The sequence below is a fragment of the Acinetobacter sp. TSRC1-2 genome (assembly GCF_049895885.1).
In the GTDB taxonomy this organism is placed as follows: Bacteria; Pseudomonadota; Gammaproteobacteria; order Pseudomonadales; family Moraxellaceae; genus Acinetobacter.
On record NZ_JAFCTF010000013.1, the window covers coordinates 57,672 to 115,342 of the forward strand.

The window sequence follows — 57,671 nt, forward strand, 5'->3', positions numbered from 1 at the left end:
AACTGTATATCAACAATATGATGATAAATAAAATAACTTGTTCAGCAATTTACCCTGTCTTTTTCTTCAGCGCAAATACTGAAAGATTAATCTTCAGGGCAAGGCGGAACTTCTAAACCGCGACATGCATAAAATTCTTGGACATATTCATCAAAAGTACCATTATCCAACGCATCGCGGATGTCTTGTGTAAATCTTTGGTAATAACGCAGGTTATGAATTGTACCGAGCATAGAGCCAAGCATTTCACCGCATTTTTCCAAATGGAATAAGTACGAGCGAGTAAAATTCTGACAAGTATAACAGTCGCATTTTGGATCAAGCGGGCTTTGGTCATGACGATATTTGGCATTACGGATACGCACCAGACCGTTTGTCACAAAATAATGACCGTTACGTGCATTACGGGTTGGCATCACGCAGTCAAACATGTCGACACCGCGACGGATTGCTTCCACGATATCTTCCGGTTTACCCACGCCCATTAAGTAACGCGGTTTGTCTTCCGGCATTTTAGCAGGAAGATAATCCAGTACCTTGATCATTTCCTCTTTCGGTTCACCAACAGAAAGACCGCCAATGGCAAAACCGTCAAAATCAATTTCTTTTAAACCATTGAGTGACTCATTACGAAGGTCTTCGTACATGCCACCCTGAATAATACCGAACAGGGCATTTTTATTTTTAAGCACATCATGATGTTGGGTTTTGCAGCGTTTTGCCCAACGTAGCGAAAGCTGCAATGATTTTTGTGCTTCTTCATGTGTTGCTGGATAAGGCGTACATTCATCAAAAATCATCACGATATCTGAATTCAAGGTATGTTGAATATCCATTGAAATTTCAGGTGATAAGAAGACTTTAGAGCCATCAATTGGCGAACGGAAAGTCACACCATCTTCTTTGATTTTACGCATTGCACCAAGGCTAAAAACCTGGAAGCCGCCTGAATCGGTTAAAATCGGTTTATTCCATTTCATGAACCCGTGTAAGCCACCATGTTCACGAATCACGTCTAAACCTGGACGCAAGTAAAGATGGAAGGTATTGCCCAAAATAATTTGAGCTTTGATATTTTCAATATCACGTGGGAGCATGCCTTTTACTGTACCGTAAGTACCGACAGGCATAAACACAGGCGTTTCAATCACGCCGTGTTCAAGCGTTAACCGACCACGACGGGCACGACCCGACTGACCTAATTTTTCAAAATTCATACAATATCCTGAACAAGAGCAAAGCACTGCGTGCAGTGCAAGAGCGAATAAACAGTTCGCCGCTAAAAGTTGGCTATTTTCCTAGATTACGCACATAAACGCCAGTGTTGTCGAATTTTAACTTGATACTTTCCTTATAAAGCAATCTTGGAAAAGTGAGGCTGATCCAGCAAAGTCTGGGTGTGGTGGATATGATAGAACTGTTCAATGCATTCTAATATTTCATTTTTTTCTAAGGCACAACCATCTTTTATCCCACAATCCATCGCCGCAATCGTGTGAATCATTTTCTAGATATAAAAATTGCTATCAATGCAAACCGATTCTAAAGTGAGCAAATAGGCTGCCTGTACAATGTGTAAATAATCATAAGGCTCAACTTCCATCATTTATGCTAAATCGACCAGTAGGTCTTTATCCGCTTGTGATAGCTTTTGTTTGCTGCTTAGTTTTTTAGGCGGGGCTTCGGGAGAATGATGTTGAATAAATTCATCCAGTAATCGACTGCCGATATTGAGGCACTGTACTGAATGGACTGCAACTTCAGGCTGAGGGAGTATATGAATAAAAAAACACAATAATATGCGTATCCAAACCATAAGAGTGGACAAAGGCTTGCTTGGCCTGTTTAAAGGCGGCAATCACTAGATCTAGATTGTTTTGGCCATGGTCGTATTTTTGTTGCAGCATTGGATTGCCAAAAATATAGGCTTTTTAAAATAATCCGCCAAGATTAATTTAAATGGTGCAAAGCGATTTCACTTGGATAGGTGAGAACGAGAGCGCCATTTTTTCACCTCCCATTTGTCCTATTCTGACAGATAGTGAACCGGGTCTTCATGCTCCTCGAATAAATTGCGTGTGATCGATACGGCTAAATCATCTATCCATAATATTCATTGAAAACCAAGGTGCATACGTAAATCTGATCTTCATTATATTGATCGTATAAGGGGTAAAATGCTTCAATCAATGCGTCTTTGAGAGAGGTATAGGTTCTAACATAAGCTTTATTCTTTTTTATGAAGTTACTATTTTTTAATTAATGTTTTTTAATGAATGTTTTTAAATTATAGTTTTGGACTTCTTGCGGTTATTTATAAATGGTCGATGCAAGAAGTCCCGAGCTGTTAAAAATTAGGTCGATAGTCAAAATTTTGGGTAACCGCTTGATCTCTAAAGGGCCGAATGGCTTTTTTACCCATGGTCATAGTATTGACGATGTTATTGGGAAAAACCTGAATATGGTTGTTAAATAGCTCCACATTGCGGTTAAAAATGGTAATGGCTGCGCCGACATTTTCATTTTGTTCTTCAATTTCATTCATCATTTTCAGATAAATTTCATTGGCTTTCAGTTCGGGATAGTTTTCAACTACTACATTTAGACTATGCATCAATTCTTTATTCAAGCTTTCGATGCGTTGTAATTGAGATACATCAGTATTGTTTACATTAAGATTTAAAATATTCTGACGCAGTTCAGTCACTTTTTCTAAAGTGCCTTTTTCAAAACTTGAATATTGCTCAACTAAAGGCTGCAAGCCATCCAGAATTTTAATTTTCTGACGTTCATAGCTGGCCACATCTGACCAGGCACGGATAGAAGCATTGTGATGACGCACAATATTATTGCGAATCATGATACATGCAACGACTACGGCAATGATCAATAGCAAAAAAATTAACAACCCCATGTACATGTCCCCAAAACATCAATTATTGCTATTTTAAAAAGTGTGTTAAATCACGCTGTAAGCTTTCTAAATAAGGTAATTTAAAAGTACGTAAGTGTCCACGTAATACAGAAATATCTTGAATGTTTTTAGCTTGACTGGATATTTTAAATAAATCAGCAGGACCTAAAAAACATAAGGTATGGCTGGTCGGGTGGAACATTAAATCGCCCTGACGCTGGGCAAAAAAATCAGCCAGTTTCAATACAAATGCCGGTGTGAGTAATTTCGCAGTTTGCATTTCGTTACTGCCAAAAATGTTTAATTTCTGATTGGTCTGAATATCACTGGTATGCCAGGGAAAGCTATAAGGATAATAAAAGTTCTTTCGTGCCGTGGTAATCGCAAGTCCTTGTATCTCTACATCAAAAACGAATACACCCCATAAATCCTTGTGTACTTCTTTGACTTTAATATCATTGCCATCTTTATCACGGACCCGAACTTCATTGACAAAATGATATTGAAAGACCATGACTTGATGTTGTTTAGCTTCCTCATCTGCCCAGACTGTGCTGGCATAATAAGGAATATCGTTAGAGAGAGTACCTTGATTAAATACTGGAAACAGCCGTTTTAAATGAGCAATAAATAAAACCGGTTGCAGCGGAACAGAAATATGTTGCGGTTGTTGCTGGAAGGCTAACCGGTATTTTTTAGCGATGGTTTGTTGTTCTAAATATGCAATCACATCATCAATGGGCTTTTTATCTTCGTAGCTGATATAGGCCCAGAAAATCATAAAGAGTCCGGTCACCAGACAAAGCTGTAGCCAGATATTGGTCGGACTCATAAAAATCAGCAGCATAAAAGAAAGCCCGACCGCTGCCAAAAGTAGCGGTAGGACATTTTCAAATTTGAGCACAATTGGCGCGTTCCAGGGATGTAAACTATCCAGGATATCTTGCTGGGTTTGAGCTTGCTGGCCAATCTCCCAAAGCCGTGCAATATTCTGAAAAACCCGTTCATTTTTTTTACGTCGAATATGAATCGAATGTTGAACAGTATCGAGCGGCATGGTGTGCTTCTTATCAGAAATATTAAGGCGTAATTTTATCAATCAGCATGGCATCGCCATAACTAAAGAAGCGGTATTTTTCTTCTACAGCATGATGATAGGCATTCAAAATATTATCACGATTCGACAATGCTGAAACCAGCATGAGTAAAGTGGATTCAGGCAAATGGAAGTTGGTAATTAAACGATCCACGACTTTAAAGTCATAGCCTGGATAGATGAAAATTTGTGTATCACCTGTCCACGCATTTAATGTGCCGCCATGCGCTTGAGCTGCACTTTCAACGGCACGGGTTGCTGTGGTTCCGACCGAAATGACTTTATTGCCACGGGCTTTGGTTTGACGAATCAGTTCAACCGTATGTTCTGGAACATCACACCATTCACTATGCATGATGTGGTTTTGAATATCATCTGTACGTACCGGCAAGAATGTACCTGCCCCGACATGCAGTGTCACAAAGGCTTTTTGAATACCTTTGGCTTCAAGTTTTTCCAATAAATTTTGATCGAAGTGCAGGCTGGCTGTTGGTGCTGCGACGCTTGCCAGTTTAGTCGGGTCATTAAATACCGTTTGATAACGTTCGGTATCAATCGCTTCGGCTTCACGATTAAAATAAGGCGGAATTGGCAAAGCACCGTATTGATCCAGGACATCTAAAATCGGTTGTGAAAACTCGACAATAAACAAGTTTTCGTGGCGACCTTGTACCGTTACTTTTACCGCATCTTCACCCATAAAAAGTTCAGCACCTGCTTTAGGCGAGTTGCTGGCTTTAATGTGGCAGTGTGCAATAAATTTGTCCTGCATCCGTTCTACTAGAGCTTCAACAGCACCACCAGAGGCACGTTTACCTTTTAAGCGTGCTTTCATCACTTTGGTGTCATTTAAAATCAGTAAGTCACCAGAATCGAGTAAATCGAGAATGTCGGTAAAATGACAATCGTGATACTGCCCTTGATGATCTAAGTGTAAAAGACGTGAAGCACTACGCATATCTAAAGGGTAGCGAGCAATGAGTTCATCCGGGAGATCAAAGTTAAAGTCAGAAAGTTGCATCTTCAATGTATAAAAATAAGAAAAACGTCCGCATTATAGTCCTGAAAAGAGCAAACGAGATGATATCTGATGTTTTTTAAAACAAAGTTTTTGTTTTTGCTATAAAAGTGATCAATTGAATGAATTAGATAATTGACAATTCAGAGTTTGATAGTAATATAGCCACCACAAGCTAATGCGCTTGTAGCCCCTTTCCCGAGGTGGTGAAATTGGTAGACGCGGCGGACTCAAAATCCGCTGTCAGAGATGACGTGTCGGTTCGAGTCCGACCCTCGGGACCAAATTCAAAAGACCCCAAGCCAGTACTAAAAGCTTGGGGTTTTTTATGTTCTAAAGAAAATTCTTGCTTACATTTCGAGTATTAAGTTAGAAGAGTAGGGTCAATAAATACAGCAAATCTGCCTTAAATTGTCACATTTGTTCTCTTCATGACTTTTTTCATTGTGCTTGTTGTAGAAATTTGTTAAAAAAGTTAAAGGTAATAATCATTTTTTACAATAACAATAGTGATTGGATGAATCAGATATGAAAATGCAGTTACTTGAAATAGGCTCAGAAACTGAGCAGCTTAGCGCATGTAAGCTTTCACTATTGTTAGGTGTTTTTACATCAACCAATCAGGTTGAACGTTTTTTAAGGTTTTCACGCAAGATGCTGGGTGCACAGCAGGCTGTGCTAGCTTTTCATAATGAACCTTATATCTGGTATTCATCAAACCATGGTTTCAAGGCGTTCTGCTCACCAGGTGAAACCTGTTTAAGTCCTTATTTTGAGGGGCAGGCTTTTATTGATCATCAGCATGCTCAATATCCCAATCTGGTACAGCATGTGAGTCATTTTGGGGTAGAGGCTAAACGTTATCTGGCTTTTGACCTGCGTATGAGTGATGGTGTTTCGATTGGTCAGGTGCTGTTTTTCGATTTACATCATGAATGTTTTAATCCGGAAGATATTGCTACCGTACAAGATTTCACCAATAGCCTGACCCATATCATTGAGCTGAAAGCAGATCATGCTGAACTCAAAGAAATGTATGAGCAGCAAGCTGCACTCAACTATAGTAAAACCAAATTTTTCCAGATTATTGCGCATGACTTAAGAGCACCCTTTCACGGTTTACTGGGGTTTTCGGAAGTGTTAGCGCAAGAGCGTGAAACACTTGATGAATCCAGTGTGCAAAGTATTTCTGAATATTTGTACGATACGGCACAATCGACCTATAACCTGCTAGAAAGTCTGCTGAATTGGGCAATGGCGGAAGGTGGGCGTTTTATTTATCATCCAATTAACTTTGAATTGAAACAGTCGACCAAGATTGTCTGTGATGTATTAAATAGTCTGGCAGTCAAGAAAAATATTCAGTTAATTGACCAGATTGAAGAAGGTATTAAAGTCTGTGCTGACATCAATATGATCACTTCAGTGATGCAGAATCTGGTCTCTAATGCCTTAAAGTTCACCCCGACAGATGGCACGGGGCGAGTCATTATCAGCGCAAACCAGTCTGAAGCAGGGGTGCATATTTCTGTCCGCGACACGGGCTTGGGTATGAGTCAAGCGCAAATAGATCAGCTGTTTCAGCAGTCAGTGACTGCCAGTATTAAAGGTACTGCAGGAGAGAAAGGTACGGGACTGGGACTGGTCTTGTGCAAACGATTCATTGATCTGAACCATGGTGAAATTTTTGTAGGCTCTAGAGAAGGCGAAGGCACGATTTTTAATGTGACTTTACCGGTGGCTACCAGTACCCATCAGGCTTTAACCCAAGATCAGGTCAAAACTGAAAAACTAAAAGTATAGAAAATAAATTTTTCTTTTCCTCTATTTCCCTTCAGCTGATATAACTAGAAAAAAACTCGGCTGAAGGTTTGAAAATGAATGCGGAACAATTGCACAAAACATTACGTGCGAGCCAATACGCAGAACAAGTATTGGGAAATCATGCAGTATTACTTGAACAAGATTATGCAATTGACCAATTTCTCGTTCCTTTAAGCACTACGCAAATCCAGAACTTTGTTGATAGCGCTTTAGACACTATCACCGATGAAACCACATGGATGCGTGCGCTTCGTGTGCTGCGCGCACGTTTGATGTTTCGCTGGATTTGGCAGGATGCCAATCAACTCACCGATGTTGTTGCTTTAACCCGTGAGCTTTCAGACTTTGCCGATGCATCCATTCGTGCAGCCAAAGATTTCGCACGGGTTCCTCTTGTTGCAAAGCACGGCGAACCGATCAGTTATAACGGTACAGTGCAAGATTTAATTGTAGTCGCCATGGGGAAGCTCGGCGCTCAAGAACTGAATCTTTCAAGTGATATAGATCTTATTTTTGCCTTTGATGAGCAAGGTGAAACCAATGGTCGTAAATGCATTGATGTACAGCAGTTCTGTATTTTGTGGGGACAGAAACTGATTTATCTGCTGGATCATATGACTGCAGATGGTTTCGTCTTCCGTGTAGATATGCGTTTGCGTCCATGGGGGGATGGTTCAGCTCTTGCCATTAGTCATGTTGCGTTGGAAAAATACTTAAGTCAGCACGGACGTGAATGGGAGCGCTATGCCTGGATTAAGGCGCGTATTGTGACCGGTGGAAAAGAAGGGGATGAACTGCTGGACATGACCCGACCATTCGTGTTCCGCAAGTATGTTGATTACACTGCCTTTGAAGCCATGCGTGAAATGAAGGCAATGATTGAACGCGAAGTACTGCGCCGTAATATTGAAGATGATATTAAACTTGGTGCGGGCGGTATCCGTGAAGTCGAATTTATTGTGCAGGTTTTTCAGCTGATTTACGGTGGCTCTAAGCTTGAATTGCAAGATCGTCAATGTTTAGTCAGCCTGCATCATTTGGGTGAGGTGGGGTTGCTTGAAATGCAAGCCGTGGCTGAACTGGAGGATGCTTATTTATTCTTGCGTCGTGTTGAACATGCCATCCAGGCCTTGAATGATCAACAAACCCAGTCCTTACCCAGTGAGCCGGATTTACGTCAGCGTATGATTGAAACTTTAGGTTTTGCTGATTGGGACGTTTTTATAGCATATCTTAATCAGAAACGTGCGAAAGTTATTTTTCAGTTTGAACACCTGATTAAAGAAAAAGAACCCGATCCTTTGATTGAAAGTTTTAGCTTGCTGGAAAAGCGGCTGAATGAGGTGTTGGATGAGAATGCAAAAAATCTCATCCATGAATTTTGGTATGGGCATGCGCTAAAGAAATTGCCAGCAAAGGCAGTACAGCGTTTAAAAACCTTTTGGCCACATTTAATTGAAGCAATTTTGCAATCAGATAAGCCGCAAGTCGCACTCTTGCGTTTAATGCCCTTGGTCGAATCGGTGATGCGCCGTACCGTATATCTGGTGATGCTGATTGAAAGTAAAGGTGCATTGCAGCGTCTGGTTAAAATGTCTACCGTGAGTCCATGGATTTGTGAGGAACTTACCCACTATCCAGTTTTACTCGATGAATTTTTGTCGATGGATTTCGAATTACCCAAACGTCAAGATTTGGAAGATTCCCTCCGCCAGCAACTGCTGCGCATTGAAATTGATCAAATCGAAGATCAGATGCGGGTGCTGCGATTATTTAAAAAATCCAATGTGCTGGCTGTTGCTGCCAGTGATGTTCTGGCTGAAAGCCCGCTAATGAAAGTATCCGATGCACTTACCGATATTGCAGAAGTCTCGGTCAATGCAACCTTATATTTGGCATATCAAATGACTGCGAAAAAACATGGCTATCCGCTGGATGCAGAAGGACAGCGTTGTTCGCTCGATCATATGGCATTTGTGGTTGCCGGTTATGGCAAAGTGGGTGGAATTGAACTGGGTTATGGCTCGGATCTGGATCTGGTGTTTATTCACTATATGAGTGAGCAGGGCGATACCGATGGAACCAAGCAAATTAGCGGTTTTGAATTTGCCATGCGTGTCGCACAAAAATTTATGTCATTGATGACCACGCAAACTCTGGATGGACGGGTCTATGAAATTGATACCCGTTTGCGGCCATCTGGTGAAGCAGGTTTATTGGTGACCAGCTTAAAAGCCTTTGAGCAATATCAATTGAAAAGTGCATGGTTGTGGGAACATCAGGCTTTGGTACGCGCACGTTCCATTGCGGGTGAAAAAAGTTTACGTGAAATATTTGAAGCATTACGTTGCCGTATCCTGACTCAACCGCGAGACGAAACCAAAGTTCGTGAAGAAGTTTTGAAGATGCGTCAGAAAATGAAAGACCATTTGGGCTCATCTAAAGAACAGCAAAAAGATGGAATTTTTCATTTAAAACAGGACTCAGGTGGTATCGTTGATATCGAATTTATGGCACAGTATGCGGTGTTAGCCTGGAGTGGGTCGAATCCCGATCTCGCCCATTACTCCGACAATGTACGAATCCTTGAAGATGCCGCAAAAGCAGGTTGCTTATCCAGCGACGACGCGACAGCATTGATTCAAGCTTATCTCAGTGAACGAGCCGAGAGCCACCGTTTAGCCCTTGCGAATCAATCCATGCAAGTGAATGCTGCGGACTGGCACGATACCCGCGTGATCGTTTGCAAGTTATGGCAAAGATTAATTGATCCAACTGCAAATATTTGCATTGGATAAAGATGACTGTGTATAAAAATTTGGAGAGTGCGCCATGAACTTGGCTGATCGTGATGGTTTTATTTGGCAAGATGGACAAATGGTTGATTGGCGTGAGGCAAAAATCCACGTCTTAACACATACCTTACATTACAGTATGGGTGTGTTTGAAGGTGTCCGTGCTTATGAGACCCCTAACGGAACTGCAATTTTCCGTCTTCAGGATCATACAAAACGTTTGCTCAACTCTGCAAAGATTTATCAAATGAAAGTTCCATTTGATCAAAAAACTTTAGAGCAAGCTCAAATTGATGTCGTACGTGAAAATAAATTAGCGTCTTGCTATTTGCGTCCAATTATCTTTATCGGTTCTGAAAAACTGGGTATCGCTGCAACGGATAATACTATTCATGCCACGGTTGCTGCATGGAGCTGGGGTGCTTACCTGGGTGATGAAGCGATGGCGAAAGGTATTCGGGTGAAGACTTCATCCTTTACCCATCACCATCCTAACGTGACCATGTGTAAGGCAAAAGCATCGGGCAACTATACTTTGTCGATTCTTGCACACCAGGAAGTGGCACATTCGGGTTATGACGAAGCTATGTTGATGGACCCACAAGGCTATGTATGTCAGGGTTCAGGTGAAAACGTATTCCTGGTTAAAGATGGCGTACTTCATACCCCAGATATTGCTGGCGGTGCATTGGACGGTATTACGCGTCAAACCATTATTACTATTGCCAAAGACTTGGGCTATGAAGTGGTTGAACGTCGTATTACCCGTGATGAGTTCTACATTGGTGATGAAGCATTCTTTACCGGTACTGCGGCTGAAGTAACCCCAATTCGTGAATATGATGATCGTGAAATTGGTTGTGGTTCACGTGGTCCAATCACCACACAAATTCAAAAAGCATTCTTTGATGCAGTTCAGGGTAAAGACCCTAAATACGCACATTGGTTGACTTACGTAAAATAAGTCGATCAGGTAAGATCAAAAGGCGAAAACTCGGTTTTCGCCTTTTTTATTGATTAAGATTTGAGTTTATTTTTTAAGGACACTTTTTATGCATATTGTCTATGTCAGTGATGGCAAAGCAGGACATCGCTCACAAGCAGTCGGCTTATATAAAGCCATGCAAAGGCAAAGTGCAGATGAAGTTACCTTTGAAGAAATATTAATAGATCAGTTGCCAATTTTTAGCTTATTTTCAGCAATTTTTAAAAAGAACATTGCAGCGCTAAAGCAACAACCTGATTATGTTTTTGGCGTAGGCAGTCATACGCAATTACGGGTTTTGCTGCTGGGGAAAGTATTTCCTCAAGCGAAAACTGTCATATTGATGAAACCAAATTTTCCAGTGAATTGGTTTGATCATGCCATTATTCCTGAGCATGATGGTGTTGATGCATCGGAGCATGTAATTACCACGCAGGGCGCCCTAAATCCAATTGTGAATGAACAGCGACATCAGCCAAACAGATTTCTAATTGCACTCGGTGGCTCATCCAAACACCATCACTGGAATGAAGCAAAAGTTTTAGCTTCAATTGATGAAATCGTGAAGAACCATCCTGAATCAGACATTATTTTGACCACTTCACGACGTACACCGAAAGCATTTTTAGCTCATTTGAATGAGAGTCCATTGATACCTCATCTACATATATTTCCAGTTGAACAAACACCACAAGGCTGGATTTTTGAAGAAATGCAAAAAGCGGAAGCTGTTTGGGTCACTGAAGATAGTGTTTCGATGATTTTTGAGGCATTAACAGCGGGCTGTAAAGTTGGGGTGGTTGAAATTGACCGATTAAAAGAGGATCGAATTACACGTTCAATTGATCAAATTATTCAGTCCAATTTAGTTTCTGAACATACATCTGTTGAAATGTTAGTTGAACCTCATGCTTTTAAAGAAGCAGAGCGTGTGGCAACATGTCTTTTAGCAAAATAATCAGGTTGTTTTTGTGATTTATATTCTTATTCTTTTATTGGTTTTAGTCATTACCTTTAGTTATAAATATGCATGGTGGAAGCCAGCGTTAGACTGGAAACGACCACGTGTATTAATGTACCATATGGTGCGAGAGCATATTGATGGTGCAAAGTTCAATAAATTACGCGTAGAGCCAAAGGAATTTGAAAAGCAGGTTGCATGGATGAAAGCAGAAGGTTTTCATTTTGTGACAATGCAAGAATTGCAGAACAATTGGGGGAAACACCCTGAAAAAACTGTAGCCATTACTTTTGATGATGGTTATTTAGATAATTTAGAAAATGCCTATCCAGTTTTGGAGAAATACCAAGCCAAAGCCACTATTTATGTGGTGGTCGATCGTCATGATCGTGATTGGTCTACTTATAAAAAAGCGCATCACAATAGTGGTGAATTGGCGCGCGAAGCTAAACTGAATGATGAGCAAGTTCAATTTCTAGCAAATAGTAGTTTGGTTGAAATTGGTTCACATACCATGACTCATGCCAATTTAAATAAATTAGATGATGTCGAGTGCTTGGCAGAATTAACTCAATCGAAACAACAATTAGAAAATTTAACGGCTAAATCGGTGACAAGTTTTGCTTATCCATTTGGGATTTATTCACAGCGTGATGTTACTTTGGCAAAACAAGCGGGCTATAGCAATGCTGTAACTACAGAAGAAGGAATCGATGGTTTGGATCCTGATTTTATGATGTTACAGCGCATTAAAATTAGCGGTAAAGATTCGATGTTTGCCGTTAAATGTAGATTGAAATTGGGGAAAAGAGGTTTTTAGGTCTTCTTTCTATGTACGAATTTTTCGAACATGATCTAGGTTTTCAAAGTACTCGATGAGATGTTGATGATTTTTATCCCATATCTTTACAGGTGAAACTTTGCTTCCAAAATAGATAAGCAAATCAGAAAAACGTTGCTGAGGAGTATTTTTTATACTTTTCCAATAGGTTGAAAATGCTTTTTTGATGAGAATATTTTTATTTTCTTGATCAATGTTTGGATAGTTCTGCAAGAAATCATCAATGGTGAAGAACATATCATAGTGCTGTTGCTCTAGATGGCGAGAAAGACGATTTTCGCCTCGAACCCGTGTGGTTTCCTCTTCATCTAAAATTACAAATACACAATGTAGGGCAGTGGAAATGATTTTTTGAGAATATTTGCCTAGATTTAAGGCTAGTGACTCATCTTGAATAAAAATCTTTTCATTACAACCAGCTGCTTTTAGAAAAAGTTCCTTACTACACATTACACACATTTGCATAATATTATTTTTTAACATGTAATTAAGAGCATTTGTACTGCTTTCCCAAGTCGCAGTGGTATATTTCTGAATTTCATTCAGATCATGAATTTTCACTTTTTTACCATAGCATAGGTCAGCACATTGATTTTTCATCTCTGTCAAAAACAATTGTAAGCGATTGGGTGCTAATACATCATCAGAATCCATAAAGAATAAATAATCACCAGTCGCTGCAAAACCACCTTGGTTGAGGCGAACAGCAGGTCCTTTGTTTTCAGTATTTTGAATGACTTTTATTTTAGGGTAGGTTTGTACAATGTGCGTTGAATTTTGGCTCCATGATGGATCAGTAGAGTGGTCATCCACCACGATAATTTCATGCACAATATCATCCCAAGGTTGTAAGGATTCGATTGTACGATTTAATAATAAGCCTTTATTAAAATGAGTGAGAATAACGGAAATCATGTTCAACCTTCCAGATTATGTTGAATAGCTATTATGAGTGCTTCGCTTAAATTTAACTTGGTTAAATCTCTAGTGCTCGGTAGGATAAAAGTATCATCTAGATTCTGTCGACTTATTAAGCCTTCCTTGAGATATTTTTGATTTAAAGGCTCAAAAACAGAAGTTTTCATATAAATAGATGAGACAAAGCGACCAGATTGAATCGCTTCTGCCAGCATAGATGTGCTGTCTTCCGTTACAAAAACATAGCTAGATAAGTGAATCAGCTCATGGAATTTTTTAGCGCAAGGATTGTTGATAAGGTGTAATTGAAGATTTGGATGATCTTGCAGTCTTTCCCATGTCCGTTCAAGTTCAGGTGTTCTTCTTGAGTTGGTAATATATGCAGTAAGATTTTGTTTTTCGCATAGCTGCATGAATTTATCAATAATATTTTCATAGTCAGCTTTTTGAAAAGGGTGTTCGGTCGTAGGTCCACCTAATACCAGTAAGGCTGAGTTTAAATTTAATACATCATTTTGTAGCTGACTAAAGATTTTTTTTACAGGTGGTGTTGTTAAGATGACTTGCTGAGTCTTAATTTTTTGCGGTAATGCGGTTATGGTGGTTTGAATTAAAGCATCATTAATTTTTCGGGTATCTCCAGCATAATAAATGGGTAAATTGTATTTACGGCTTAAATAAATAGCATAAAGTAAATTAGGCATGCCTGAACAAACAATTAAGTCATAGTTTTGTTGAATTGAGGCATTTTTATAGGCTATTTGAGCTAAAATATCGAAAAATGAGGGATACCAAGACAGTTTTTTTAATAAACTAATGCCCCATTTTTTTAAATAAGGCGTTTTAATTTTAGAAATTTGTGTGTGAAAACTATCTTCAATTTGATCGCAAATACCTAAGCTTGGGTTCAAATGACCAGCTCGATCATCATGGATGAGTAAAATCGACAAATTCTTCATAAATAATATTATTGAAATTGCTTGGAAGGGATTAAATCTATAATACCAAGCTTTTATTGAATGTTATAATTCACTTACTTAAATCATGCTGCTAGATATGGCTAAATTATTAAGAATTATAAGTCGTCCGTTTGAGGGGGCTTATATGTTTGGGATGATAAAGAAAAAGCTTTATTGCGTTCAAATTAAATAAATATATTTAGTAGTTGATTTTATAAAAATTAATTATTTACAGTCTGAATGTGGAATTTGTAATTCAGAATAGGTTGATATTGGATACCCATATGAAAATTTTAGTTACAGGTGGTGCTGGATTTATTGGCTCAGCTGTTGTTCGTCATATTATTCAGAATACCGAACATCAGGTTTTAAATGTTGATAAATTGACTTATGCAGGGAATTTAGAATCCTTGAGTTCAGTATCAAAAAATGAACGTTATCAATTTTCTAAAACAGATATTTGTGACCGTATTGCATTGGATCAATTATTCAAAGAATTCCAGCCGAATGTTGTAATGCATTTAGCAGCAGAGTCACATGTGGATCGTTCAATTTCTGGACCATTCGATTTTATTGAAACTAATATTATTGGCACATACCAATTGTTAGAAGCAAGTCGAGCATATTGGTTGGGGCTAAATGATACAAAGAAAGCAGAATTTCGTTTTCATCATATTTCAACTGATGAGGTTTATGGTGATTTAGAAGGTACAACAGACCTATTTACCGAAACTACACCTTATTCTCCAAGTTCGCCCTATTCTGCAAGTAAAGCAAGCTCGGATCATTTGGTTCGTGCATGGAATCGTACCTATGGTTTACCTGTATTAATTACGAATTGTTCAAATAATTATGGTCCATATCATTTTCCAGAGAAACTGATTCCATTAATGATTCTAAATGCTTTACAAGGTAAAGCCTTGCCTGTGTATGGTAATGGTCAGCAAATTCGTGATTGGCTATTTGTTGAAGATCATGCACGTGCGTTATATAAAGTCGTTACAGAGGGTGTTATAGGCGAAACCTATAATATTGGTGGACATAATGAAAAAGCTAATTTAGAAGTTGTATATGCAATTTGTGATTTGCTTGAAGAACTTGCTCCAATTAAGCCTGAAGGAATTGTTCAATACAAAGACTTAATTACCTATGTTAAGGACCGTCCTGGTCATGATGTGCGTTATGCAATTGATGCGACAAAAATTAAGAATGAATTAAATTGGGTGCCTGAAGAATCTTTTGAGACTGGTTTACGTAAGACGGTAGAATGGTACTTAAAGAATACTGAGTGGGTTGAACACGTACAAAGTGGTGAATACCAATCTTGGTTAATTAAGCAGTATTAATAAATGAAGATATTATTATTAGGGAAGAATGGGCAAGTCGGGTGGGAGCTGCAACGTGCACTTGCACCCTTAGGCGAAGTTATTGCTTTAGATCGTTACGGACTGATAGGTTTATGTGGTGATTTGAGTCAAACAGAAGCTGTTTGTGACACTATTCTGAGTGTAAAGCCTGATGTGGTAGTAAATGCTTCTGCTTATACAGCAGTAGATTTGGCTGAGTCTGAACAAGAACTTGCAGATCAGATTAACCATTTAAGTATTCAAAAAATTGCTCGAACTTGCCAATTAATTGATGCATTATTTGTAAATTATTCAACAGATTATGTATTTAATGGTGCTGGTGATCAGCCCTTTAGTGAAACAGATGATATTGCGCCATTAAATATTTATGGGAAAACTAAAGCATTAGGTGAGCAAGCAATTATAGATAGTGGTTGTGCTTATCTTATTTTTAGAACATCTTGGGTTTATGCTGTAAAAGGTAAAAACTTCTTAAAAACCATGTTGAATCTAGCTCAACAACAGGAAGAACTTTCTATCATTGATGATCAAATTGGTGCACCGACATCAGCTGAACTGATTGCTGATATCTCGGTTCATGCCATTTCTCAAACTTTAGCAGATCAGCGTAAAGTTGGTATTTATCACTTAGTGGCAAGTGGTGAAACATCATGGTTTAATTATGCTAATTTTATTTTTGAGCAAGCGCGTCTTTTAGGGTGTGAGTTAGCTGTCAATAAGTTGAATGCAATTCCAACATCGGCTTATCCTACACCTGCGCAAAGACCGCATAATTCACGATTAAATAATCAAAAGTTACAACAGGTTTTTCAGTTGAATTTACCCGTTTGGGAACAGGGTGTTAAAAGAGCACTCACGGAGATATTAAATAAATGAACTTAAAACGTAAGGGTATTATTTTAGCGGGCGGTTCTGGTACGCGTTTGCACCCTATTACAAAAGGTGTTTCTAAACAATTACTCCCTATTTATGATAAACCGATGATCTATTATCCACTTTCGGTACTCATGTTGGCGGGTATTCGTGAAGTGTTGATTATTTCAACACCTGAAGACTTACCTAATTTTGAAAAGTTACTAGGTGATGGTTCACAATTTGGTATTGAACTTAGTTATAAAGTGCAACCTTCTCCAGATGGTTTAGCTCAAGCATTCTTGATTGGTGAGGAGTTCATTGGTCAAGATCATGTATGCTTAATTTTGGGGGATAATATTTATTATGGCCAACATTTTAGCGATCAATTACAACAAGCATCTGGACGTAAATTTGGTGCAACGGTATTTGGTTACCATGTGACGGATCCAGAACGATTTGGTGTAGTAGAGTTTGATCAATCAGGTAAGGTTCTGAGTATTGAGGAAAAGCCAAGCCAACCTAAATCGGCCTATGCTGTGACGGGATTATATTTTTATGACAACCGCGTTATTGAATTTGCCAAACAAGTAAAACCATCAGCTCGAGGTGAACTTGAAATTACAGATATTAATAATGCCTATCTTAAAGATGGTTCATTGAATGTTGAGCTGTTAGGTCGTGGCTTTGCATGGTTAGATACAGGTACACATGAGTCTTTACTTGAAGCTGGACAATTTGTTTATACCATTGAAAAGCGTCAATCTTTAAAAGTAGCCTGTCTGGAAGAAATTAGTTTTCATCAAGGTTGGATTAATAAAGAGCAATTGGCTGAAAGTGCAGAAGCTTTAAAGAAAACTGAGTATGGTCAATATTTATATAAGTTATTGGATGAAGCCAAATGAAAGTTGAAACAACCAAAATAGAAGGGCTTTTGATTCTTCATCCCAATGTGTTTGGAGATGACCGTGGTTGGTTTATGGAAAGCTTTAATCAACAGCGATTTGAACAAGCATTAAATGAGCTTAATTTGCCTATTCCACACTTTGTTCAAGATAATCACTCTTTGTCACAAAAGGGGGTGTTACGTGGATTACATTATCAAAATGCACCACATGCCCAAGGTAAACTGGTACGAGTGGTGCAGGGGAAGGTTTGGGATGTTGCTGTAGATATTCGCCCAGAATCAAAAACGTATGGTCAATGGGTTGGTCTTGAGCTGAGTGCAGAAAACAAGACTATGTTTTGGATACCAGAAGGTTTTGCACATGGTTTTCTGGCATTAGAGGATAATACACAATTTCTATATAAAACCACTAATTACTATAATAAAGAGAGTGAAGGCGCGATTATTTGGAATGATCCAACACTTGCTATTGATTGGCCTTTATCTGAAGTAGGTGAGGTTTTGGTAAGTGATAAAGATAATTCTGCCGACAGTTTAAATAATTAATTTTTTTGATTAAAGCATCTTTGATAATTTAGGCTTATCAAAGATGCTTTTAATTTATTGTAAATTTGATTTCACAACAGTATTTCGAATAGCATTTAAATGTTGATATTGATATTTTGTGTCTGGTTCTAAATAAGCACCTTCAGCCCATTCATTCCAAGCATTAATAAATATATAGGGTGTATAGTTATCTTTTGCTTGTTTATATAGTAATGAAAAATATTGTTCAAATTTTATAGGGGTTGCGCCTATGGAAATGGAACCTTTTGCTTGTTTTCTTGGTGTATTATCCCAAGCAATGAATGCACCTGCATAAACTTTTTCACTAGTTTTCTTATTTAAAATCGATTGCCAAGTGTGATCATAATCGAAATAGTCTAATTTATCTTTAAAACCCTGAAATCTATTAATGATAGTGGAAATTTTTTTAGTAATTTTTTCTGATTTAGATTGCTTATAGTTTAAAAGGTGATGGGATGTTGTGTTCATTGGTTCGAAGTATAGATATGCATTAAATCCGAGTTCTCTTGGATCTTTTTCAAAGGATGTTAAGGATGATATAAAATGAATATCACCTAAACCACATTGTTGAGCGAGTTCTCTCCAACATTCAATCCAATCTTTGCATAGTTTGAAATTAGCTGATCTATATAATACAAATATTGGATAACCATTATGTTTAACATAGCGAGGATCTTTGAAAAAGGGCTTTAAATAATTGAAGTGATTTATCCAATCTTGTTTATCACCATAATCTTGATCTATTAGTATGTTGTTATTTAAGCCATCCCAACTTCTTGTCCATGGCTCATTAGCCCAAGAAAAGAAAAAAGGCATATCTATTTTCTTATTATTTAATAAGTTTTCAGCTGGCTTTTCTAATAATTTTTTATTTTTGAACCAATAATGGTAAAAGCACAAACCATCAATTTTATATTCTTTAAGGAGGTCTGCTTGCCATGCTAGTGTTTCATCATTAGATAAATCATAATAATTTTGATTTAAAGGAACACGAGGTTGATTATGTTTATGATATAAAGGAGCGGCTTTTTTAACATTTGTCCATTCAGTAAAGCCTTCCCCCCACCACGTATCATTCTCAGGAATGGTGTGGTATTGAGGTAAATAAAATGCAAATATTTTCATATTTTAATCCTTGAAAGTTATTTCTAAAATTAAGTAGTATTTAATTAATCTAAATCGCAGATAAGGAATTCTTTTTAAAATCATGAAATAAAAATGATATATCGATCAAATACCATTAATTTTTCTGACCACTCGCATCAAATCATGATCTTTTTGACTCTAAAAACAGTTTTTATGTTTAAGAAAAATAAACAGCCTTCCTTAAATAGGATTTGGATTAATTAATATAATTTAAATTTTATCTTAGTTTATTAATTAATAATTTGTATGGAGTAACCAATAAAACAGAAATTAATAACTGTAAAAGTAATTTAATAATATAAAAAGGTGCGGCATAAATAGGCATGGTTTTAAGCGCCGCTATACTGGTTGGAATAATTTTTTTGTAATAATTCCGTCGAATAGCTAAAGAAGCATTTTTTCTGAATTCGATTGATAGCTTCTGTTGATTTATTGCATAGACTTTATTAGCTTTGGGTTGAACTTTGCGGTAATTATTAAAAAAGAAAGACATATTTTCTCGGAAGAGAATGACTTGTCTTCTTACTTCAAAGTGATCTTTCTTTTTTTTAGCTTGGGCGATAACACTGGTATCATGGTATCTAAAATAATTTAAGCATTCAGGGGTAAAGAAAATATCTCCTTGGGAAACGATTTTAGTCCATATCTCCCAATCACCAATAAATTTAAGACTTGGATTTGCACCACCGACATCTAAATAGCACTTTTTCTTGAAAACAACGCCACTGGCATTTGGGATGGTGTTTTGAAAAGTTAAAAATCTTTCAATATATTCTAAACCCGAGAGTTTAAAGTCGTGGGTGAATAGCTCAGAGTCGATTGAATCAGTACAATCTTTCCATGTGCCTGTTACTTCACCCTGTGCATTCATACGATATGATTGGCTATAAGCTAAGACTAGATCTGGATTTTGATCAAATTTTGGAACAAGCTTTGCTAAAAAATGTGGATCTGCAACATCATCAGACTCAGCAATCCAAATTAATTCACCTTTGGCTAAATCAATTCCTTTATTCCATTGATAAAATGTTGATCCAGAATTTTTTTCATTAATAATACAATGGCTAACTTTTGGATGGTTTTGATATTTTTTTAATATTTCGGCACTATTGTCAGGAGAAAGATCATCTAAAAGTATGACTTCAAAGTTATGAAAATCTTGATTAAGAATGCTTTCAATTCGTTCTTCTAGAAATTGAGCATGGTTGTAGCTAGGGACGATAATACTAACAAACACTTGGGTCGCAACCTACTTATATGAAATGGCTATGAGCATAAAAGCATTTTAACTAATGTCTTTAACCGATTGTTATAGTTATGACATATTTGGACTTTATACATTGCCAATTCAGGATTGATATTGATATTTTGGAGTTTCTGAGACAATTCTACAGGATTTGAAAAAGAAATAATGTCAGTTTCTATATTAAAAGCATATTCAAGATCTTTGACATATTCACTGACTAAAATACAACCACAGGCAGGTGCTTCAAAACAACGCATATTCATACCTTGACGAATATTTTTTTTATTAATTACATTCAGGACATATTTATGTTGTCCATATAGGTCTGCAACTTGATCTAATTTTATATTATAAGGGTGAATCTCACATTCAGGTTTTTTAAGCTTATCCCAACCTTTACCATACACGGACATTGGAACTGGAATTTGTTCAATTAATTCTTGACGATCTAGACTCCAAGCACCTATGAAAATAAGACGATTGGATTTAGATTCATTCTTATCAAAGAAAACAGCTGGGTTATAGGCGAGTGGGAGGTAAATTGTGTTGCTTAATCCCAGTTCGGCTGCATCTTGTATAAAGCTGGAGTCTGTAAAACAATACAGATCAATTATATTTTTTGATTTTAGGAGTCGGCTATCGAAAAAGTCACCAATCCAATGTGCTTTTTTTGCTGGAGATGAAGCTAATACCTGTAACAAGTGGGAATCAAAATAAAATAAATCAGCAATTAAAATTAGATCAGGTTTAAAGTTCTCTAGTTTTTTTTTCAATAAAGCTGCCGTGTATATCTCTTTGTTCGAAAGAAATTTTTTAAGAAAACGTTCTTTAATATTATTGTGATTGAGTGCAAAACCTTCAATTGCATACTCAGCATTTTGTTGTTGGGCTGCAATTAAGTTTTCGTACCATTGTAAAATTCCACCACGTTTTCCAATAATAAGGATCTTAAATTTTCTATTAGACTCCATGAAGATATCCTTGTAACATTTTATCAATTAAACTAAAAAAACTAATTATCTGAAATTTAATCATAATTATAAAAAATAAATATATAGCTATAGATTGATTTACACTGTTAAAGGATGCACATACGTATGCCACCCTTAATAATTCATCACAATATAGGGTAAAATCTAAAATATATTTTACCGACAGTTATTATAAATATTCTCTAGTCCTTCAATTTTACGAAACCGTTTATAAGACCAAATATACTGCTCAGGTGCGACATTAATCATCTGTTCCAAATTTTGATTTAAGCTATCTACTGAAGTTTGCAGATCTTTCGATAAAATATTATCCGATAAAGGTACGCAATGTACATTAAATCCTGATGTTTCATCACGAATACAACTGAGTCCAATGACATTACATTGGGTTTTACTGGCCAGTTTCGAAACCAGAGTAGTGGATAATGTTTTTTGCCCAAAAAACTCTGAATAAATACCTCCTGATTCTTTAGGGAGATGATCAGGTAATATTACGGTTAGGCCCCCTTGTTTTAAATGTTTAAAGATCGCACGTACACCATTTTCATCAGTTGGAACCAAAGTTGCATTCACACGTTGTCTTGCTTCTAAGATAAAGCGATCTATTGCTTTATTTTTATGGGGCTTATACATAATCATGGGGGAGCTATATTGATTAAGCCATGCATTTAAAAGCTCCCAACAGCCAAAATGAGCAATTACCACAATCACACCTTTTTTATTGGCTAAGGCTTCGGTAAAGTACTGTTCACCATAAATATTTTTTAACAAAGCTAAATTGTATTCGGGCGACATACCCCAACATTTAATGGACTCAATGTAGGTCATACATTGGCTTTTTAAACTGCTTTTGGTTAAAGCTTGATGTTGCTGAACCGTTAAATGCGGATAAGCCAATTGCAGGTTAATCTGGGTAATCCGTTTCATGGATGAATTATAGCTATTGAGGAGGACGGCAATCCAAGACGCAATCCATTGCAAGACACAGAGCGGGAGTAAAGAGATAACTTTGAATAAAAAATACATAGAAATGCACAGCTCTTTATGGCCAAGATCATTATAAAAAGAAAATTTTGGAAAGAGTTTTATTGCATCAAAGATGCTGCACCATTTCTAAACCACAGAAAATGAGGTCAAAATTCTTGAGAACAAAATAAATAGGATAAAATTTCTAGAAGAATCTTATCAATTCCGGGGAGATAGAAAAAGTGATTAAGGTTTGTCAACGTTTCCTTTCAACACCATATAAATCAAACTCACAAAAATAACTAAGGCCCCGCCTAAACTACTTACACAAAAATATAGAATACGTTGATTGGTGTCCATATTGAACAAACCATTGGCTAGGATATAACGCATAAACAACCATTGAGCTATGGCAAATATAATTAACACAAGTGCACGACGACGGACAGCAGGACGCATAGCCATAAGGTTGCTTACCACAAAACAGAAATAGACAGCTATTATGCCATTCTCAAGTCTTGATCTCAATGCATTGACATCCTCACCCACCTAAAGAGGGGTGATTCCTCCTTCGAGACGCTCATGTCCGAGCGCAAGAATATTCAGTGCTGAGTTAATATCTCGATCGTGGAATGTACCGCATTCTACGCACTGCCATTCTCTTATTCCAAGACCTGTTCTACCTTTCGGACTGCTGCTGGAGATTTTTTTGCAGCACGAACAGATTTGGGTGGTATAGGCTTCATTAACTTCCTCAAACAATACCCCTGCGTTCTCGCATTTATACTTGAGCATTGTTTTGAGTGCTGAAAATCCGGTATCCAAAACCGATTTTGCCATCTTGGTTTTTACCAGTTTTTTAGCACTTAAGTCCCCTACAATAATGAGTGCATTTGCTTTAACAAGCATGCTGCTTGCTTTGTGCAAATGGTCTTTTCTACAGCTTGCAATTTTCGCGTGTAATGCACGGACACGTTTTTTATTTCTCGCTCTCTGAGCAATTCCCAATTTCTGCTCATACTGGCGAAAGAATTTAGGATTGGAAATCACTGTGCCATCCGAACAGGTGGCGATATCCTTTAAGCCCAAGTCAATCCCGATTGCTTTGATTGCAGTTGATTTTTCAGCTTTAGCGCTATCAACAACTAAACAAACATACCAATGACCACGAGCATCCTCAACGAATGAGCCAGTCTTGATATTGTATTTGGATAGTCCGTAGCTGTCCCATAGTGTGAATTGACACTTACCGTACTGAACGTTTCCATCAGCATATTTAATCGCAACTTTCTTGAAGGGAATCCACCCAAGTGAACGTCTGGCTGATTTCTTGTTACTGACACGCCATTTCAGTTTTGCTTTTTTAAATTGTTTTCTACGTGTAACTAATTCTTCAGTAACAGCCTGAATCGTTTGGCTGTGCAAATTACATTCTTTTGAGGTGCCTTTTGTGTATTTAGCAATATCATAAGCACTTAGAAACTCACCCTTTCTTTTAAGGTGTTTAAAACACAAATCATTCACATAATTCCAGACAAAATTCACCTCTGACGCTAACTGGTTGAGCATCTTACGATGTTTGTCCTTTATGCGAAGTTTAAGTGTTTTCATATACCGATATTAGCATTTCAAACCACCTAGAAATGCGACATACAAGAGTGAAACGACACTTCATGTCGTGTTGCTTTATCCTTGCTGAACGACAAGGTTTTACGCTCCATTGGATAAAAAACCCTGCTTAAGCAGGGTTTTTTATTACTGAATTAAAGCATTAAGCTTCTACTTTAACTTCAGCTTTAGGTTTTTCGCGTAAACGAATACCCAAGTCACGCAATTGATTCGGTTCAACTGGCGCAGGTGCTTGAGTCAATGGACATTCAGCAGTCTTGGTTTTAGGGAATGCAATCACATCACGAATTGAAGTCGCACCAGTCATTAACATCACTAAACGGTCCAGACCGAATGCCAAACCACCATGCGGAGGTGCACCGTAACGTAAGGCATTCAACAAGAAGCTGAATTTTTCTTCGGCTTCTTCTTCAGAAATACCCAATGCCGCAAAAATAGCTTGTTGCATTTCTAAGTTGAAGATACGTAGTGAACCACCACCGACTTCAGTACCATTCAATACCATGTCATAAGCAACTGAAAGTGCCGCACCTGGATTGTTTTTCACTTCTTCAACGCTAGATTTTGGTAGCGTGAATGGGTGATGCACAGAGGTCCATTTGCCATCATCAGTTTCTTCAAACATTGGGAAGTCAACGACCCAAAGTGGCGCCCACTCGCAAGTCGCCATCTTCATGTCATGACCGACTTTGATACGTAAAGCGCCCATGGCATCGTTCACAACTTTGGCTTTATCTGCGCCAAAGAATACGATGTCGCCATTTTCAGCGCCAACACGTTTCAACAAGTCAAGCACGATTGGCTCGATGAATTTAACGATTGGAGATTGAAGACCTTCAATGCCTTTTTCAAGTTCGTTGACTTTGATATAAGCCAAACCTTTCGCGCCGTAAATGCCCACGAATTTAGTATATTCATCAATTTGGCTACGTGGAAGTGAACCTGCACCGGGTACGCGAAGCGCAACAATACGGCCTTTAGGATCTTTAGCAGGACCTGCGAATACTTTGAACTCAACGTCCTGCATCATGTCTGCAACGTCAACCAGTTTCAAAGGAATACGCATATCCGGTTTGTCAGATGCATAGTCACGCATAGCGTCTGCATAAGTCATACGCGGGAATTTGTCGAATTCAACGTTTAGAAGTTCTTTGAACATCTTGATCGTTAAAGTTTCCATCAAATCCATAATGTCATCGTCACTCATGAACGATGTTTCAACGTCGATCTGGGTGAATTCTGGCTGACGGTCGGCACGTAGGTCTTCATCACGGAAACATTTTGCGATTTGGTAGTAACGATCGATACCGCCCACCATCAACAACTGTTTGAACAGCTGTGGTGATTGTGGAAGCGCGTAGAAGCTACCGTTAGAAACACGGCTTGGAACTAAATAGTCACGCGCACCTTCTGGAGTCGCACGTGTCAAGATTGGCGTTTCAACGTCCAAGAAACCATTTTCTTCGAAGTAGTTGCGAATAAGGTTGGTCAATTTAGAACGGAAACGTAAGCGATCTAGCATTTCAGGACGACGGATATCCAAGAAACGGTATTTCAAACGAATTTCTTCAGAAATATTGGTATTTTCGTCATTCAATGGGAATGGCGGAGTTTCAGAGGCTGCAAGAACTTCGATGTCTTTTGCTAGAACTTCGATTTGACCACTCACCATGTTGGCATTTTCTGTGCCTTCATAACGACGACGTACACGACCTGTAATTTTTAATACGAATTCAGAACGTGCCTTGTCAGCAGTTGAGAAAGCTTCGGGAGTATCTGGGTCAATCACGACTTGAACAAGACCGTCACGGTCACGCATGTCAAGGAAGATTACACCACCATGGTCACGGCGACGGTGTACCCAACCGCATAATGTTACGGTTTGGTCAATTTGGGCTTCGGTTAAAGTACCGCAGTAATGAGTTCGCATCATAGCGTAAAAAATCCAACTATATGGGTTAAGGTCAGCGTATACGTAAACAGCGCACCGCTTTTGAATAGTGAATTATGCCTCTTTGAGGATTTTGTCACAAGAACAAGATCAAGAATCATCACAATTTCAATGCTGAGATTGCTTGATCTGGATAATATTCTTTAACTTCTCATCGTTTATTTATCTAGACGGTGGTTTCTGTCTAAAAATAGAAAGAGCACACAGCCTAAGCTAAAAGTAATTAAAAATACGCTTGAAAATTGATTTACCGAGCGACCGATAAATGAATAGAGGTCGGTTGACCAAGGATTTGATCCCAGTGTCTTTAAAAATTGCAGATAATAAAAACCAGCAGCGAGCAATGAGGTCAGCAGAATAAAGAAGCTAGAGATCTTGATTTTAGTTCCAACAAAATCCGCCTGTTTATGTTTTAGATAATAATGCCTGCCCATCCATGCCATAAATGGTAAAGCCAGGATGGAGGTGCCAATCTGCAACACACGATGCATTGGATAGATATGATCAAACAATGAAACCGGTCGATTTAAAAATTGATCAAAAGCAAAGGTCCTAAAGTCTGAATGGGTCAGACCATCCCAAATTAAATGGCTAGAAATTCCAACGAGCAAAGCAAGGATGACACAGAGAATAAATCCCGTCATTTTATCGAAGGAACCATAATTGATTGGCTTGACTAGCCCAATCCATCGAAAAATCACCGGTCGATAAAGACCATACCACAGCAAGCAAAAACTTAAACCAATCAATAGATTTGGAACTATTAAGCCTTGCCATTGGTGTGATATATCGTAAGTTTCTGAAGTAAACAGGCGGTAAAGGTCAGGCGTCATAGTGCCAATGGCAAGTGCCGAGATGGGCAAACGATAGCCTGTGAGTTTGGCAATGGGAGGGGCTAAAACAGCATGTGAGATCGTAAAGGGCATCTAAAAACTTTAAAATTTACTTATCTGTGAGCAAAACTGAAATCCAGTCTATCCGAAGATAGAGAAAGGAAATGTTTTTTATTGCAAAAATAATGAAATGTTATATTATAACAAAATTCAGAAATCTAAGCTTTGAGCCAGTTCCATGTCCTTTCATAAGAATTTAATTACCCTGTCTATTTTTGCTGTTATTACACCCTCTGTCTTTGCAGAAAACCTTAGCCAAAATCAACAACTAGAAACAATCAAATTGCAGGCTCATCCCTTGGTTCAGTCGGCTGCTGATTTTGCAGTGGCAGATCAGGTGATTGATCATAAAAAGCTTGCACAAGGTGGCGTCACCATTGGGGATGCATTGGCGGGTGAGCTTGGCGTATCTTCAAACCAGTATGGTGCGGGTTCAAGTCGTCCAGTGATTCGTGGACAAGATGGGCCACGCGTTAAAGTTTTACAACATGCTTCTGAAACTGCCGATGTCTCAACACTTTCACCAGACCATGCAGTAACGGTTGATCCTATTTTAGCCAAGCAGGTGGAGATCATTCGCGGGCCATCTACTTTATTGTATAGCGCAGGCACAGTGGGTGGATTGGTGAATGTCACCGACAATAAGATTCCCACCCAAATGCCTGAAAAAGGTTATGAAGGACAAGTCGGCTTACGCTACAACTCAGGTAGTGATGAAAAGTTGGCCAGTGCAGGGGCGACCGTTGCTTTAACTGATCAAGTGGCTTTACGTGTTGAAGGCTCAAAACGTGATGCCAACAGTTATATTGCGCCTGATTATGTGCATGAAGGTGAAAAAGAGCGTCGTGTAGACAATACTTTTGCAAAAGGTGAAACGGTGAATGTGGGTTTATCCTGGATTCACGACCGTGGTTTTAGCGGTATTTCATATAGCAATCGTCAAGATCAGTATGGTTTGCCGGGACATAGCCATGAATATGAAGATTGTCATCCGCATGACAATGAACTTTTTTGTGGCGATCATTCAGGTCATGCGTTAAACCATGATGGACATGATCATGATGAAGAACACGCTCATGCCGCTGGGCCATGGGTTGATTTAAAATCAGAACGTTATGATTTCCGTACCGAACTCAATGATCCTTTTTCTGGTTTTCAAAAGCTTCGCGCCCATGTCAGTTATACCGACTATAAACATGATGAAATTGAAGAAAATTCAGTCATGACCAATTTTAAAAGTCAGGGTTATGATGCACGCCTAGAACTGGTCCACAATCCTGTTGCCGATTGGGAAGGAGTGATTGGTGCTCAATATAATCAGCAAAAGCTGAATATTACTGGCGAAGAATCTTTACTTGATCCGACCAAAACCCAAAAGTGGAGCCTGTTTGCCTTAGAGCATAAGCAGTTTAATGATGTTCATGTTGAACTGGGCGCACGTTTAGATCAGCAGAAAATTCAGATTGATTCAAACAAAAAAGATTTTGATGATTATGGTTTCTCTTATTCAGGCGCCGTGAACTGGGAATTTGCACCGAGTTATAAATTATCGCTGGTTGGCTCTCATCAAGAACGTTTGCCTTTGGCGCAAGAACTATATGCCAATGGCAAACATTTCGCGACCAACACTTATGAACGTGGTAATGAAAATTTAAGTGCAGAAAAATCCAATAATCTGGAACTCGGCTTGCATTATGAAAATGGCCCACTGGATTACCATGTACATGTCTATCACAACTGGTTTGACAACTACATTTATGCGTCAACGACAGATCGTTATGAAAACTTCCGCCTGGTAGATTACACCCAAGATAAAGCCAAATTTTATGGTACAGAAGCACAAGCCTCTTATGCCTTAAACGATACTTATAAAGTGGGGGTGTTTGGTGATTATGTGCGTGGCAAAATTGAGGGTGAAAATGCACCCCGTGTCCCAGCCGGTCGTTTAGGGACTAAAGTAGATGCAAGTTTTGATGACCACTGGTCGGGTCTGGCCGAGTATTACCATGTGTTTAATCAGGACAAAATCACAAGTTATGAACAGGAAACTGATGGTTATAACATGCTGAATCTTGGTGTATCTTATGCCGGTCAATATGCTAAAAATAACGATTATCGTGTCTATTTTAAAGCCAACAACTTGCTGGATGAACAGGTGTATTCACATGCTTCATTCCTGTCGAATATTCCGCAAGTCGGACGTAACTTTAGCGTTGGTTTAGAATTTGGTTTCTAGGCAAAAGTTGGATTAGATGGACTCATTCAGGACAGAGTCACAGAAATCCTCTTGAAAAATAAAGCAATAAAACCTAGTCTGATGCCATTGGACTAGGTTTTTTGTTATGCGTATTTTTCAACGAATTCATCAGAAATTGAATTGGTCACGCCGTCGTTATGTGGGCGTGATGATCAGTTTATTGGCTTTGGGATATCTCTCATCTGCAATTTATCACACTTATAAACCGCTGCCAGAGGGTTTAGATTTCACAGGTAAGTTGCGTCATGCCGAGGTGAAGTTTTTAGCAGATCAAACCTATATTGATGCAAGTGGCAACCAACAACAAAATCAGGTCATTTTTAATGAAATATTAAAGATGATTGATGAAGCACAAACGACCATTGTGCTGGATATGTTTTTATTCAATAAAGAAGTGGGGGAATCGACCTTAGCGCATCGTCCATTGGCGCAACAGTTAACCGATGCCTTAATTTCAAAACGCGGCGTTCAGCCCAATATTGACATTAAAGTCATTACTGACCCGATTAATTCAGTCTATGGCGGTGTTGCACCGGAGCATTATCGACAGTTACGTTCAGCCGGTATTGAGGTCATTGAAACCGATTTAAGACCGTTACGCGCATCTAATCCATTATGGTCGGGCTTTTGGTATATCTGTTGTCAGGATGCGGGCAATAATCCTGAAAAAGGCTGGCTCACCAATCCATTTGGTCATGAAAAAATCACCTTGCGTAGTTATTTTAACCTGTTTAATTTCAAGGCCAATCACCGTAAAACTATGGTGGTCGATACGGCTCAGGGCTGGAAAGCTTTAGTCACTTCTGCAAATCCGCATGATGGCAGCTCACGTCATTCCAACGTGGCATTGGTCGTTTTAGGCAATACCGCAATTGATGTGCTAAAGACCGAACAGGCTGTAGGGCGAATGTCCAAAGGTGATATTCCGATGGTGATTGTCGGTGAGTTTGAAGAGGAAAAGTCTTTACCTCAAGTGCAGGTACTGACTGAAAAAGCCATTTTTGATGAAACATTAAAATTAATTGAAACTGCAAAACCGCAAGAGCAGATTGATCTGGTGATGTTTTACTTATCGGAACGTCATATTGTGAAGGCGCTAATTGCCGCGCATGAACGCGGGGTAAAACTTAGGGTGTTGCTCGACCCGAATAAAGATGCTTTTGGTCGCCAGAAGAATGGTATTCCCAATCGCCAAGTGGCCTCTGAATTAAATGATGCAGGAGTGCCAGTGCGCTGGTGCAATACCCAAGGGGAGCAGTGTCATAGCAAGATGATTGTGAAACGTAATGCACAGAACTCGGAATTGATTTTAGGTTCTGCGAATTTTACCGCACGTAATATTAAAAATTATAATTTGGAAACCGATTTGCGTGTCGTGGGTGCATCAAAAGCGCAAGTCTTTACTGATGCCAATCAATATTTTGATACCGCATGGTCAAATTTGAATGGTAAAAATATGAGTGTCGATTACAGTCAATATGCAGATGAATCGAAACTCAAATATGGCATTTACCGCTTTATGGAATGGAGTGGGCTTTCGACGTTTTAGAAGATCGTTCCAAATTCTTAAATCCCTCCTTGCGAAGCAGTGCTTCTCATCTTTTAAGAAAGGGAGGAGTCATCTTATTTAAGGATGAATAAGGACAGATGCAAGTCCCTCTTTTTAAAGATGAGCTGTGATCACAGCGCAAGGGGAGATTAAATCTGTTAAAGATAAAAAAGAGCGCTTATGCACTCTTTTTTATATCAATATTCTATAAAGGATTCGGTGGAATTAATTTATCCAGATCGGCATCTTTCATTTTATCCAGTTCTTTTAAATCGGTTTTAATTGTCCACTGACTTTCATCTTCAACCGGTTGCGGTAAACGCGCTTCTAACCAGTCGCAAACCACATCGGGTGAAAATTCAGGATGATTGCATTGAATCACCCAAGCCAAAAATTCTTTCGCTTCACCATTCATATAGGGTGGTGGTGAAACAGGCAAGAACTGGGTTGGAAGACGTTCATTCTTGGAAATGTAATTCAGTACATGACCCAATTCCTGAACAGTTTGCCATGCAAGCGGGTGTTCGACATTGATTTGAAATTTAAACCACCATGCATGTTGACCATCTGAACCATAAGCATCAATCAATGCTTCTTGTACGCTCGGTACTTTACAAAAAAATTGATGTAGGCGGTCAAAACTTAAATCAGCCACTCTGTTTGATCCAGTAACAAAAAAGAATATCTTAGCATAAACATAACAACTGCCTAGATGCACTAAAGCATCAAATTAGCCGACTATTTAATTTACAAAATATTGCATTAGATGGTTTTTTATTCATTTTTTATCCTAAACTAGGGACTAAAATGGGTTTTATAAACTACATGCGATGAATGTCGTTCGGAGGCTCTGATGAAAATGGTAGTTGTTTGTGCTCTGGGTGGCATGGTGCTTTTAGGAGCTTCTGTGACTACGCAAGCGGAAAATCAGTGGTCCAATTATCGTGGTGTAGATACTAGCAAGTATCAGCATCGACCTAATTATCCACAAAATAATTATCCGCAAAATCACTATCCACAGCAGCGTCTTGGTTATCCACAAACCAGCTATCCATATAGTTACCCAAAAAATCACTATCCGCAAAATCGACCATATTATCAGCAGCGTCCACCGCATCATCAGAATTATTCGACCATTCAAAATGGCATCAGTATCCAATATCAGGCCCCAACGACTATCACCCATAACTCACAAAGTTATAGTTGGGTAAATGGCGATCCAAATACGGCACGAATTGAAAGTTCAAACGCTACTTTAATCACAGATTGGCGCCGTGTAGGATTACCTGCACCACCGAATGGAACGTACTGGATCTTTGAAAATGGGCGCTATGTGTTGGTGCCCAATCGTTGATGTTTAAGATTCAATTTTAATATAGAGAAAGTCCCCCTTTGAAAAAGGGGGATTTAGGGGGATTAAAATTAAGCTAGTTAAAAATCTCCCTTGTCAATCCAGAATATATTCTGAAGATCCGCATTTCCTGGAAGCAGAGGGAACAAAGAACATTAAGCCAATTCATCATCTTGCGGACGTGGCGTTTTACCTTCTGGCAAGGATTTTTCACTATGTTTGTCACGAATCACAGAAGGATAAGTCCAAGAGGCATAACGCACCACCAAGATTGCAAAAGCTAAAATCAAAATCGAACCGGTAATAATCACCAAGTCCATATCCGCTTTATGGTCATGTTGAATGTCGGAAATAAGTAAACGAGTGAGTGCGGTAATCGCAATATAAATCAGAAAGCGCACCGGCATATGATTGGTCTTGAAATAAATGCCGACCATGGCCCCCAGTTCAAGATAGATAAATAACAGCAGAATATCGTCAATGGTGGCGAATTTTTTTACGGTAAGAATATGAAATACTGTATGACCCGCAGACCAGATCACCATACAGCCAATAATAAATAGTGCAATATAATGAAAACTTTCTACGGCAAGATTTCCGAAACGGTCGAGGAAGGTTTCAATTTTTTCAACTTTGGCATCAGGTTTTGGCATATTTTTCCTCCTTATATATTAGATGAGTATTTGTATGAAACTGGTATTAAAAAGTATGCAAGTTTCATGCACATTAAAACTCAAAACAATTGAATGTTATAAATAATTCAATAGGCTGTATTTTTTTTATACGTATTTGAGGTAATGTATGAATGGTTATTTCATGCAACAGGGAAAAGAAAATGTTAGAAACAATTCAAACAAAAATTAATAGTTTACAAAATGGCAAAAAACTCATTTTAGGTTCGGGTGTTAAAGGAGATGAAATGCAGAAGCTAATTGCCTTATGTGAAAATTTACAATCTGAGGGAGTGATTAAAATTGTGAAACTTCATCAAAATGCCCAAAGCAGTAAAAAAATCTCAGATTCTATTATTGTTGAAAAAATCTAATTTATTTTAGATGAAAAAAACGCCTGACAATGCAGGCGTTTTTTAGATTTGATTTAAATTAAGATTGGCTGGTAAAGTAATCTTCACTGAAGTTCATAATCACTTCTGAGCCTGCTTTTACTTTAGTAATGCGTAGTGCAAGTTCAGGCAAAATGCGCTGCACGAAGTATTGAGCAAGTGCCAATTTGTTTTGATAGAACTCGCCATCTTTCGCTTTAGCCGCCTTGGCAATTTTTGCAAACATGTAAGAAAAACTGAGTAAGCCAACAGCGTGTAGGTAATCTACAGCAGCAGAGTTCGAGAACTCAACATTTTCACGTGCAGCTTCAATCACGTATTGAGTTACAGATTCAACTTCAGTGGCTGCATCTAGGGTTGCATCTTTAATGAAGTTAAGATCAGCATCTAAATTGTTGGCAAAGTCACGAATTTCCTGAATATATTCAGCAATGAATTCACCCTTACATTTAATGGTTTTACGACCAATTAAATCTTGAGATTGAACACCGTTGGTGCCTTCATAAATTTGTGCAATACGTAAGTCACGTACGCATTGTTCCATACCCCATTCACGAATGAAGCCATGTCCACCAAACACCATTTGCGCATCAATCACTGCATCAAAAGCAGTATCGGTTAAATATGCTTTTGCAACTGGAGTGAGCAGTGCCACGCGATTATTGGCTGCTTTTACAGCTTCAGGATCGGTAGAGAACTTGGTAATATCCAGTTGTTGACCCACGTAAACGGCAAATGCACGCGAAGCTTCGTTGTTTGCACGGGCATTGAGTAGCATACGACGCACATCACCATGTACAAGGATGCTATCCGCAGCTTTGGCAGGGGATTGAATGCCAGAAGCGCTACGACCTTGAATACGGTCAGTCGCATATTGCGCCGCATTTTGATAAGCAAATTCAGATGCACCCAGGCCTTGGAGACCCATGGATAAACGTTCGTAATTCATCATCACAAACATGGCTGCAAGACCTTCGTTTTCTTTGCCCACAAGATAACCTTTGGCACCGTCGAAGTTCATCACGCAAGTTGCAGAGGCTTTAATCCCCATTTTATGTTCAATTGAACCTGGACCTGCCGCATTGCGTTCACCTACAGAACCATCTTCATTCACCATGAATTTAGGCACAATGAACAATGAAATACCACGTGAACCTGCCGGTGCATCTGGGGTTTTAGCCAAGACTAAATGGATGATATTTTCTGCTAAGTCGTGGTCACCGCCAGTAATAAAGATTTTAGTACCAGTAATGTTGTAGGTGCCATCTTGATTACGTTCAGCTTTGGTTTTAATAATGCCTAAGTCTGTACCTGCATGCGGTTCAGTTAAGCACATGGTGCCTGACCATTCGCCAGAGTAAATTTTAGGTAAATACGTTTCTTTTTGCTCTTGAGATGCGTAACTGTTTAACGCCATACCCGCACCTACAGAAAGCAACGGATAAAGCAGGAATGATGGATTAGTGGCGAATAGCATTTCATCTGCAAGCACCGTCAGCATTTTCGGCATGCCTTGACCGCCCCATTCCTCGTCTGCACCTAAACCAATCCAGCCGCCATCTGCATATTGTTTGAATGCTTCTTTGAAGCCAGCAGGTGTAGTTACCTTGCCATTTTCATACTTTGCGCCTTCTTCATCACCCGTGCGGTTGAGCGGATGCGTAACGTTTTGCGCAAATTTTGCCATTTCTTCAAGAATGGCTTCTGCAGTTGCAGCATCAACGTGGGCAAGATTTTCATTGGCTTGCCAGAATTGCTCGGCATTAAAAACATCATTCAGGATGAATTTCATATCTGCAAGTGGGGCATTATAAATTGGCATGTTCGTTCACCTGTTTATTGTTTGAATCTCTGTAGACTTAGGGCAGCTTAATCAACAACGAAGAATGTTGTCAGATGACCCAAGCGAAATAACGCTCTATTTATAAAGAAAAAGGACTGTCAAAGCTATGACCGTCCTTTCTCTATTTCTGTACTCAGGAGTACAACTTTTCAAATATCAAATTAGATATTCAGCTTAGAATGCAAAGTGCTCTGCATCTAATGCCAGTAACGGTTCTACGCCGCCTGCAATCACGTCTACGTGTGAACGTACGCGTGGAAGGATTTTTTTGAAGTAGAAACGTGCAGTCGTTACTTTGGCGTTGTAGAAATCAACGTCAGTCGTACCAGCAGCCAATGTTTCTTGAGCAAGAAGCGCCATACGAGCCCATAGGTAAGCAAGGGTGACATAACCAGAGAAGTATAGATAGTCAACCGCAGCTGCACCCACTTCATCCGGATTCTGCATTGCACGCATACCAATCTGCATGGTTAAATCACCCCACTCTTTATTTAGAGCAGCAAGCGGTTCAACGAATTCTTTCATTGCAGCATTGTCTTTGTTTGCTTCAACAAATTTGTGGATAATCTTGGTGAAGTCTTTCAACATTGCACCTTGCGTACCCAAAACTTTACGACCTAACAAGTCAAGCGCCTGGATTTCAGTGGTACCCTCGTAAAGACAAGCAATACGCGTATCACGAACAATTTGTTCCATGCCATGTTCAGAAATGAAGCCGTGACCACCGAATACCTGAACACCATGTTTCGCAGATTCAGAACCGGTTTCAGTCAAGAATGCTTTTGCGATAGGGGTAAGAAGAGACAACATGTTGTCCGCAGATTTGCGTTCTTCTTCAGTTGTACCGTGTTCAACCACATCGGCGTATTGAGCCAATAAGTAAACCAGCGCACGACCACTTTCTGCATATGCTTTTTGAGTTAAAAGCATGTTGCGTACAGCAGGGTGAACAATAATCGGATCAGCTTCTTTTTCTGGCGCTTTAACACCTGAAAGTGAACGCATTGCCAAGCGATCTTTGGCATAGGCAAGTGCACCTTGGAAAGACGCTTCAGATGCTGCAAGACCCTGTACAGCAGTACCAATACGTGCAGTGTTCATGAATGTGAACATGCAGTTTAGACCACGGTTTTCAGGGCCAATCAGGAAACCTTGTGCTTTATCAAAGTTGATCACACACGTTGCGTTACCATGGATCCCCATTTTGTGTTCGATTGAACCACAACGTACTGCATTACGTTCGCCGATTGAACCGTCTGCATTTACATTGAATTTAGGGACAATGAATAACGAAATCCCTTTAGTGCCTTTTGGTGCGCCAGGAAGACGAGCAAGAACGATATGGATGATGTTATCCGCCATGTCATGTTCACCAGCAGAGATAAAGATTTTCTCGCCAGAGATCGCATAGCTCCCGTCAGCATTCGGTTCAGCTTTGGTACGGATAATGCCCAAGTCAGAACCTGCATGAGATTCTGTCAAGCACATGGTGCCTGTCCATTCACCTGAGACAAGTTTAGGTAGGTAGATGTCTTTTTGTTCTTGAGAACCATGGTGTTCCAAAGTACGTACCGCACCATGGGAAAGACCCGGATACATGCCCCAAGACCAGTTTGCAGTACCGACCATTTCAGAAATGGTAATACCTAAAGAATTTGGTAAAGCTTGACCGCCATATTGCTCTTCAGCAGAAAGAGACGGGAAGCCAAGTTCGATATATTTTTTGTATGCTTCTTTAAAGCCAGTCGGTGTTGTTACTACACCGTCATTCCAAGTACAGCCTTCACGGTCGCCGGATTGATTTAAAGGAGAAAGTTCATTTTCACAGAAGTCAGCAGCGGCTTCCAAATATTGATCAACCAACTCACGGCTTACGGTTTCTTGAAATGCAGGGAGCTTTGCATAATGTTGTTCAGCATTTAATAATTCATGTAGAACGAATTGCATATCACGTAAGGGCGCTTTGTATTGTGGCATATCGTTTTCCTCAATACTGGTTTAACCAGCTTATAATCCTAATAAACATTGAAACGTGCCTTTTATGACACATATTTCTATGGCTTAATCCTGCAACATCTTCTTGCTGGGTACAAGCGTTTACATGCTTTTTCTTGGTGACTGTAAAGTCAAAGATTTCTGACTTGAAATTGCTAAGTGTCTTGAGTGTAAATACTTTTAGCGTTTATTTGATGTCATAAATAGTCAAATGGGTCATTTGTTATAATCCATAAAAAAGGTGCTCGAAAGCACCTTTTTTGAATTTGGAACAGGGTTTTATGCGGCAGATTTTACCGGTGATGGAGTCACAGTAACAGGGGCTTGAGGTAGGAAGCGGACTTTACATTTACCCTCAATGCTTTGAGCACCAACTTTAACTTGAACCGCCTTACCATTAGGCTGACCCTGACAGGCTTTTAACATGGCTTGCTGCTTGGCTTGATGTTCAGCCAGGCGTTGATCGAATTGTCTGGTCAATTCTGCACGTTTTGCATCCGTCAGCGGTCCACCCTGTTGCATACGCATGCCTTTCATTTCACCACGCATTGGGCGATGTTCACCTTTCATTTGATGGTGTTCAGCACGCATTTTTTTCATTGCTTGATGGTCAGCTTTAAAAGTCATCACGCAAGTACCCGCAATGGTTTTATCGCCTGCCTTGATTTGCACTGCGCTACCTACAGCTTTGCCATCACATGCCTGTTTGATGTGTTCAATCATTTGTTTGCGTTCTGCACGCGCTTGCTGGAACTGTTCACGTTGTTCTGGTGTCATTTTACGCTCATGCTTTTGATGATGACTGTGCATCATGCGCGCGTGATCGCCCTCTTTATCTTTTACTGTATTGGTCGATTGGCAAGCGGTTAAAGCACCGAAACTCAGAACACTTGCACCCACTAAAGCGATTTTTGTCATGGAATTCATTGTTTTTATCTCCAATGAAAAATAATATAAATTCGATGGTTTAAGAATAAATAATAATGATGAAGAAACAATGGAGAGTTTTTTGACACGCTGTTGGTTACAATAATAAATTGAGAAGAAATTTTGAGACTTTGCTTTTGAATATTCGCCGCGTTCCGATCGCCTTACGCCTATTTTTGACCGTATTACTCACGACTTTAGTGATTACGACTGTCAGCCTGGGTGTTTTGCACTGGACCATGCAAAAGAATTTTGCCAGATATGTGGCGGATGTTGAAATGCAAAAACTGGATCATGTCATCAGCAATTTGGCAGGGGTATATACGGTTTATCATGACTGGGGCAACGCTATTCAGGCGCAGATTTTGCAGATTGAGGGCAAGGCCGATCCCGATGATTATGACAAGTTGTCACGCTGGTGGTTACGTCGTCAATATGACATTGCTTTACAGCAGCGTTATTTTCAGGAAAATACCTTAATCAATGTTTCACCTGGTTTAGAAAAACCGGGACAAAGCAAACCGATTATAGATGAAGAAGAACTGCGCATGATGGAGCAAAATTTACCTTCTGAATATCAGCCTTTTGAAGGTCTTAAATTTCCCTTAAGTTCCAATCAGAATATCTTCCGTACGGATAAAAAAGCGGATGGTGCGCAAGCAGATTCAAGCCAAAATCAAACCAAGAAAAAGCAGTTTATTTCAATGCCTGACCGTTTGGGCTTAAGTTCCCGATTATCCTTATATGATGCCAACAAACAGTTTGTGGTCGGTGAACCCTCTGATATTCCTGTTTCATATCGCCCGATTATGGTAAATGATAAAGTTGTCGGCTATTTGGGTTTGAAGCCGGTGCTGGATCAGGATGATGCTTTAAGTATCAATTTCTTTAGTAATCAAAAACGCTATTTATTACTGGTGTATGGCTTAACTTTCCTGAGCAGTTTAATTGCCGCTTTATTGTTGGCAACCTATTTTAAAAAGCCGATTCAACGCTTGCTTAATGCAACCCGTGAATTGACCAAAGGGCATTACCAGCATCAGGTGAAAATCAACCGCAATGACGAGTTGGGTGATTTATCGAATGAGATTAACCAACTGGCGGTGATTCTAGATCAGCACGAACAGTCGCGCCGTCAGTGGGTGGCAGATACTTCACATGAATTAAAAACACCTTTGGCGGTACTGCAAGCACAAATTGAGGCGATGCAGGACGGGATTCGTAAACCGACGCCGGAACATTTTGAATCCATGCTTCGCCAGGTTAACAGCTTGAAAAAACTGACTCAGGATCTGGCCGATTTGGCTCAAGCTGAAGCACAGCAGCTAACCTGCTATATGGCTGAGGTGAACCCTTGGCATGTAGTACTGCAAGAAGTTGAAAACTTCAAACCTAAATTTGCCCAAGCTGATCTGTCTGTTTCGGTACACGGTGAAGGGGTGAATTTACAATTAGATATAGATCGTTTTAAACAAATTATAGTCAACTTACTCGGTAACAGTATTCGCTATACTGAAGCGGGTGGTGAAGTTCGTGTGCATACCGAACAATCGGCTACACATTGGAGCGTGATTGTCGATGATAGCCCACTTGGATTAAGTGACGAACAATTGGCACGTTTAGGCGAACGGTTCTATCGTGTTGATGATTCGCGTACCCGTAGTACCGGCGGTACAGGTTTAGGTTTGGCCTTATCTGGTAAAATTGCACAGGCATTGGGTGGGAAGTTGAGTTTTGAACATTCTCCATTAGGTGGTTTGCGTTGCAAACTGACTTTTCCAAAACAGTTAAATAAATAAAAGGATGAGATTCATGAAACATGTCATGCTGGTTGAAGATGAAGTTGAACTTGCACAGCTGGTGCGAGACTATCTGGAAGCGGCTGGTTTTGAAGTCAGTATGTTTCATGATGGGCAAGAAGCGTATGACAGCTTTACTCAGCGTAAACCAAGTTTGATGATTTTGGACTTGATGGTTCCACGCATGGATGGTTTGACCATTTGCCGTAAAGTACGCGAACAGTCTGATTTGCCGATTATTATGGTGACTGCACGAACCGAAGAAATTGACCGTGTCTTGGGTTTAAACATGGGTGCAGATGATTATATTTGTAAACCTTTTAGCCCGAAAGAACTTGTGGCGCGTGTACAAGCGGTGTTACGCCGTTTAGACCGTCATGCAGAACCTGAACAGAACAGCTTATTCCGTATGGATAAAGCCCAACAACGAATCTGGTATCAACAAAAAACCTTGAACCTGACACCCACTGAATTCCGGTTATTAGAGTTGTTTTTGGAGCATGTAGGACAGGTTTACTCACGTGCACAATTACTGGATCATATTAACCCTGACAGTTTTGATGTAGCAGATCGCGTGATTGACAGTCATATTAAAAATCTGCGCCGTAAGATTTCCGATGCTGCTGAAACCGGCAATCGTCACGAGTGGATTCAGGCTGTTTATGGGGTGGGCTATCGTTTTGAATATCCTGAAGACTGATTGAGTTTTAAATGATAAAGCGAGCTGAAATGGCTCGCTTTTTTATGGGATATATATTTTCCCAACCAAGAGCTAAAATTATTGATAAAATTTACAGCATGTTGTTGCGATTCAATGTTTTAAAAATGCTTAAAAATAGTTCAAGGAAATAGGTGATGACTTTTGCTTTTGTGTGCCCGTTAGCCGCAGATTGAGTTAACCAGTGCAATGCTAAATGTGAATCACGTTTCAAACCATTTTTCCCATTAAGTGACACATGTCAAGATAAAATTGGGATTGAGCACCTCCGAGATTTGCAGCTTTTAGATACCATGTGTTTGCTTGAGCTAAATTTATGTCCCGACCTAAGCCTTTTTTATACATATAAGCCAGTGAATATGCTGCAGCAGCATCTTGTGTCGCAGCAACCTTAAAAAGTTGAAATGCCTGTTCATAATTTTGCGGTATCCCTTCACCATTTAGGTGCATGATGCCTAAGTTGTAATGGGCATCTACATCACCTTGGGCAGCTGCTGTGCTATACCATTCCGCTGCTTTTTTATAATCTTGTGAAACGCCTTCACCCTGTTGGAACATATAGCCGAGATTGTACTGAGCTATTGGATCACCTGCATGCGCCAATTCAATGTTTTGTTCGTAGATGGTTTTACTTGTAACACTTGAATTGATGAAAAGCATCAAAATAAAACTAAGAGTAATTGTATTTATAGTCTTCATTATCTATTTTCTATGGGTATTTTTTATATATTAATGTTTTTAAATCCATTTTCTATTACTAAAACCAAGTATCGATGTAATCCTTTATTGGCTTTTATATAGAAGTAGGAAGTTCTTTCAAAAGTTCAATCCTCTCTTTTTGGCCTTTATTTAGCCTAGATACCACTAACTCATAAGAATTCAGCACCAAATCCTGTACCAAAGCTTCATCCAAATTTTCATCTTCAGACACCGAAATCCAGTGCTGTTTGTTCATATGCCATCCCGCACGAATATAAGGATAAATATCCCGTAACATTGCACCATCATCCGGGATAACTTTTAAGTTAATAGCTGCTTTGCCTTCTAAATGAAAACTTAACATAAAGACTTTATCTATGACTTCAAATACATCACAGCCATCACCAAAAGGCTGGGTACAGGTCACTTCAGGAAGTTGAAGTGCAGTTTGGCTGGCAAGACGATGTAAGGACATAGTCGATCTCTTGATTTGATATTTTTATTGTCAAATAGGCTCTGTGGATAATGCTGAAATTATCCACAGTTCGCAAGTCATCTGTTGATCAATCTTAAGATGAACAACTTACCATCACTTCCGGCACATCACTTGGTAATGGTGCTAAATCTTCAGGTTTTTCTATGTCTGTTTGCTTGATATAAGGCTGACTGAGTAATTTAAATAGTCGTTCTACTTCCGAAAAATCATCTTGTTCAGCCAGTTCAATCGCTGTCTGTGCCATGTGGTTGCGTAAAATATATTGCGGATTGGCTTTTTGCATTTCAGCATCCAGTTCCTCGTTTACCTGATTTTCTCGAATGCTTTCATATTGAGCCAAAAAGCTTTCAAACTGGTGTCGATCCAGACAGTCATCTTTAATTAACTCAAACTGTTTGTTCTGAAGTCGAATAAAGCTTTGGGTATAGTCCAGTTGTTCGCTTTGCAGAATTCGTAAGAAAGCCATACCACAATCAAAACTGTCTTTATGGAAACTTGGCAAGCCCATTTTCTGGTTTAAACCATGTTTATAGTACTCTAAGAATGTTGGTTCATAGTGCTCTAAACATGAAGATAAATCCTGTTTCCATTGTTCTTTATCATAGTCTGTAGGGCAGAGCGGAACCAGGTTGTTTAACCATTGCCATAAATTCCAGTGTCCAATACTTGGCTGCTGCTGATAGGTATAACGACCTTGATAATCCGAGTGGTTATTGATCCAGTTCGGGCGGAAACGTTCCATAAAACCATAGGGACCAAAGTCGAGTGTGGACCCAGTGATATTCAGATTATCCGTATTCATCACACCATGGGCAAATCCGACCAGTTGCCATTTTGCAATCATTACCGCAGTGCGTTGGATGACTTGGGTAGCAAAAGCCAAAACAGGCTGTTCAGCCTCGAGGCATTCTGGATAATGCCATTCAATACTTTTTTGTACAAACTCAGGCAGTAGTTCAGGCTGATATTGATTAATCCATTCAAAATGACCAAAACGGATATGGCAGTCTGAAGTACGCAGCATCATGGCACCAGGTTCCATTGTTTCGCGCTGTATGCCTTGCGTTGAAGAAGTGAACCCAACGGCATTACTTGAAGCAATACCCAAAGCATTGAGTGCATGACCTGCTAGATATTCACGAATCACGGAGCGTAAAACTGCGCGACCATCACCCATGCGGGAGTAAGGTGTTGAACCTGCACCCTTTAAATGCAGGTCAATGGTTCGGTTTGTTTTATCTAAAATTTGTGCAATCAGTAAACCGCGCCCATCGCCCAATTGTCCTGCCCATTGTCCAAACTGATGTCCTGCATAAACCATCGCCAGAGGTTCAAATTCAGCAAAAGTTTTTTGCCCACTACAGATTTCAACCCATTGAGCTTTATCTTCATCTGACCACTGTAATTCATTGGCGAGTGCTTCGTTAAAATGACCGGCTTTTGCTCCTTTTAATGGAACAGGCATTTGATGGTGAAAAAGCTTGGGATTGAGCGAGGGGTAACGCGGATTAAATTGCATAGGACAATCTAAATAATGGGGAGAGATGATATCACTATAGCAAATTTAAACGGTCAAAATAAATAAAGCCCCAAGAATGGGGCTTTATATCGAGTCAGGTTTTATTCGGAAATAGTATTCTTTTTAATATTACGCATCAGAATTTTTAAGGTGTTGCGATGGTGAGCAAGACGCTGTTCAACTAATTGGAAATCCACTTTAAGTTTGTTATCCATTTGGTGGATTTTTTCAGCCACAGAGGCTTTCTTTGTTTGAATCTCTTGTTCTTTCAGCTTTGCCCAATCATTTAAGGTTTGGGTAAACGCTTCATATTCTTGTGCAATACGGAGTTTTGCAGTCGCCATATCTTCATTGACATTGTGACCATAAACTGCCAAATCCTGTTCAGCATATTTAAAGCGCATTGCCAATTCTGCTTTTTTAATATTGAAGCTTGGAATACGACGTAAGTTCTTGGCTAAACCAAGTTTTGAACATGACCAGATCAGCCATTTCGTTGGATCATACTGCCACCATTTCACCCCATTTCGGTAGTCATACTGGAAGATGTGGTGATAGTTATGATAACCCTCACCCCAAGTTGCAATCGCTAAAACGAAATTGTCACGTGCAGTGTTTTCGTCAGTATATGGACGTTTGCCCCACATGTGGCAGAGTGAGTTAATGAAGAAAGTGACGTGATGGCTCAAGATCAGGCGCAGTAAACCACCCAATAATAATACGCCCCACATATCGCCAACTGCCCAACCTACAGTAGTAAGAATCACGGCATGTACAGCAACAACAAGGGGGATGTAATATTTGTCCTGGAACATTACCACTTTGTCATTTAACAAATCGGGTGCATTTTTATAGTTTGCTTCTGCTGCTGGATAGTTGCGAAGCATCCATCCAATATGCGCATACCAAAAGCCATTATTAATTGAATATGGGTCTTGTTCAATATCATCAACATGACGGTGATGGGTACGGTGACCTGAAGCCCAGAACAAAATGCTATTTTGAACGGCAAAAGTACCCATAAGCATTAAAATAATTTTTAATGGCAAGGTTGCTTCATAAGCACGATGTGCCCATAAGCGGTGATAACCCGCAGTAATCCCTAAACTACTCACACCGAGTAGTACAAATAAGCTGATCCATGCGCCTAAGCTAAAATCATGATGATAAGCATATAAAGGGATAGCGATTACAGCCACAATGGGTAAAAGTACCAGTGCGAACACTGCAATCCAGTTAATTGGGGCTTTGGGTAGGGGAGCATTCATCTCCAACAGCACTCCTAGAACCTTCTAAAAGGTAAAGGTAAGGTATAAATGAATCCTTAATTCAATACAGTTTATAAGGATTAAGACTTTATCAATATTAGCATGAGCGAACAAATCTTCACTAGCATTATTCTACATGTGTATTGTACTAAACAGTAACAGAATACTGGCCAGTCTTGATTGATTTTATCGAAGGCTTAGACCTCTTATTTATATATGGACGATAGAGATTAAAAAACATATTTTTAACAATAGAATAAGGGTTTGTTCTGACTAAAATTATTAAATTTATTCATTCTTTTTATCCTCTTAAACGATGCTATGTCTCCATCTTTTTATATTATCCGGATAAGTGTTCTAACATCATTTTAGGGAAATCAGTAATCAATCCGTCAATGCCTAAACTTTGCAGATGCTTGGCTCGTTCAATATCATTCACTGTCCAGACACTGATTTTTAAATGGGCGTGTTGTGTCGCACGAATAATTTCATCCGTTACCAGTGGGTTCATCCAGCCAATTTGACAGCAACCCAGTTCTAAAGCCTGTTCAATGGCTTTATGTTTGATGTCATCTTCAACCAGTAAACCGCGTTTAAAAATCGAGTACTGCTGTTTTAAAGCCTGATGGATTTTTAAATCGAAACTGGTGATCACAGCAGTTTGTTCAAAACCATGTAATTGTTTTTGTAATTCTAAAACCAGTTTTTCAGCTTCAGCCATGGTTGCAACCGCTTTAACTTCAACCTCAAGATGCTCAAAGTCCTGCATAATTTTAAGAGATTGTTGAAGAGTAGGGGTTACTTCAAAGTTTTTCCAGTCTAGCCAAATGGAGGCCTGGTTATATGGCTGTAATTCAGAACTCGAACATTGGTAAATATTTTTGTCCTGACCCGTGGTACGAAGGAAATTGTCATCGTGCATGATGATCAGTTCATTATCTTTGAGTTGGCGTACATCAAACTCTACTGCCCGAATGCCCAAGTCATGAATATATTGAAACCCGCCTAAAGTGTTTTCAGGGGCTTCACCACGAGCACCACGATGTCCGATGATTCTCATCTTTTATCCTTTTATGGAAATTTTATATTTTCACAACGGTGTCTTACCGGTTATTCATCCAATGTGAGGAGCTAATTGTGTCACTTTTTTAAAAAATGAGCGACAACGTAGCGCAAGAAAAACTTCACCATTCACAAAACCTGTTTAACAATAGCAATCTATTCACTGTTTCGCAGAAACTTTATGTATCAAATTTCAGTCAGGTTGTGAATGGTACTTATCGTGGAGTAAAGACCACGATTTTAATTAAAAACTGAATAAATCATTTGCACTGAGCTTAGATCGTCTCATTAATATTCTTTTGCCAAAGCACCTCAGATCCACCCTCAGCATGTTGTAAAGTACGCGATGCAACAAATAACCAGTCTGAAAGTCGGTTTAAGAGTTGTAGAGAAGTGGCCTGAATATTTTGGTCGCGTGTATGTACCGTCATTAGGCTGCGCTCAGCACGGCGGCATACCGAACGTGCTTGATGTGCATAACTGCAAGCTAAAGTTCCGGCAGGTAAAATGAAGTCTTTCAGCATCGGCAGTGCTTCATTCATACGGTCAATTTCATTTTCCAGAAATTCAACTGAAACAGGTAAGACCATGTTGTAGTTCGGAATGCAGACTTCACCGCCTAAGTCGAATAACCAATGCTGAATCAAGCTAAGCGATTTATCCCAATGAGCTTTTTCTTCTATTGAGCTAACTGCAATTTGTGAACGTAAAATACCGATACAAGAGTTCAGTTCATCAACATCGCCTAATGCAATAATACGTAAATCATCTTTGGCTACACGTGAACCGTCGCCTAAACCGGTGGTGCCAGAATCGCCTGTGCGGGTATAAATTTTACTTAAACGGTGGCCCATAGGAAGTTCCTTAAAATCATTGAAATAAGTTTTGTTGTTTAAAAGAAGAATGCCATAGATATGACATTATTCTCAAAAAAACCATGTGTTGTGCTGAGACTTAGTATTTAAAAGTCACGCCAGCAGAGGCTAAACGCCCGCCGTTGATGTAATACGTATCATTTCCGTTATACGAGGTTTTGTATTTCACATCGCCTAGGTTTTGAACGTTGGTAAAGAGCTTAAGCTTTGGATTGACATTCCAGTAGGCATTTAAATCAAGAGTGACATAGCCTGGAATATTACTTGGGTTAAAATTTGTCGCCGAATCGGTGAAATCTGTGGAATCGGACTTGGCTGAAATGGCGGTACTGACACCAAATTCCCCATCTTGCCAGCCGGTTGTTAAGGTAGCACTGTGACGTGGGCGACGGGTTAAATCGGTATTGTCTTCGGCATTTTTGGCTTGCACATAGGCATAACCGAGATTGAGAAAAAGCTCATTTTGCTGCCAGTTGAGGCTAACTTCACCACCGGTAAACTTGGCTTTATCTACATTGTTGAGTTGGTTTGTATAAACGATCAGATCATCTACTTCATTACGATACAGGGAAAATCCCAGACTCAGCTGGTCATTAATATGTTGATCAACACCAAGCTCATAAGAAATACTTTTCTCAGGATTTAAGTTCGGATTGGCTCCCCATGCGACGGCATATAAGTCGTTATTGGTTGGAGCACGAAATGCCGTTCCAATGTTGCTATAAATGCTGGTATTAGGAAAAAGTTGATAGCGCGCAGCAACTTGTCCTACGGTGTGTGTACCAAAGTTTTCATGATCCTCAACGCGAACACCAACTTGAGTATTGAGCTTATCTGTCTGATATTGATGCTGAGCATAGTAACCGGTTGAGTGGATTTCTTGATTGTAAAGGACATCTTCCCCTGGGTAATAAATACCTTGCCACTCATAGCCTTCACCTAGGGCATAAATGTCACTTTTTATATTTTTATGCGATATACCCATAAGAATATTTTGTGCAGGATCAAATTGCCATTTGCTAAAAAGTTCTGCTTCTTGTGTTGTGTTATACACATAATCAGGTTTGTCATTTTGAATAAGATCATCTTTAAATTGTGACAGACGAGCATTGACTGAGAATGTATCTGTAAAATTGACACGACCTTTTAGATTTAAGATTTCATTTTCAAAATTTTGTGAAAGTAAGTTGCCATAATTGTCGTAAGTACTAAAACCTTGGTTAGTACTGTAATCAATAGAAGTCGCATAGGATTCGCGTTCCATACCAATTTTGGCACTAAAACCCTTCTGGTCATATGCAGCTTTTTCTGTATTTTTCTGGTTGGTGACTTCTGTACCATCTGTTTCTAGACGTTGCCCACGAATTTGGGTGTAAATTCCGTTTTCCGCAAAGTCTGCGCCTAAAATAGTTTTATAGGTATTATTTTCAGCAATTTCACCGGTGATAAACGCCGCGTTCTTTTCTGGCGTTTTTGAAATCAGTTGAATAACGCCGCCAATCGCGTCAGTTCCATAGAGTACCGATGCAGGGCCTTTTAAGACTTCAATTTGTTTAATGTCGGTGGTATCTAAAAAAGAGAGTGAGGCCATCCCAGATGAAGGAGCATTTAAACGAATACCATCCCGTAGAATTAAAGTATGGGTTGAGTTCGTACCTCGGGTGAAAATTGATGCCTGTTGTCCAAATCCACCGGTTTGCACCATATTAATGGCAGCATCACTTATCAATAAATGTGGTAATTCTGAAATAGGGGATTGTTCTAAAATTTGCGGTTCAATAATGGAAATACGAGCAGGCACATTTTTAATTTTTTCTTCAGAACGTGTCGCTGTAATGACCAGAGGATTTAACGTGGCCTTAATAGTGGGTTGAGAATCATTGTTGGGTTGTGCATGAGTATGCGAAATACCCATAGCAAAGGCAATTGCACCGACTAAAGAGGTACGGTGAAAGCATTGAAACATTGCTTGAACTCCAGGCATTCACCCCACCGTGAATGTTTGAGAGAAAGAACGTAACAGCGAGGTTCCGGACTGTTATACACCTCTGGTTAAAAGAATGTATAAACACCGTTGCGGGGGCAGCGTGTTTTTCAACTTCCCTAACTGTCACAACTAAGAAGCAGTATAAAGACAGCTACAGCACTAAACAATAAACAACGCGGATATTAAAGATGAATGCATTGAACAATAGCTTATAAATATAACCTTCTAGATAGATTTACCGATAACAGATACTTCGATTTGTAGATTTGACTGTTAAAGCCAGATTTCAGCTTGACTTAAAGATGTTCAGAAACTACTCTGCGTGCGCTTCAGGTGCTTCCATAGAGAAGTGAAACTGGGAAGTTAGTTAAATTTTTGAATTTAAAGCTAACACTGCCCCCGCAACGGTGAATAGTTATCGCGTTTTATAACTTAAGTCCGGAGACCGGCCTGCTGCAAACCTAATTTAATGCGGTGGGCGTTATAACTGGGATTGCCTGCTTTCTTTTAGTAAAGTTGTGCTTACCCCACATTCGCCTGCGCGTTATTCATATTTTAATTCGCACGGGCGGTGCGGTGGGGAAAAGATTCATGCATCTCATCCATAAAACCATTTTTGGTTCTCTCTTTATTTTATCTCCTCTTTCAATTGCTATGGCTGCTGAAAAGGAAGTTTCATTACCAACCATCAATACTGTTGCCAACCTGACTGCGCAAGAAAACAATAAAACGCTTGCAGCGGTGACAGTAATTGATCGTGAAGAAATCGAGCGTAAGCAATTTAATTCTTTAGAAGACTTATTGCGCACGATTCCAAGTATTGCTTACACCAATGCGGGTGGTGCAGGTCAAACTACAGGTATTTCAATCCGTGGTACTGCATCTAATGCTGTTTTAGTTTTGGTCGATGGGCAAAAGCTTGGTTCGGCAACTTTAGGTACAACCGCGTTTGAACATTTACCGATTGATCAGATTGAACGAGTAGAAGTGGTACGTGGTCCACGTTCGAGTCTTTATGGTTCTGAAGCTGTAGGTGGTGTGATTCAGATTTATACCCGTAAAGGGAGTCAAAATGGTGTAAAACCATTTGCATCATTTAAATATGGTTCACATGAAACCTATAATGCCAATGTTGGTGTGGATATTCGACAAGATAACAGTTGGGCCAATGTCAGTATTGCCGGTCTGAAAACTCAAGGTATGGACGTTACAACATCGACCACTGAAACAGATAAGGATAGTTATGAAAACTATTCAGTTTCATTAAAAGCGGGTCATCAAATCAATGATCAGGTTACCGTAGATGCCAATGTATTACATGTGAATGGCGAAACTGAATACGATGGCGGTGTAAATCCATATAATCAAATCCAGCAAAATGTTTATGGTGTGGGTCTAACTTATAGTCCAGTTGAAGCATGGACAGCTAAATTTAAAATTGGTCGTGCAGAAGATCAATACGAAACTTTTAGTGGGGATCAGTCCACGGGTGATTTTAATACCACTAAAGATACCTTTACATGGTTGAACACGATTCAAATTCATCCAGATCATACCTTGTTGGTTGGCCTCGATTACTTAAATGACAAAGTAACAGGCTCTACCAATTACGATGAAAAAGAGCGTGATAACTTAGGTTACTACACACAATATTTGGGTGAGTTTGGTCAATTCTATGTACAAGCTGCGCTACGTTTGGACGAAAACGAGCAGTTTGGTGATCATACCACCGGTAATGCTGCGTTGGGTTATCGCTTCAATGAGCATTACAATGCTTATGTGTCTTATGGCACAGCATTCCGTTCCCCGACTTTTAACGACTTATATTACCCAGGTTGGGCCAATCCAAACCTTGTTCCTGAAGAATCTGAAAATATTGAACTGGGTTTTAAAGGGTCACAAGGGCTAGATTGGGGAATTGCAGGTTTTATCAATGATATTGATAACATGATTGCCAATAATAACAATGGTCAGGCGAAGATTAAGGGTGTCGAAGTTTCACTAGGCAAAACGTATGATGCCTTAAGTTGGAATATGAACTATACCTATCAAGATCCTGAAAACCGCAATACGGGCTTAAAAGGCAAGCAAATTGCATATCGTGCACAGCAATTGTTTAATGCGACTGTAGATTACAGAATGGATAAATGGACAGTGGGTAGTTCAGTGCATGCGGAAGATCAACGCTATACTGATGCAGCGAATACTAAGGCTTTAGGTGGTTTCGCTATTGCTGATGTACGTGTGGCTTATCAAGCAACACCTGAATTTTCTATTCAAGCAAAATTAGCAAATATGTTTGATAAAGAATATTACACCAACAGTAATTGGGATGGTTCGTTGTATCGTCAAGATGGTCGTACTGCTTGGGTAACGCTTCGTTATGCCATGAAGTAATATCGATTTGATCAAAAAAGCCCTTATTTAAATAAGGGCTTTTTGTTTTATAAGGTTTATATGGAAAGCCTGTTGAATTTGCACGCAACTTAGCAAAATTGCATTACAATGATTTGCCCCAATATTCATAGACTAACTATGTATGGGCAAAGTTTAGATTAAATAATTAGAGCGAATTGTATGCGAACCCGTGCCAAAATTTGCGGAATCACACGAATAGAAGATATTCATTCTGCTGTGAATGCAGGGGCTGATGCGATCGGATTTGTATTCTATGCGCCCAGCCCAAGAAGTGTAACCATTCCACAAGCTCAAGAATTGGCAAAGCATATCCCTGCTTATGTGCAAATTGTGGGTTTATTCGTAAATGCGACAGCCGACGAGATTGCTCAGGTTATTCAGGCTGTCCCTTTGGATATGTTGCAGTTTCATGGTGATGAAACTGCAGAGCAATGCCAGCAAATTGCACAGAAAACTAAACGCCGTTGGTATAAAGCCATTCAGGTTAAACCTGAGCTAGATGTCATAAATACTATAAAAAGCTACCAAAAAGCAGGTGCAAGCGCAGTATTATTGGATGCTTGGCATCCTGAGCTTAAAGGTGGAACAGGGCACCAGTTTGACTGGTCGCAGTTCCCGAAACTCGATATTCCTTTAATTTTGGCAGGTGGTTTAAAACCTGAAAATATTGAAGAGGCTATAAAGACGACTGGTGCTTATGCAGTAGATGTCAGCGGAGGCGTAGAGTCCGCTAAAGGTATAAAAGACCAACAACTCATTGAACACTTTATGCAAGGAGTCCAACGTGGATCAGCAAACTGTTAATCAGAAAGATCAGGTGACTGACTATACCCAATTCCCCGATGAGCGTGGGCATTTCGGTATCCATGGCGGACGTTTTGTGTCAGAAACGCTAATGGCAGCATTAGAGGATTTAGAAAAGCTCTATTTCCGCATGAAAAATGATGCACAGTTTTTGGCAGAATTCGACCGTGATTTAGCCTACTACGTAGGTCGTCCTAGTCCACTTTATCATGCTGAACGATGGTCAAAAGAGTTAGGTGGTGCGCAAATTTACCTAAAACGTGAAGACCTGAATCATACCGGTTCGCACAAAATTAATAACACTATTGGTCAAGCACTACTTGCCAAACTTTCAGGTAAAAAACGTATTATTGCGGAAACTGGCGCAGGTCAGCATGGTGTGGCAACAGCTACTATTGCTGCGCGTTTAGGACTTGAATGTGTGGTGTTCATGGGAGCAGACGACGTTAAACGTCAAGCCATGAATGTATACCGTATGCGTTTATTGGGTGCAACGGTTGTACCGGTGCAAAGCGGTTCAAAAACATTGAAAGATGCCATGAATGAGGCGATGCGTGACTGGGTCACCAATGTCGATTCCACTTATTACGTGATTGGTACGGTTGCGGGTCCACATCCTTATCCGCAATTGGTTCGTGATTTCCAGTCGATTATTGGTCGTGAAGCACGTCGTCAAATTCAGGAACAGGCCGGCCGTTTACCAGATGCATTGGTTGCATGTGTCGGTGGTGGGTCAAATGCGATGGGCTTGTTCTATCCGTTCTTGAACGATCAAGACGTGAAAATGTACGGTGTTGAAGCTGCAGGTTACGGTATTGAAACCGGTAAACATTCTGCACCCCTCAATGCCGGTCATGTGGGTGTATTGCATGGTAACCGTACTTACTTGATGTCGGATGATCAAGGTCAGATCATTGAAACGCATTCGATCTCTGCCGGTCTGGATTATCCGGGTGTGGGGCCTGAACACAGTTTCTTGAAAGATATGCACCGTGTGAATTATGTGCCTATCAATGACCAAGAAGCCTTACAAGGTTTCCGTGATTTAACCCAGATTGAAGGGATTATTCCTGCGCTTGAAAGTGCACATGCAATGGCTTATGTCACTAAACTTGCGCCAATGATGTCTAAAGATCAAATTATTATTGCAACTGTTTCGGGTCGTGGTGATAAGGACTTGATGACCGTTGCACGTATTGATGGCGTAGAAATGGTTGAGATGTAACTTCCGTGAAACCCTCTCCTTGTAGGAGAGGGTTTGGGAGAGGTTATTTGAAGAATCGTGTTGGGTGAAAGCTCAGCACGATTTTTTTTATTGAAATAGAAGTTTATCTAAAACACGAATAAGGGTGAGGCGACATGGATGTCGCCGTAAGGCTGAGGTATAGGGATATACCTTCAGCCTTACAAAAGATTTTTGTTACTTTTGATCTTTCAAAAGTAAAGAACCACTTATGAATGAAAAGTGATGTAAAAAGAAAAAATGAGTGCATGTGTGATTTTGATATATAGATAAAGAACTTTAATGATCGACAACTGATAAACACTAAGTTTAGGCTTCAAGATGTGGAACTTATATTTACTTTTGTTTCGGCAAAAGTAACAAAACCATTTTGTTGAGCAGACATTACATCCATGTAATGCTGCTCAACGGACGACATCCCTGTCGCCAACGCGTATCATATTGTGATTACAAGTTTTAAGTTATTAAAAGCTTTTCATTTTCCCGAGTTCTAAGGAGCAAAACCATGCCCAGTCTTTTTATTGTCATGCTCGGTGGTCGTCATGCACGCGCCAATACAGAGGTTCATGATGTCGTACTGGCAATCGGTGATTCTCTTGAAGAAGTTTACCCACAACTGAAAAATGCATGGTTTGGGGAACAAAAAGGCTTACATATCGATGCTTGGGCGCAAATTAATGGCGTGGAATCTGAAGGGATCCAATATCAAATTCACTTTAGCAATGCAGGGCCAAATTCATCTGAACAAAAGCTGTTTTTAATTAATCTGGGTGGCTATGATGCACGTGAATTTGGTGAATTACATCGCTATATTTTAGTGGTGGCACAAAATGCCATGCTGGCAAAACAACGTGGTAAAGCTTACTTTGCACAACATTGGCAAAAACAGCATACCGACCGTGTGTTAGAGGTAGATGATTGTATTGCGATCGATCAAGTACATGGTCGTTATGTGCAATTGGTGGAAGGTGAATTTAGCGAAAATAACTGGGAAAATACTTATTTGCTGCTATCTGGAAACTGATTTATATCTCTTTGATTAATAAATTATATTTATTAAATATCAAACATCCTGGAATAATATACTTTTTTGTATATTTTCGATGAAAAGATGCTTTTTGATACTTTTAAGTTAGATTTATATGGGCATAATAAGATTAAGGATTTGTGATCTCTTAGCTAGATGGAATTTGATAAATGGATTTGATTCAATCAAATGGACAACCGCATTATGGACGTTTTAGTACTCTCCCCAAGACCATCGATTTAAATAAATACCAGTATAAAACGCCTTATGGAAAGGTTTTAACAGGTTGGCGCAAGCGATTAAAATATAAAAAATTTAAATTTTGCTGCATTCAACATGAACATTACACCATTGGTCTGGCAATCGCAGATATTGCATGGGCAGGGCATGGTTTTTTCTATATTTATGATCATCAGCGTGCTGAAGTTTTAGAATGGAACGCAATTAATTTTTTGTCACGCCATACCACTGTTGATGAGCAACCACTTTATAACCAGAGTTTTTTCTCAAAATCACCTTTTCAAATTGATATTCAGCATGCCAACGGCGTGCGTTATATCCATGTAACTAAACATGGTGAAATTAAGCTGAGTGCGCGAATTTTCTGTGCCGGTACAGATCCACTCAGTATGTGTAGCCCGACGGGAATTAATGGTTGGACCTATACCCAGAAGCTCACGACTTTGGGTTGTGAAGGTTTCTTTATTAATAAACAGGGTCAAACCATACAGTTTCATGAAAAAACCTTTGCTTCACTTGACGATACCTGTGGTTTTTTACGTCCAGAAACAGCTTGGTTCTGGTTATCCTGTAATTTTTGGGATTCGCATAATAATCGGATAGGTTTGAATTTGGCTTCAGGCGTGAATGAAAGTTTTGGCAACGAAAACTGCTTGTGGATTAATGGGGTTTTATATCCATTAAGCGATATTTTATTTCAGCATCAAGGTGATGATCATTGGACCATTCGCTCATTGGATGAAAAACTTCATTTGGATGTAAAAACGGGCTGGCGACGTTATGAAAATCTGAATTTAAGATTGGTCGGCAGTCAGTTCAGTCAATGGCAAGCCAAAATTAGCGGAACCATTCAGCAAGATGATCGGGAAATTGTTTTGTTAAACGAATATGGTTTGTTAGAACAGCATTATGCCAAGTGGTAATACATACCGAGCAGAAATAATAAAACCAAGTTCAGATGGATCTGGACTTGGTCAGTCTGAATATCACTATGATGTCTAGTCTTTAGCTGCCTGCCAAAAAGCCTCTCCAGCTTGGATTGGATCACCTGTTTCTTCTAAAGTTTTTACCCACACATCATATTGGGCAATTACAGGGTGTTGGCTAGGGTGAAAGTCTTTGTTAAACCAGTCACGATATTGCTTGCTCATTTTGGTGAGCTTACCGTTTTTACCAAAAAACCAAGGTAGGCCGCGAATGTTCATTTGCAGACGTTGCAAAGGCGTAAAACCATCATATTTTAACATCACATTCGCGCGGTAAATGGTAAAGCCGAACATTAATGCGGTTGTCCATGCCAATGTAAATTTGCGCGTAGACTCTGACACATTACCCACCTGTTTCATGACATCAAATGCCACATCTCGATGTTCCATTTCCTCAATCGCATGCCATGCCAGCAGGGCACGAACATAAGGATGGGCATCTCGCAGGGTGTCTTTATAACCATAGAAAGTTTCTGCCATCAGCGCAGTTAAATGCTCAGCTGCCGCCGTCATGGCAATATTGTATTGAGGTGAGCGTTTTTCCAGTTCGAATTTAAAAATTTTATTTAAACGCTGAATAAATTGATCGACCGGCATGCCTTGCTCTTTCATGACCTGGTTCATTTTGTCATGCGCGATGCCATGCTGCGCCTCTTGACGAATGAAATCAGCGACACGAAGCTTTAAATCCGGATCGGTAATTTGATCACGGAATAGGCGCACCGACTGAATAAAGTAACGCTCACCATCGGGAAAGGTCAGGCTTAGGGCATCAAACATCCGGGTGATAAACGGATCACCCCCAAACCAAAAATGCGGCACTTCATTCAGTTTAAAATCAAGATTACTGCGAACGACAGGTTCGACTTGATATTGGGCAATGGCATTCATATTGTTTTACTTCAATCGCCTTGGATCATTGCAGTATGTCGGGCTTTTGCAATTTTGTTTTGACAGTTCTTGCCAGTTTTTATACATTTTACGACAGAATGAGAATTTAAAATGTCAAAAAAATAAGGATAGATTGTGCAAGAACTGCAGATTCCTAATGGTTATTTTCAGCTGCTGAATATGTACTTGCTGCAACAAGGGAGGGATATTTTTGCCTTGCCATTTCTTGAACCGCATCAGGCGCAATTGCGTTATGTCTTGTCCTTGCCAATAGATTCTCAATCGACCTATTCATTTTTTTTCGATGTGGTGGAACTCACCCGTCAACAGGTACATTGCCCGCAATTGGTTCTGGAAATGGCACGATTGATTCGTCCTGAACATTTTGGTGTGTTGGGTTATATGGCCTCACGTAGTAATAGCGTGGCCGAAGCTTTGCAAAATATTATTCGCTTTAGTCGCTTGGTGATTGATGGCGCAGAAGTCATTCCTATACAAATGCTGCATCAGGATAAAGAGATTTATCTCTCTTGGCCGCTACATGATGCACGATATGCAATGATCAATGAGCTGACTTCAGCATGTATGGCACATTTGGCCAAGCAAATTTTCCCCGCATCGTTGCAATTGCTGAGTATGCAGTTTGCGCATGCACCGCAAATGGCACGCTATCATTATGAAAAGTTTTTTGGCTGTGAAGTTAGCTTTGGTCATGCCCAATATTCTTTTGTGATTAGTTCCGAGAGTTTGGATTTGAAATCTGAACTGGCTGATCCTTCTTTAATGCAACTTTTACTGCGCCAGGCAGAAGAAGCAATTGCTTCCAAGCCCAGTTATGAAAGTTTAAATCAGCACATCCATATGAGGGTGGCTGAATATTTACGCGTGCAAAATAGTGTGCCCAAAATTGAGCAGATTGCGAATGAATTGCATGTATCTGCACGGACACTGCAGCGGCAACTGAATGACCTGAATTCATCTTTTAAAAAGATTGTTGAAATTGAGCGAATGAAACGCTGTGAACAATTGTTACAGCAGGACATACAATTGACCAATATTGCTCTGCAATTGGGCTATTCGGATCAGTCTGCCTTGGCACGGGCCTATAAAGCCTATAGCGGCCAAACCTTGTTACACAGAAAGCAACAGTTGAAAGCATCAGCTGAGTCATAAAAAAGCGACCCACTTAGGCCGCTTTTGAAATGTAAATGGGTTTGAATAAAATGGATTTAAGCAGGTTTGAATCGAGGGAAACGAAATGCAATTGCCAATATCGCCACGATTGCCAATACCCAGCAATAGTAAATATTCCCAATCAACTCGATAGGTGACATTTTCGCAATAGAGCAGGCCAGTAGTAATTGCGCACCGTAGGGAATCACGCCCTGAATCACGCAGGAAAAAATATCCAGTAATGCGGCGGCGCGTTTTGGTTCTACGCCGTATTTTTTAGCCACTTCACGTGCCATGTCGCCAGACAAAATAATCGCAACGGTATTGTTGGCAACGAACAGATTGGCGAATACCACCAGAAAACTCACCCCCAGTTCACCGGCACGCTGGCGTCCAACTTTAAATAAACGGGTAATGCTGTAAATACGTTGGATAAGCCATTGCAGTCCCCCTTCTTTTTGCATAATGGCAGACAGACCGCCTAGGAACATCGAAAGAAGCGCAACCTCAAACATGCCAATAAAACCATCGTAGATCGCAGTATTTAACTTTAATACGCCAAAATCAGGGCTGACCATAATGCCAGTCAAGCCTGAAAGCAGAATACCAATAGTCAGAACTGCCAGTACATGTAAACGTGAGAATGCCAAAAAG

The 57,671-nt window shown here is 39.6% G+C and carries 50 protein-coding genes, 1 tRNA gene and 1 riboswitch (1 of these 52 only partly in view); of the genes, 22 read left to right on the forward strand and 29 right to left on the reverse strand.

Annotation, left to right across the window (positions count from 1 at the left end; translation table 11 throughout):
* Positions 1-86: 86 nt before the first annotated feature.
* The 5 genes from tgt to queA all read right to left on the reverse strand — a co-directional run bounded on the left by tgt (position 87) and on the right by queA (position 5,031).
* Positions 87-1,217 carry a tRNA guanosine(34) transglycosylase Tgt gene (gene tgt, locus ACP69Y_RS13325; protein ID WP_425918851.1) on the reverse strand — a complete coding sequence of 377 codons (1,131 nt, stop codon included), beginning with the start codon at positions 1,215-1,217 and terminating at the stop codon, positions 87-89.
* Between the two features lie 543 nt (positions 1,218-1,760).
* Positions 1,761-1,907 (reverse strand): hypothetical protein, encoded by a 147-nt coding sequence (locus ACP69Y_RS13330; protein ID WP_425918852.1) that lies wholly within the window; start codon positions 1,905-1,907, stop codon positions 1,761-1,763.
* Between the two features lie 440 nt (positions 1,908-2,347).
* The gene (locus tag ACP69Y_RS13335) at positions 2,348-2,914 is read right to left on the reverse strand and encodes a LemA family protein (RefSeq protein WP_425918853.1); all 567 of its coding nucleotides are present in this window, start codon (positions 2,912-2,914) and stop codon (positions 2,348-2,350) included.
* A 28-nt stretch (positions 2,915-2,942) separates the two neighbouring features.
* The gene (locus ACP69Y_RS13340) at positions 2,943-3,971 is read right to left on the reverse strand and encodes a hypothetical protein (RefSeq protein WP_425918854.1); all 1,029 of its coding nucleotides are present in this window, start codon (positions 3,969-3,971) and stop codon (positions 2,943-2,945) included.
* 22 nt (positions 3,972-3,993) lie between these two features.
* Positions 3,994-5,031: a tRNA preQ1(34) S-adenosylmethionine ribosyltransferase-isomerase QueA gene (queA, locus tag ACP69Y_RS13345; protein WP_425918855.1), complete on the reverse strand. Its 1,038-nt coding sequence runs from the start codon at positions 5,029-5,031 to the stop codon at positions 3,994-3,996.
* 194 nt (positions 5,032-5,225) lie between these two features.
* Between queA and ACP69Y_RS13350 the strand changes: the two genes are divergently transcribed.
* The 6 genes from ACP69Y_RS13350 to ACP69Y_RS13375 all read left to right on the forward strand — a co-directional run bounded on the left by ACP69Y_RS13350 (position 5,226) and on the right by ACP69Y_RS13375 (position 12,413).
* Positions 5,226-5,312, forward strand: a tRNA-Leu gene (locus tag ACP69Y_RS13350).
* Positions 5,313-5,556: 244 nt separating this feature from the next.
* Positions 5,557-6,831, forward strand: a complete 1,275-nt coding sequence (locus ACP69Y_RS13355) for a sensor histidine kinase (protein WP_425918856.1) — start codon at positions 5,557-5,559, stop codon at positions 6,829-6,831.
* Between the two features lie 74 nt (positions 6,832-6,905).
* Complete coding sequence (glnE, locus tag ACP69Y_RS13360; RefSeq protein ID WP_425918857.1) at positions 6,906-9,650, forward strand: bifunctional [glutamate--ammonia ligase]-adenylyl-L-tyrosine phosphorylase/[glutamate--ammonia-ligase] adenylyltransferase; 2,745 nt, start codon at positions 6,906-6,908, stop codon at positions 9,648-9,650.
* A 34-nt stretch (positions 9,651-9,684) separates the two neighbouring features.
* Positions 9,685-10,611, forward strand: a complete 927-nt coding sequence (locus tag ACP69Y_RS13365; protein ID WP_131216683.1) for a branched-chain amino acid transaminase — start codon at positions 9,685-9,687, stop codon at positions 10,609-10,611.
* An 88-nt stretch (positions 10,612-10,699) separates the two neighbouring features.
* On the forward strand, positions 10,700-11,590 hold the full coding sequence (locus ACP69Y_RS13370; protein ID WP_425918858.1) for an ELM1/GtrOC1 family putative glycosyltransferase: 891 nt from the start codon (positions 10,700-10,702) through the stop codon (positions 11,588-11,590).
* Between the two features lie 13 nt (positions 11,591-11,603).
* Positions 11,604-12,413, forward strand: coding sequence for a polysaccharide deacetylase family protein (locus ACP69Y_RS13375; protein WP_425918859.1), 810 nt, complete (start codon positions 11,604-11,606; stop codon positions 12,411-12,413).
* A 9-nt stretch (positions 12,414-12,422) separates the two neighbouring features.
* Here the strand turns inward: ACP69Y_RS13375 and ACP69Y_RS13380 are convergent, their stop codons facing one another.
* Positions 12,423-13,349: a glycosyltransferase family 2 protein gene (locus ACP69Y_RS13380; RefSeq protein ID WP_425918860.1), complete on the reverse strand. Its 927-nt coding sequence runs from the start codon at positions 13,347-13,349 to the stop codon at positions 12,423-12,425.
* 2 nt (positions 13,350-13,351) lie between these two features.
* On the reverse strand, positions 13,352-14,311 hold the full coding sequence (locus ACP69Y_RS13385) for an ELM1/GtrOC1 family putative glycosyltransferase (protein WP_425918861.1): 960 nt from the start codon (positions 14,309-14,311) through the stop codon (positions 13,352-13,354).
* Between the two features lie 284 nt (positions 14,312-14,595).
* On the opposite strand from ACP69Y_RS13385, the gene rfbB reads away from it, so the two are divergent.
* From rfbB to rfbC, 4 genes are read left to right on the forward strand one after another with little or no spacing between them, the layout of a single operon-like run.
* Positions 14,596-15,657: a dTDP-glucose 4,6-dehydratase gene (gene rfbB, locus ACP69Y_RS13390; protein ID WP_425918862.1), complete on the forward strand. Its 1,062-nt coding sequence runs from the start codon at positions 14,596-14,598 to the stop codon at positions 15,655-15,657.
* Positions 15,658-15,660: 3 nt separating this feature from the next.
* Positions 15,661-16,554 (forward strand): dTDP-4-dehydrorhamnose reductase, encoded by an 894-nt coding sequence (gene rfbD, locus ACP69Y_RS13395; RefSeq protein WP_425918863.1) that lies wholly within the window; start codon positions 15,661-15,663, stop codon positions 16,552-16,554.
* A complete protein-coding gene (gene rfbA / locus ACP69Y_RS13400; protein ID WP_425918864.1) occupies positions 16,551-17,435 on the forward strand; it encodes a glucose-1-phosphate thymidylyltransferase RfbA in 885 nt (294 codons plus the stop codon). The genes rfbD and rfbA overlap by 4 nt, the downstream gene beginning before the upstream one ends.
* Positions 17,432-17,983 carry a dTDP-4-dehydrorhamnose 3,5-epimerase gene (gene rfbC, locus ACP69Y_RS13405; protein WP_425918865.1) on the forward strand — a complete coding sequence of 184 codons (552 nt, stop codon included), beginning with the start codon at positions 17,432-17,434 and terminating at the stop codon, positions 17,981-17,983. The genes rfbA and rfbC overlap by 4 nt, the downstream gene beginning before the upstream one ends.
* A gap of 54 nt (positions 17,984-18,037) precedes the next feature.
* Here rfbC and ACP69Y_RS13410 read toward each other — a convergent pair whose 3' ends face one another.
* The 8 genes from ACP69Y_RS13410 to ACP69Y_RS13445 form a co-directional block, all read right to left on the reverse strand.
* Positions 18,038-19,129 carry a glycoside hydrolase family 99-like domain-containing protein gene (locus ACP69Y_RS13410; protein ID WP_425918866.1) on the reverse strand — a complete coding sequence of 364 codons (1,092 nt, stop codon included), beginning with the start codon at positions 19,127-19,129 and terminating at the stop codon, positions 18,038-18,040.
* A 238-nt stretch (positions 19,130-19,367) separates the two neighbouring features.
* Entirely contained in the window at positions 19,368-20,387 is a 1,020-nt protein-coding gene (locus tag ACP69Y_RS13415; protein WP_425918867.1) for a glycosyltransferase, read from the reverse strand.
* Between the two features lie 29 nt (positions 20,388-20,416).
* On the reverse strand, positions 20,417-21,367 hold the full coding sequence (locus ACP69Y_RS13420) for a CgeB family protein (RefSeq protein ID WP_425918868.1): 951 nt from the start codon (positions 21,365-21,367) through the stop codon (positions 20,417-20,419).
* A 177-nt stretch (positions 21,368-21,544) separates the two neighbouring features.
* A complete protein-coding gene (locus tag ACP69Y_RS13425) occupies positions 21,545-22,414 on the reverse strand; it encodes a lysophospholipid acyltransferase family protein (protein ID WP_425918869.1) in 870 nt (289 codons plus the stop codon).
* A 186-nt stretch (positions 22,415-22,600) separates the two neighbouring features.
* On the reverse strand, positions 22,601-22,819 hold the full coding sequence (locus tag ACP69Y_RS13430) for a hypothetical protein (RefSeq protein WP_425918870.1): 219 nt from the start codon (positions 22,817-22,819) through the stop codon (positions 22,601-22,603).
* Positions 22,820-22,903: 84 nt separating this feature from the next.
* Positions 22,904-23,965: an RNA-guided endonuclease InsQ/TnpB family protein gene (locus ACP69Y_RS13435; RefSeq protein ID WP_425918871.1), complete on the reverse strand. Its 1,062-nt coding sequence runs from the start codon at positions 23,963-23,965 to the stop codon at positions 22,904-22,906.
* 160 nt (positions 23,966-24,125) lie between these two features.
* A complete protein-coding gene (gene aspS, locus ACP69Y_RS13440) occupies positions 24,126-25,916 on the reverse strand; it encodes an aspartate--tRNA ligase (RefSeq protein WP_425918872.1) in 1,791 nt (596 codons plus the stop codon).
* Between the two features lie 176 nt (positions 25,917-26,092).
* A complete protein-coding gene (locus ACP69Y_RS13445) occupies positions 26,093-26,860 on the reverse strand; it encodes a DUF4184 family protein (RefSeq protein WP_425918873.1) in 768 nt (255 codons plus the stop codon).
* A gap of 145 nt (positions 26,861-27,005) precedes the next feature.
* Here ACP69Y_RS13445 and znuD point away from each other — a divergent pair, with 145 nt between their 5' ends.
* Together znuD and ACP69Y_RS13455 are read left to right on the forward strand one after the other, a co-directional pair.
* Positions 27,006-29,063, forward strand: a complete 2,058-nt coding sequence (gene znuD, locus ACP69Y_RS13450; protein WP_425918875.1) for a zinc piracy TonB-dependent receptor ZnuD — start codon at positions 27,006-27,008, stop codon at positions 29,061-29,063.
* Positions 29,064-29,169: 106 nt separating this feature from the next.
* Positions 29,170-30,633: a phospholipase D family protein gene (locus tag ACP69Y_RS13455; protein ID WP_425918876.1), complete on the forward strand. Its 1,464-nt coding sequence runs from the start codon at positions 29,170-29,172 to the stop codon at positions 30,631-30,633.
* A gap of 205 nt (positions 30,634-30,838) precedes the next feature.
* On the opposite strand, the gene ACP69Y_RS13460 is transcribed toward ACP69Y_RS13455, so the two are convergent.
* Positions 30,839-31,288, reverse strand: a complete 450-nt coding sequence (locus tag ACP69Y_RS13460) for a hypothetical protein (protein WP_425918877.1) — start codon at positions 31,286-31,288, stop codon at positions 30,839-30,841.
* Positions 31,289-31,486: 198 nt separating this feature from the next.
* Between ACP69Y_RS13460 and ACP69Y_RS13465 the strand changes: the two genes are divergently transcribed.
* Complete coding sequence (locus tag ACP69Y_RS13465) at positions 31,487-31,987, forward strand: RcnB family protein (RefSeq protein ID WP_425918878.1); 501 nt, start codon at positions 31,487-31,489, stop codon at positions 31,985-31,987.
* Between the two features lie 152 nt (positions 31,988-32,139).
* Here the strand turns inward: ACP69Y_RS13465 and ACP69Y_RS13470 are convergent, their stop codons facing one another.
* The gene (locus ACP69Y_RS13470; RefSeq protein WP_425918879.1) at positions 32,140-32,637 is read right to left on the reverse strand and encodes a phosphate-starvation-inducible protein PsiE; all 498 of its coding nucleotides are present in this window, start codon (positions 32,635-32,637) and stop codon (positions 32,140-32,142) included.
* Between the two features lie 182 nt (positions 32,638-32,819).
* Here ACP69Y_RS13470 and ACP69Y_RS13475 point away from each other — a divergent pair, with 182 nt between their 5' ends.
* Positions 32,820-33,029, forward strand: coding sequence for a hypothetical protein (locus tag ACP69Y_RS13475; RefSeq protein ID WP_425918880.1), 210 nt, complete (start codon positions 32,820-32,822; stop codon positions 33,027-33,029).
* Between the two features lie 58 nt (positions 33,030-33,087).
* On the opposite strand, the gene ACP69Y_RS13480 is transcribed toward ACP69Y_RS13475, so the two are convergent.
* From ACP69Y_RS13480 to ACP69Y_RS13490, 3 genes are all read right to left on the reverse strand, one after another.
* A complete protein-coding gene (locus ACP69Y_RS13480; RefSeq protein WP_425918881.1) occupies positions 33,088-34,869 on the reverse strand; it encodes an acyl-CoA dehydrogenase C-terminal domain-containing protein in 1,782 nt (593 codons plus the stop codon).
* A 195-nt stretch (positions 34,870-35,064) separates the two neighbouring features.
* On the reverse strand, positions 35,065-36,867 hold the full coding sequence (locus ACP69Y_RS13485) for an acyl-CoA dehydrogenase C-terminal domain-containing protein (protein ID WP_425918882.1): 1,803 nt from the start codon (positions 36,865-36,867) through the stop codon (positions 35,065-35,067).
* Between the two features lie 297 nt (positions 36,868-37,164).
* Positions 37,165-37,812 carry a hypothetical protein gene (locus ACP69Y_RS13490; protein WP_425918883.1) on the reverse strand — a complete coding sequence of 216 codons (648 nt, stop codon included), beginning with the start codon at positions 37,810-37,812 and terminating at the stop codon, positions 37,165-37,167.
* A 137-nt stretch (positions 37,813-37,949) separates the two neighbouring features.
* On the opposite strand from ACP69Y_RS13490, the gene baeS reads away from it, so the two are divergent.
* Together baeS and ACP69Y_RS13500 are read left to right on the forward strand one after the other, a co-directional pair.
* On the forward strand, positions 37,950-39,611 hold the full coding sequence (gene baeS / locus ACP69Y_RS13495) for a sensor histidine kinase efflux regulator BaeS (RefSeq protein ID WP_425918885.1): 1,662 nt from the start codon (positions 37,950-37,952) through the stop codon (positions 39,609-39,611).
* Positions 39,612-39,624: 13 nt separating this feature from the next.
* Positions 39,625-40,311: a response regulator gene (locus ACP69Y_RS13500; protein ID WP_291357172.1), complete on the forward strand. Its 687-nt coding sequence runs from the start codon at positions 39,625-39,627 to the stop codon at positions 40,309-40,311.
* 228 nt (positions 40,312-40,539) lie between these two features.
* On the opposite strand, the gene ACP69Y_RS13505 is transcribed toward ACP69Y_RS13500, so the two are convergent.
* The 7 genes from ACP69Y_RS13505 to ACP69Y_RS13535 form a co-directional block, all read right to left on the reverse strand.
* Positions 40,540-40,989 (reverse strand): tetratricopeptide repeat protein, encoded by a 450-nt coding sequence (locus ACP69Y_RS13505; RefSeq protein WP_425918886.1) that lies wholly within the window; start codon positions 40,987-40,989, stop codon positions 40,540-40,542.
* A gap of 133 nt (positions 40,990-41,122) precedes the next feature.
* A complete protein-coding gene (locus tag ACP69Y_RS13510; RefSeq protein WP_425918888.1) occupies positions 41,123-41,503 on the reverse strand; it encodes an MmcQ/YjbR family DNA-binding protein in 381 nt (126 codons plus the stop codon).
* A 94-nt stretch (positions 41,504-41,597) separates the two neighbouring features.
* Positions 41,598-43,043 (reverse strand): protein adenylyltransferase SelO, encoded by a 1,446-nt coding sequence (locus tag ACP69Y_RS13515; protein WP_425918889.1) that lies wholly within the window; start codon positions 43,041-43,043, stop codon positions 41,598-41,600.
* 101 nt (positions 43,044-43,144) lie between these two features.
* The gene (locus tag ACP69Y_RS13520; RefSeq protein WP_425918890.1) at positions 43,145-44,311 is read right to left on the reverse strand and encodes an acyl-CoA desaturase; all 1,167 of its coding nucleotides are present in this window, start codon (positions 44,309-44,311) and stop codon (positions 43,145-43,147) included.
* A 340-nt stretch (positions 44,312-44,651) separates the two neighbouring features.
* Entirely contained in the window at positions 44,652-45,371 is a 720-nt protein-coding gene (locus tag ACP69Y_RS13525) for a glycerophosphodiester phosphodiesterase (RefSeq protein ID WP_425918891.1), read from the reverse strand.
* Between the two features lie 277 nt (positions 45,372-45,648).
* Positions 45,649-46,227: a cob(I)yrinic acid a,c-diamide adenosyltransferase gene (locus ACP69Y_RS13530; protein ID WP_425918892.1), complete on the reverse strand. Its 579-nt coding sequence runs from the start codon at positions 46,225-46,227 to the stop codon at positions 45,649-45,651.
* Between the two features lie 100 nt (positions 46,228-46,327).
* Entirely contained in the window at positions 46,328-48,214 is a 1,887-nt protein-coding gene (locus ACP69Y_RS13535) for a TonB-dependent receptor plug domain-containing protein (RefSeq protein WP_425918915.1), read from the reverse strand.
* A 335-nt stretch (positions 48,215-48,549) separates the two neighbouring features.
* Positions 48,550-48,703, forward strand: a riboswitch (cobalamin riboswitch).
* Between the two features lie 123 nt (positions 48,704-48,826).
* Between ACP69Y_RS13535 and ACP69Y_RS13540 the strand changes: the two genes are divergently transcribed.
* The 5 genes from ACP69Y_RS13540 (at position 48,827) to ACP69Y_RS13560 (ending at position 54,890) form a co-directional block, all read left to right on the forward strand.
* Positions 48,827-50,632 carry a TonB-dependent receptor domain-containing protein gene (locus ACP69Y_RS13540; RefSeq protein WP_425918893.1) on the forward strand — a complete coding sequence of 602 codons (1,806 nt, stop codon included), beginning with the start codon at positions 48,827-48,829 and terminating at the stop codon, positions 50,630-50,632.
* Between the two features lie 180 nt (positions 50,633-50,812).
* Positions 50,813-51,457 carry a phosphoribosylanthranilate isomerase gene (locus ACP69Y_RS13545; protein WP_425918894.1) on the forward strand — a complete coding sequence of 215 codons (645 nt, stop codon included), beginning with the start codon at positions 50,813-50,815 and terminating at the stop codon, positions 51,455-51,457.
* Entirely contained in the window at positions 51,438-52,682 is a 1,245-nt protein-coding gene (gene trpB, locus ACP69Y_RS13550; protein ID WP_425918895.1) for a tryptophan synthase subunit beta, read from the forward strand. The genes ACP69Y_RS13545 and trpB overlap by 20 nt, the downstream gene beginning before the upstream one ends.
* A 523-nt stretch (positions 52,683-53,205) precedes the next feature.
* Entirely contained in the window at positions 53,206-53,724 is a 519-nt protein-coding gene (locus ACP69Y_RS13555) for a DUF1543 domain-containing protein (protein ID WP_425918896.1), read from the forward strand.
* Between the two features lie 173 nt (positions 53,725-53,897).
* A complete protein-coding gene (locus ACP69Y_RS13560) occupies positions 53,898-54,890 on the forward strand; it encodes a DUF2804 domain-containing protein (protein ID WP_425918897.1) in 993 nt (330 codons plus the stop codon).
* A 75-nt stretch (positions 54,891-54,965) separates the two neighbouring features.
* On the opposite strand, the gene ACP69Y_RS13565 is transcribed toward ACP69Y_RS13560, so the two are convergent.
* A complete protein-coding gene (locus tag ACP69Y_RS13565) occupies positions 54,966-55,844 on the reverse strand; it encodes a metal-dependent hydrolase (RefSeq protein ID WP_425918898.1) in 879 nt (292 codons plus the stop codon).
* Positions 55,845-55,979: 135 nt separating this feature from the next.
* Between ACP69Y_RS13565 and ACP69Y_RS13570 the strand changes: the two genes are divergently transcribed.
* Positions 55,980-57,017, forward strand: coding sequence for an AraC family transcriptional regulator ligand-binding domain-containing protein (locus ACP69Y_RS13570; RefSeq protein ID WP_425918899.1), 1,038 nt, complete (start codon positions 55,980-55,982; stop codon positions 57,015-57,017).
* Between the two features lie 56 nt (positions 57,018-57,073).
* Here the strand turns inward: ACP69Y_RS13570 and ACP69Y_RS13575 are convergent, their stop codons facing one another.
* Positions 57,074-57,671: the end of a Na+/H+ antiporter NhaC family protein gene (locus ACP69Y_RS13575; RefSeq protein WP_425918901.1), read on the reverse strand. Its footprint extends 734 nt past the window's final position; only the last 598 of its 1,332 coding nucleotides appear in the window; its start codon lies off the right edge, out of view; it ends in the stop codon at positions 57,074-57,076.

Bases quoted from the DNA above. Each gene is read 5' to 3' on its own strand.
- aspS (WP_425918872.1), bottom strand. From the start codon at position 25,916: ATGATGCGAACTCATTACTGCGGTACTTTAACCGAAGCCCAAATTGAC.
- znuD (WP_425918875.1), top strand. From the start codon at position 27,006: ATGTCCTTTCATAAGAATTTAATTACCCTGTCTATTTTTGCTGTTATT.
- rfbC (WP_425918865.1), top strand. From the start codon at position 17,432: ATGAAAGTTGAAACAACCAAAATAGAAGGGCTTTTGATTCTTCATCCC.
- tgt (WP_425918851.1), bottom strand. From the start codon at position 1,217: ATGAATTTTGAAAAATTAGGTCAGTCGGGTCGTGCCCGTCGTGGTCGG.
- ACP69Y_RS13555 (WP_425918896.1), top strand. From the start codon at position 53,206: ATGCCCAGTCTTTTTATTGTCATGCTCGGTGGTCGTCATGCACGCGCC.
- ACP69Y_RS13500 (WP_291357172.1), top strand. From the start codon at position 39,625: ATGAAACATGTCATGCTGGTTGAAGATGAAGTTGAACTTGCACAGCTG.
- ACP69Y_RS13445 (WP_425918873.1), bottom strand. From the start codon at position 26,860: ATGCCCTTTACGATCTCACATGCTGTTTTAGCCCCTCCCATTGCCAAA.
- ACP69Y_RS13480 (WP_425918881.1), bottom strand. From the start codon at position 34,869: ATGCCAATTTATAATGCCCCACTTGCAGATATGAAATTCATCCTGAAT.
- ACP69Y_RS13505 (WP_425918886.1), bottom strand. From the start codon at position 40,989: ATGCTTTTCATCAATTCAAGTGTTACAAGTAAAACCATCTACGAACAA.
- ACP69Y_RS13490 (WP_425918883.1), bottom strand. From the start codon at position 37,812: ATGAATTCCATGACAAAAATCGCTTTAGTGGGTGCAAGTGTTCTGAGT.
- ACP69Y_RS13335 (WP_425918853.1), bottom strand. From the start codon at position 2,914: ATGGGGTTGTTAATTTTTTTGCTATTGATCATTGCCGTAGTCGTTGCA.
- ACP69Y_RS13410 (WP_425918866.1), bottom strand. From the start codon at position 19,129: ATGAAAATATTTGCATTTTATTTACCTCAATACCACACCATTCCTGAG.
- ACP69Y_RS13465 (WP_425918878.1), top strand. From the start codon at position 31,487: ATGAAAATGGTAGTTGTTTGTGCTCTGGGTGGCATGGTGCTTTTAGGA.
- ACP69Y_RS13560 (WP_425918897.1), top strand. From the start codon at position 53,898: ATGGATTTGATTCAATCAAATGGACAACCGCATTATGGACGTTTTAGT.
- ACP69Y_RS13330 (WP_425918852.1), bottom strand. From the start codon at position 1,907: ATGCTGCAACAAAAATACGACCATGGCCAAAACAATCTAGATCTAGTG.
- ACP69Y_RS13520 (WP_425918890.1), bottom strand. From the start codon at position 44,311: ATGAATGCTCCCCTACCCAAAGCCCCAATTAACTGGATTGCAGTGTTC.
- rfbD (WP_425918863.1), top strand. From the start codon at position 15,661: ATGAAGATATTATTATTAGGGAAGAATGGGCAAGTCGGGTGGGAGCTG.
- ACP69Y_RS13525 (WP_425918891.1), bottom strand. From the start codon at position 45,371: ATGAGAATCATCGGACATCGTGGTGCTCGTGGTGAAGCCCCTGAAAAC.
- ACP69Y_RS13530 (WP_425918892.1), bottom strand. From the start codon at position 46,227: ATGGGCCACCGTTTAAGTAAAATTTATACCCGCACAGGCGATTCTGGC.
- ACP69Y_RS13540 (WP_425918893.1), top strand. From the start codon at position 48,827: ATGCATCTCATCCATAAAACCATTTTTGGTTCTCTCTTTATTTTATCT.
- ACP69Y_RS13420 (WP_425918868.1), bottom strand. From the start codon at position 21,367: ATGGAGTCTAATAGAAAATTTAAGATCCTTATTATTGGAAAACGTGGT.
- ACP69Y_RS13425 (WP_425918869.1), bottom strand. From the start codon at position 22,414: ATGTATTTTTTATTCAAAGTTATCTCTTTACTCCCGCTCTGTGTCTTG.
- ACP69Y_RS13430 (WP_425918870.1), bottom strand. From the start codon at position 22,819: ATGGCTATGCGTCCTGCTGTCCGTCGTCGTGCACTTGTGTTAATTATA.
- ACP69Y_RS13380 (WP_425918860.1), bottom strand. From the start codon at position 13,349: ATGATTTCCGTTATTCTCACTCATTTTAATAAAGGCTTATTATTAAAT.
- ACP69Y_RS13545 (WP_425918894.1), top strand. From the start codon at position 50,813: ATGCGAACCCGTGCCAAAATTTGCGGAATCACACGAATAGAAGATATT.
- rfbB (WP_425918862.1), top strand. From the start codon at position 14,596: ATGAAAATTTTAGTTACAGGTGGTGCTGGATTTATTGGCTCAGCTGTT.
- ACP69Y_RS13370 (WP_425918858.1), top strand. From the start codon at position 10,700: ATGCATATTGTCTATGTCAGTGATGGCAAAGCAGGACATCGCTCACAA.
- ACP69Y_RS13340 (WP_425918854.1), bottom strand. From the start codon at position 3,971: ATGCCGCTCGATACTGTTCAACATTCGATTCATATTCGACGTAAAAAA.
- ACP69Y_RS13385 (WP_425918861.1), bottom strand. From the start codon at position 14,311: ATGAAGAATTTGTCGATTTTACTCATCCATGATGATCGAGCTGGTCAT.
- glnE (WP_425918857.1), top strand. From the start codon at position 6,906: ATGAATGCGGAACAATTGCACAAAACATTACGTGCGAGCCAATACGCA.
- ACP69Y_RS13485 (WP_425918882.1), bottom strand. From the start codon at position 36,867: ATGCCACAATACAAAGCGCCCTTACGTGATATGCAATTCGTTCTACAT.
- queA (WP_425918855.1), bottom strand. From the start codon at position 5,031: ATGCAACTTTCTGACTTTAACTTTGATCTCCCGGATGAACTCATTGCT.
- ACP69Y_RS13565 (WP_425918898.1), bottom strand. From the start codon at position 55,844: ATGAATGCCATTGCCCAATATCAAGTCGAACCTGTCGTTCGCAGTAAT.
- ACP69Y_RS13470 (WP_425918879.1), bottom strand. From the start codon at position 32,637: ATGCCAAAACCTGATGCCAAAGTTGAAAAAATTGAAACCTTCCTCGAC.
- ACP69Y_RS13365 (WP_131216683.1), top strand. From the start codon at position 9,685: ATGAACTTGGCTGATCGTGATGGTTTTATTTGGCAAGATGGACAAATG.
- ACP69Y_RS13435 (WP_425918871.1), bottom strand. From the start codon at position 23,965: ATGAAAACACTTAAACTTCGCATAAAGGACAAACATCGTAAGATGCTC.
- ACP69Y_RS13355 (WP_425918856.1), top strand. From the start codon at position 5,557: ATGAAAATGCAGTTACTTGAAATAGGCTCAGAAACTGAGCAGCTTAGC.
- ACP69Y_RS13475 (WP_425918880.1), top strand. From the start codon at position 32,820: ATGTTAGAAACAATTCAAACAAAAATTAATAGTTTACAAAATGGCAAA.
- ACP69Y_RS13535 (WP_425918915.1), bottom strand. From the start codon at position 48,214: ATGTTTCAATGCTTTCACCGTACCTCTTTAGTCGGTGCAATTGCCTTT.
- ACP69Y_RS13510 (WP_425918888.1), bottom strand. From the start codon at position 41,503: ATGTCCTTACATCGTCTTGCCAGCCAAACTGCACTTCAACTTCCTGAA.
- ACP69Y_RS13455 (WP_425918876.1), top strand. From the start codon at position 29,170: ATGCGTATTTTTCAACGAATTCATCAGAAATTGAATTGGTCACGCCGT.
- rfbA (WP_425918864.1), top strand. From the start codon at position 16,551: ATGAACTTAAAACGTAAGGGTATTATTTTAGCGGGCGGTTCTGGTACG.
- ACP69Y_RS13515 (WP_425918889.1), bottom strand. From the start codon at position 43,043: ATGCAATTTAATCCGCGTTACCCCTCGCTCAATCCCAAGCTTTTTCAC.